Genomic DNA, 47,782 nt, shown 5'->3' with positions numbered 1-47,782 from the left:
GGTATGTTAGTGGTCTTAATCCTTGTTCTAATGGATAATCAAAATACTACGATGTGGATGACAGAATTACAGCAACATTCGTCTTAATCCTTGTTCTAATGGATAATCAAAATACGTAGAAGTACACGACACCATATGGTATCCTGTACGTCTTAATCCTTGTTCTAATGGATAATCAAAATACTTCTGGGATAAGGTGGAAACTAAAGCCCAAGACGTCTTAATCCTTGTTCTAATGGATAATCAAAATACTCAACCTTGGCACCAGCTTGGGAGCCGGATCTATGTCTTAATCCTTGTTCTAATGGATAATCAAAATACCGAAGTAGAGTTATATACCGCTTCTGATATACTGTCTTAATCCTTGTTCTAATGGATAATCAAAATACTCAGAACCCGTATGCAGTCACTCCTGTGTCTGGGTCTTAATCCTTGTTCTAATGGATAATCAAAATACATCACCGAAGCCTTTGGCCACGGCTTTTTGCGTTAGTCTTAATCCTTGTTCTAATGGATAATCAAAATACTACAGAAAGAAGCCCAAGGTAAAACTTTCTTATGTGTCTTAATCCTTGTTCTAATGGATAATCAAAATACAACCTAAGAATCAATAAGTTAAAGAACTCATGATTTCTTTTATTTGACAAATATAGTGAAATAAATCAATAAGTTAGCTATTTGAGGCAAAAATTTTCGCAAATCTACCTTTTTTAGAATGTCATTCTAAAGAAAATCAGCTGTCTGTTTTGCTTAATTCGTTGATATATAGCTGATTGATTCGAATAATATTTTCGCAAATGAAAAGGCTGTCTAAATAAGAATCTACATTTGCGAAAAAACGCTGTTTGAGGGATGTGTAACAAGCTGAAAGTCAATGCTCATTTTTTAAGACTAATTCCATTTTTTCGCAAATGATTTCCGGATTTCCTTGAAAAAGGAGATTTGCGAACTTTTTGAGAGAGACCCGGAATGAGGGTAAATGTCAAATACCTGTAAATGAGTAATTTGTGCAGTTTTGAATTTTCGCAAATAAAAATCTTTACAAATCGACAGGAAAAGATCGATGAAGGGGCAACCACCGGATTTGAAAGCGCTTGAATATGAAAAATCAAATGAAAGAGAAAATAAAGATTTGTTTTTATTTTGTATTCTTTTTAATGGATTTTCTGACACGCGCTTTCTTTTTTCGGGGTCATCCAGCCGGCGATAATGCATAAAAATAATATATTTATACAGAAAATAGTGGATATATGCACATTATATACATTTTCCGGCCTTACAAACATTAAAAGACATGCGCACAAAAAATTTTTCTGACTAGGGAAAAGCGGACAGACATACGCAAAGACAGAGAGAAACGCCTTGAAGTTTTTTAAACTACGGTAAATATCCTTTTAAAAACGCCTGAAACGAGCTGGAACAACAACCGGGAAAGCTAAACTTAAACTACCAAGAAGATATATTAAACCGAACTTCCGCTACACAAAAACAGAAAATATCCGCATACACAAACATAGAATACTTAAAAACACGATATATCCAGACATATCGGAAAATTGCCATTCATTTTCCTTTCGTTCTTTAGGCATCTGTTAAGGTTCATGTCCGAAACAGACGATTCTCAGTCCGCGTAAATAGCAGAATGACATTCTGTAAGCTTTCTGGGATTAGCTCCTGTGAGCCAAAGTAAGGATGCCGCAATTAATGCTGGCATTCTTCCCCAAACCGATGTACGGAGGCAGGGACAGGTTGGCTGTAAAGATGAGGTCAAAAGCCAGCAGGTTGACGCCTTTGTTCGGGATGGTATACATGCGGGTAATTTCTTGAATTCTACAGGTGATTTTCTCGTCCAAATAGATATTCACTCCTTTCAGGCAGGAAAGGATATTCCCTACCAGTATTTTCTGTAGGAAGTGCATCCGCTGGTCGTCCCTCTCGAGTGTCCGATAGGTTTGATAATTCTCACGGTTCAGCGGGATCCATCTCCGCAACCGGTAGCGGGTCAACCGCTCCGTGATTTCCAAAGAAAATACGGCAGGGCGCAGGTAATCTACTTCCAGACACAGTTCCTTCTCTCCGATCCGTATCCGGTCGGTATAATGCGAAAAGAAATGCCCGATGGCTTCTACTCCTTCTTCGATGCAGAGGATAGCAGCACATCGATGAATCAGTTTGTACTGTATCAGCGGATAAGCATATCGGTAGTTCTCCTCCGTATGGTTATGAAACAATACATTGCCTTTATCCGAGGCGTGAATAATGGCTCCACGGAACCATTTGATTTCATCCGGCTGTAACTGGTTGCGGAATTTCAAGGTAAGGATTCGGATATTCCCCATAATGCGGTGTGTTTAGATTAGATTTGATACAAATATAAATCAATATTCCTAAATAATAGATACAGGCATGGCAAAAGGTAAAAAAATCTCTATTTCTCCTTACATTTTCTTTAAGGGAATCATTCTTTTTACTATATTAGCCAAACTTAAATCTTAATAGCTATGAACACAGAAAACAAATCCATAGGCATTTTCATTGACGGGGGCTATTTCGCAAAAATCAATGAAGCGCTCGAAGACAATTTATCACTCAATATCCAGATGAAGCCGTTGTTCCAATTCATCCGTACGGAAATAGCCCGTAGGCATGAACTGGATTTGAACGACTGTTACATTACCGAAAGCCATTATTTCAGGGGAAGGTATCGGGTGAACGATGCGAACAGCAAACACCTGTTGTTCAAGGAACGTAAGTTTGAAGACACATTGATAGAAAACGATGTAATTTTCCATTACAAGCACCTGCGTGAAGTCCAGAAGGACGGCGATATCACCGTTATCGAGAAAGGAGTGGATGTCTGGTTCGCTCTGGAGGCCTACGAGCTTTCCCTGTTCCGTAACTTCGATTTCGTAGTGCTGATAACAGGCGACGCCGACCACGAAATGCTGGTAAAGAAACTGAAGTCGCTGAAAGTTCATGTCGTCCTGCTCACATGGAACGTGACCGAACAATCTGCTACTGCCAAACTGCTGCGTGAAGAGGCCTGTACGCATATCGAGATGAGCGATATGATAGCGGAAGATAAGGAATTATTAAACAAACTATGTCATAAAATCTAGCTTTATGGGAAAACGTTATTTATATGGGGCTGCTGTACAGGGTATCCAGAATTTTATTTTCCAGACCAATGAACTGAAAGATATTGTAGGAGCCAGTGAGTTGGTCGAAATGGTCTGCACATCAGCATTCGACGATTTTGGCAACGACCCTTTAAAATCCATTGTCCGGGCAGCCGGAAATATCAAATACGATTTTGATGATGAAGAACAATGTAAGAAAGCTGTGTTGGAATTTCCTAAAAAAGTTCAAGGCATGGCTCCGGGAATCACCATCAGCCAAGCTGTCGTGGAATATAATCCGGAAACAGATTTTGCGGATATAGTAAAACAGTTGGAATCCTTTTTACGGATACAGCGTAATTGCCCTGCCAGAAGTAATGTTCATGGCCTGATTGGAATTCGTCGTTCTCGAAAAACCGGATTACCGGCGATAGCGGTTCAATACAACGATTACTTGGATGAACCGACTTTCAAGAAAAAAGAAAGAGCGGAAAAAGCCACCTATAAGGTTTGTGAAAAAGCCTTCGGTGTCAATTTTGTCCAAAAGTACAAGGATAAAATACCTTTCAATATAGGAGAAATAACGAAAAGGAATAACTGGATAGCCATTGTTCATGCGGATGGTAATGGATTTGGAAAGATTTTTCAGAAAATCGGTAAAGACAAAAACAAATTGGCCTCCTTCAGCAGAAAAGTAAATGAATTGACACAAACAGCCGCCTATATGGCTTTTATGAATATAAAAAATGCAATCGAGGTAGAGCTGAACACATCCGGTTGTTTCATTCCTATACGTCCGATAATACTGAACGGCGACGACCTGACCATCATCATAAGAGGTGACCTGGCGATACAATATACAAACGAGTTCCTTCAGGAATTCGAAAAAATAACGGCCAAGGAACTACAATCCGAATTCGGAAGCGGACTTACGGCATGCGCAGGCATAGCTTTCATCAAGTCATCCTATCCGTTTTATTACGGCTATGCCTTGGCAGAAGATTTGTGTGCGAGAGCGAAAGCCAAAGCCAAGCAATTGAATGAAGATTTAGCTCCTTCATGCCTGATGTTTCATAAGGTACAGGATAGTTTTGTAGAGAACTACGAAGAAATTATAGAGCGTGAACTGACTCCATCTGTAGGGCTCTCTTTCGAATTCGGACCTTATTTCATCGATATCGACAAGCAAACCGGATATTGGACTATCAGGGATTTATTGGATTCCCAGAAAAAGTTGACAAGCGAAGAAGGGAATATTATCAAATCTCACTTGAGAAAATGGATTGAACTGTTGTATGTGCCGCAGGAAGATATAACTAATCGCAACAATGATGAAGTAGGAAATGGTCTTGCAGAACAGTATTTGAACCGATTCAAATCATTGTTGTCTGATAAGTCATTATCTTTCTCTAAAGAATTGACCACAGGAAGACATGATAGAAGGGTGAGGAATCATATAGAAAAAACGATTAAGACTTATCCAACGTATGATGTCTTGGCCCTTCATTCAATTTATGAAGTAGTAACGAAATAAATAGCGGAATATTATGGAAACAGATACATTAAATCCGTCAAAGGTATATACTGTTACCTATCGTTTGAAGTTCTATAGTGAATGGCATTGCGGGTCCGGATTGGGCGCAGGCGCAGATGTCGACGCACTGGTTGTAAAAGACAAGAACAAATTGCCCTATGTACCAGGAAAGACAATCAAAGGATTAATACGTGAAGCTGTTGAAAACATTTTAAGATTTGAGGGGTGGACAAAACGAAAGAAACAGGATTTTATTATTGTGTTCGGGAATTCGGCAGACAGAGATTGGAATATCTTGACGGGGCCAGATTCTAAAGGTATAAATCCCCAGATAAAAAGTCTGTCATTTTTTACGAATGTAGAATTAGAAGATTCTTTGAAGGAACTTATACTCTCAGATATTAATAATGTAGAAGAAGCCGAACGGTATTGGCACTTTTTATACAATTCGGTAGCTTCCATCTCAATCAATGAACAAGGAGTAGCCGAAAAACAACATTTAAGGAAACTTGAAACTGTAGTACCCTGCGAATTGGTAGGACAAATTCTAAATGTGCCGGGATCTTTTGTTCCAGTGTTGCAAAAAGGAATGCAGTTTGTCAAACGGCTTGGACAAAACAGGAACCGTGGATTGGGTAGGTGTGATATAATTTTTGAATCTTCAGAAGAACCGGTATTAGCTTTGCAGGAAGGAGGCGTAGTATGAAAAAGATTCAGTTCAAATGTACATTGCTGTCAGATGTGATTTTAAGTGTCAAGGCTGCTAGTGAAGGTAATCAAAGTACCTTGGACTTTATTCCCGGAAATAGTTTTCTAGGGATAGTAGCCAGTCAGTTGTACAAGAAAGAAACATATCGAGAGTCATTCGAAATTTTTCATTCCGGCAAAGTCAGGTTTGGGGATGCACATTGCGCTAAAAATGGCATAAGAAGTGTGAAGATACCATTGGTGTTTTATTATCCCAAATTAAAAAAAATGGAAGAAGAATGTTATGTTATCCATAAAGTAACAAATCTTTCTTCTGATGAAATGATTCACAAACAATTAAAGCAATGCCGTTCCGGTTTCTATTGCTTTAGCAATGAAAAGATACTGAAGACATTTTTACCGAAAACGTTTGCTATCAAGTCGGCATACGATAAGGATTATCGTCGCTCGTATGATGAAAAAATGTATGGCTATGAGTCGTTGAATCAAGGAGCTGAATTTTATTTCGACGTTACTTTCGATGATGCAATCACAGATATGGTTCAGTCAAATGTAAAAAAGGCATTAGAAGGAGTACATCGTATCGGACGCTCCAAAACAGCTCAATATGGCCTAGTCAAGATAGAGACATGCACTTTCGACAGTTATAATTCAAACTTACCTAAGTTCGTAAAAACAGGAGAACTTATAGAAGTGTATGCAGATGGACGATTGATTTTTATGGACCAATATGGTGTACCGACTTTCCAACCTTCAGCAGAAGATTTGGGTATACCTGAGGGTAAAATCCGTTGGGATCTGTCACAGGTACGAACATTCCAATATTCACCTTGGAATTTCAAAAGACAAGCCTATGATGCTGACCGTTGCGGCATCGAGAAAGGAAGTGTGTTCATTGTGGAAGTCCAGAAGGAAACTTCTTTGGAACATTCAGGTTTTGTCGGGTTTTATCAGAATGAAGGATTCGGGAAGGTCATATATAATCCGGATTTCTTGGGAGCTGATTCAAATGGGAGAATTTTATATCAGTTCTCTAAAGAAAAGGATACTGAGGCTATCTGTAAAAAAGAGAAGGCTTCAACTTTGCAAGAGAAATATATTCCTGCTGGAGATAGCTCTTTATTAGTATATCTGCGTAAACGTAAGGAACAGGAACAACAGAAATACAAAATATACAGGGCTATCAATCAGTTTGTCAATGGCAACAAAGACTACTTTAAAGGGACAACATTCGCTTCCCAATGGGGTGAAATCAGAAGTATCGCATTGAGGAGCATCAATGACAATGAAGTGATAGACAATATAAGGACATATATTGGCCATGGTATTAAGGAAAAGGATTGGAATGTCAAGAAACGCAAAGAACTGCTGCTTAAATTCTTGGAAACACATTTAGGAAATGGTATGAATATGAAGGAACTGGTTATTAATCTGGCTTCTGAAATGGCTAAAACATGCAAGTAATATGAATGAAATAAAATATAATTATCGTTATCTGGCACGATTCATTATCGAAGCAGTTACACCGTTAGCTGTCGGTTCGGGTGAAAAAGATATTGCATCCGATTCGTTAGTTATGCGTGATATCAATGGGTTACCTTATATACCGGGAACTGCCATTGCGGGAGTGTTAAGACATTGCATCGGAGAAGAAAAAGCAAAGGCCTATTTTGGCCGTCATGATTCAACTTCTCCCGAAGGTCGTCACGGTTCTGATTTGATTATCACTGAAGCACGGATGATAGGTAAAGACGGACAGGTTGTCGACGGGCTACAAAATATCAATTATTCCGATGAGTTTTATGCTCATTTTCTGGAACTACCTGTACGTCAGCATGTATGCATCAGTAACAAAGGAACAGCTGTTGCAGGAGGAAAATTTGACAATCAGGTAGTATTTAAAGGTACACGTTTCTGTTTTGAGATCGAGTTACTGTCTTCCAATGCAGACAGAAAAAATGATTTTGATGATATTATCAAAGCTTTGCATTCAGGATTCATTCGTTTAGGTGGAAATACTCGAAAAGGTTTCGGACAGATTGAAGTCCGTTCGTTAAGAACGGCTGTACTTGATTTGTGTAATCCTGATGAATTGGATTTATATTGTGAGAAAACATCTTCTTTAAATGATAAATACTGGAAGGCATGGCGTAAAGATTATCAAGTGGAAAAGACCTCTTCTGACAAATATGATAAATATGAACTCAAAATTAAGCCTGAAGATTTTTATTTGTTCGGATCGGGTATGGGAGATGAAGAGGCTGATATGACTCCTGTAAAATCAACTTATATTGAATGGAATGATGAGGGGAGACCTTATTTTTGTGAAACACCCTGCATATTGATTCCTGCCTCATCCGTCAAAGGGGCTATTGCTCATCGGGTTGCCTTTTATTATAATGCCAATACTTCCCATTGTGCGGATGACCAGATGACAATAGAAGAATTAAATGTCTTAAGCGGTAGTAACAATCTGGCTGTAAGGGAATTATTCGGATATATAGGCAAAACAGAAGAAGAACAGAAGCCCGGTAATGTCTTCATTTCAGATATCATTTCCTCTAATCCGGTAGATGACAAGATATTGAATCATGTTGCCATTGATTATTTCACAGGTGGAGCAATCGGTGGCGCATTATTTTCAGAAAAAGTATCATACGATACTCATACGTATACGTTGACTTTATTGCTTCAGAAAGCTGAATATTCAAAAGGTGTTATAGAAGCATTGGAAAGTGCTTTAATGGATATATGCCGTGGAATGTTGCCACTAGGTGGCGGAGTAAATCGAGGGCATGGCTACTTTAATGGTGAATTATTTAAAAACGGAGAGCTTTATGGAAGGAAATCAGAATAAAACAACAGATTGTTTTGTCGAGGACTTATCGCTTGTTATTCCTCAAGGGGAGTATACCGGGTATATTTGGATGAGTGATGAAACGACTTGTAAAGTCTTTAAAAATCAAAGTTTAGATAATGTACTCCCAAATAAAATCGATAATCCTTATATTGCGGAAGGCTTCTTGTGCAATGATAAATGGTCTTACAGCATTAAGTTTCTGAATGGGAAGTATCATTTCAGTAAATTTAATCTTGAAAAACTTAAAGGTGTAGAATATGAGTGTCATGAATATCTTCCCTCATTTAAGGATAAAGAGGTAAAGAAAATATGCTTTAATGAGTATTGGCGTCCTGAAAAGGATGAAAGATGTAATGGCTTTGAGACACTCAAACCGGCTGAATTCGTGTTTGTAGGATTTAAAATGAAAACTAAAGAATAACAGGAGGGTTTTATATGATACGTGCACCTTTTAACTTTATACGATTGTCTGATCAGGTTTTTTTCCCTGAATGGGCAGATAAGATATCACACGACGTTCCCTTTATCGATTGGTTCAGTGGAGTTATATCACTGGATATTACAGCTGTATCTCCTGTTTTTGTACGCAATGGACATACACAGGAAGATACAAATAATACGGGTAATGATCGATATAATTCATTTAGTCGGATAAATGAGAAATATTTCATTCCAGGTACTTCAATTAAAGGAGCGGTACGTAATGTTCTTAGCATTATTAGCAATGGGAAGATACGAGTAGATAAGAACCTGAAATTTGCTAAATATAAAAATACACCATTTGAGATTCTGCCTCTAAAACACCGATCATCTGAATTCGACTTAGCTGATTGTATATTTGGAGTGGTTGATGAAGATTCTTCATTAAAAGGAAGAGTTTCTTTTGGACATGCGTTTTGCACAAATGGACGTCCTCAAGTTAATTCTAAGGGGGTAAGATTAGTGCTAAGTTCACCGAAAGCTTCTTATTATCCAATTTATATAGAGCAAAACGGTAAGAATGGTAAAGTACGATATAAAACATACAATGACGATGACGGACAAATTGCAGGCTGGAAACGTTATCCTATACGTAATGAAGTTTGGGGAATAACCACTGGTAGCGATTTACTAGATACATTTTTGTATCCACTGGATACGAACTCCCATTTTACTTCTAAAGTGAGATTTTTTAATCTGAATACATTCGAACTAGGAGCATTACTGTCTGCTCTTACTTTTCATGATAATGAAAAAAACGCTTATTACCAACTGGGACAAGGTAAACCTTTTGGATATGGCAAAGTCAGAGTGAAGGTTCAGCTAAATTGTCTGGAAGGAAAATTTGTCAAATTATTAAAGGATGTTGATGCTTTAAAAGTGCTTATGGCATATTATGAAAGCCAAATGCAATTAAGAAAATTTCCATTGAAAGCAAGTTTATCGAAACTATTACCCATGGTTAGTAGTTCGGTTTCAGGGCATAATTTTGAATATATGACCATGTCTAATGTGAGGGCTAATAATGAGTTCTTACAAGAAGAGAAAAAAAAGAATTATTTACTACCTTTTACAGAACCATGTTCTGCAGCATTTCATTCTTTGTATAATCAATATGCACCAGTGGTTGATAATTTAAAAAATCAAATAGCTGATTTGTATAATAGCCAACAAAAAGATCGGGAAATTAGAATTGCAGAAGAAGAGCGAAGAAGACGAGAAGAAGAATTTAGGCGGTTAGAACAGGCTCGTATTGATGAAGAACAAAGGCAACAAAAAGTAGATTCATTAAAACAAGAAGGTTATGAATTAAAACAAAAACAAAATTATCAACAGGCTCTTACTTCTTTTGAAGAAGCATATTCCATTGAAGAAACATTAGAACTTAAACAACTGATTGATGAATGTAGGAGTAATTTGAATAAACAACAACGCCCTATTAATGAGTGTATCTTAAATAAAATAAGTTCTATTCCTGCTTATACAAACAATATAAGCAAATGGCTGAAGCTGAATAATCGAGATTTATCAGACGATGAAAAGCAGCAAATATTGGAACATGTTTTGGATGCTTATAATAAATTGAATAAAAGTAGCAAAAAGGACTGGAAGAAATCATTGAAAAAATTAAAAGAATTATTAGGTATGGATATTTCTGGCTTGTTTAAAGACTGAATTCTAAGGTCAGTAAAATGAATGAAGGAGCTAAAAGAAATTTGTTGTCGGGCCTCCTTAAATTATGCCTTTAAGGACAATAAGAATCTTTGAGCTCCTTCACAATTAAAATCACTTACACGGCAAAAATAAAAAGGCTGCATTCAATCGTCCGAACTACCACGGTTACACGTCAGAAGCTGATAATCCCTAAATTGTACAAATTTAAATACGGATCGTTTCTCATTACCAATCTGCTCACTGACGCGTTGGGTAGTAGATGCTACTACCTTATAACCTTTATTTACTAGAAGGGTAACCATCATGAAAGTAAAGACGGGTTCTCCAACCACATGTACAACTATTTTATTTGGGGGAGAAACACTAGAAAATTGTTCCACCTGGTTACAATACGACAGAGCAAGCCGATAGACCTGCTCTGTCGTATTATTGGGGTCTATTAGGGGGAATGGAATATCTACTATGTCTCCATAGTGACGAGCTGCTTTCAACTGATTTTCTTGCCAAGTCTCAGACGGGTGGTTTGATAGATTTATAAACATAACCGTAATTTATGCGTTTTCTACTTTTTCTGTAAACAGTTCATCGAATTGAATCATCATGACGTTTGGATTTGCTTTTGCCAAACCTTTAGCTCCCTGCCTAACATACACCATTTCTCTGCGACCTTTAATGGCATTTAAAGTCAAGGCACTAGTAACTACAGCAGTACCAGAAGTAATATTAACAATAATGTTTTCATCTGACAACCGATACTTCCTCATCATTATAACCAATTTATCATAACACTTTTCATTACAATCATCAAAATCATTGTAATCAGCGGGGTCTGTAAAATCAATCTCTAGATTGGGTAAATCAGCTATTCCTTTCTTCTTTAGAAAATATTTCACACTTTTATTTATTAAATCTGTATAAATTTCTTCTATTTCAGCAAGATATTTTTTTTTCCGTTCGTCTAATACAAACTCAAGCTTACCTTTACAACTATGAGATAAAAGAATTGCTTCGATTTTTGTATCATCAGCAGCATCTAAACAATCTGGAACAATTAAACCTTTTTCTAATAAAAGAGATTTTAAAGTTTTATCTTTATTCATTTTATTAATTGAAAAATCTTCATATTGTAAATAAACACGAAGCATCCGTGCTTTAAAAGACGCATATGCTTTGTCCAATGAATCTCCTGTAGCTTCTATTTTTAACAGACTCCACACTAATTCTATTTTATTAGGCATAAGTATTATCATTGTTTTTAGATTCTTATAATCTTCAAATGGATATGTCAGCGGCTCAATCGTATGATATGGCTTGTTTTTTATTAAAGATATACCAGAAATCAACAATGTTCTGCTGTCATTATTTATCTCTTTAGATTCTTTATAAATTGTAGGTTTGGTTAGAATAACAGTAATAAATCCTATAAAATACACGAGTATTCGATATAGGGAATAGTCTTCTTTTGCATAGTCCATACAAGCATCAGGAATCCAGGCAAAATAAAAAATGAATGACAGGACAAAAAGTATGTCTACCCAATTTCCTGAACAAGAGCTGGAAATCAATATCACAGCTTTTTCTTTAATTGTCGGATGCGGACGATTCACTCTCCTTTCTTTATTTCTTGTAACAAAATTTCTTATAAAGTAGAATAATAAAAAAAACACGACAATTAATAAAAACATAACTTTCATTAGAGTATTCCATTTATAAGGAAATGGTTCAAAAGGCAATTCTAATACTATCATTTTATCCCATAAAATGACGATAAAGAACAAGACAACAATTTGCAAACAACCCAAAAATTGGGCAAGACCATATTTAATTTTCATAAAAACAAGAATTTGATGGTTTTATTATCCCGAAAGGTAGAAAAAACTATCAATATAAACAATCTATATTCATACTTTTTGCTATTGAAGCACCTGATTTCTAGAATAGCCACCATTTTACCGCCATAAATAGATCCACAGAATAAATTTGGACAAAATTTATTTCATAAATCCATATTAATTTCGTAAATTGCTGAATTAAAGCTAATAAAGTAATCAATAGTTTTACACGTAAATAATTTATAAATTTTATTCCTATGTCATACTTCTCCTCCTATTTCACCAACTTGTCTGTTTCCAGCCTGTCACAGGTTTTGGAAAAATTATCCCGTACCTGTCTGTCTATTCCTGTTCCCCGTACCTCCCGATCAATGAAAGAGGAACTAGAATATACAGGCGATGTTACCGATTTGCTCTATGCGGTTTGTGTATTTCGCCGACACGTGCTACTGATAGGATTCGATGAGCTTCCGGCAAGTGAGCGTGGTACTTGGCTGGCCGATGAAGAAGGATATCAAAATGAGGCTCCACTGTATTTTTCGGAGAGTAGTCACCGTACTTCTCCGGTGTTTCTGATGAAGTTACTCCGTTCATCGCTTGCCACTTTATCGGAAGAGAAGTATGAAACATCCATCCTCTTAGTATGCAATTATCCGATTATCAACATAGAAGATATGCAGGAAGAATGGGAGGAAGAAGGTGTATGGGTCGCTCCGTCCTGTCCGTCCATCGAGGGCCTGAAGACTGGATTGATGGACCAGTTGAATGATGAAAAACTTCGGGGCGCTTTGTTGTCACTGTACGAACGAAGTATTCCAGACTTACTGAAATCTGTACAGCAAAAAAAGAAAAATGTGACAGAAGACATCATTTCAGAAACAGAGGATACAATGTGGAAAAACGATTCGGAAGAGGAGACAGATTTCGAAGATGAATTCGAGAAAGTGCTGAATGACTTCATTACCTGCGGACTGGAAGAAAATGATACGGAGAGTCCATTACTGGTGGAAGTAAAGGAAAAAGCGGATATCCCGATAAAGGGAACATGGAAGGAATTTCTGGATAAAGAGAGTACTCTGTACCAGTCTTTGGAAAAACTGGACTGGGAAGTCGCATACGGTACTCCAAAAACAGAACTGGACTGGCGGAAATCGGGAAAACTGGAATGGGTGGCATGGCCCGAAGCGAAACTATGGATACGTGTTACGACTGCCTTAGAAAGGGATGCAGTCTTTTTCGACTACCTGGAGGGAGCTGAGGTATATCTCGTAGACCATGAAAAGTATGTGGTGCGGGAGGAGAAAATACGACGTTGTGATATATGGAAGGATCAATGGGCAAAGATTTGTCTGGAAACTTTGCCGTTACAAAAGGGGGCTTCTTTGGGAGAATGGACGAATGGAGAAATTCTGATTGTGAAGGATGAAGTAGAGCTGGCTGTTCTGCCGTTGCGCTGGACGTACCTGCCGGCAATGCCCGATGTCCTTCGGTTCCGTGATGTCCGGTTGTACAGAAATGTTTCCTCGGTTCTGGAAACGTCAGACAGTACTACCGCATTGAGTTGTTTTGCCAGGAAAGGTTTACGTAATGTTTTGGCTGTCTATCGGGCGGAAAATGCTTGGGAAAAAGAATTTCCGGCGATGTTCCGTTGTCGTCTTTACGGAGATGTAGGTAATCTGCTGGCCGAAAAATATGTAACGGCATCTTTCCATGCCGACAGTAAGGAAGTGATAACACCGATACAATGGGGGAAAGCCGACGGCATTACATGGAAAAAAGCCCGTTACATGATTGAGGTGAGATTCAGGGAAGAAGTAGCCTTCTTTGCATTCTTTGAAGTAGGTAAAAATGACGTATCAGGTGTCTGTCGGAAAGATGAGACTACACCTACTGAAGGAGATGGCTCAGATTCAACTTCCGGTACAAAAACAGAAATGAGTTCTTGGGAAGAACTGCAGGAATTGCACGGAATGGATGAGTTCAGACAACGGATGGAAGAACTGGCTGCCTACAGACGATATATGGACCAACGGGGAAACATGGGATTTCAGACACCTTTGCCACCCTTACACATGGCTTTTATGGGAAACTCAACCACTAAAAAGCAGAAAGTGGCCAATTTATTGGGAAAACTGCTGTGCGACCTGAAATTTCTGAACAACGGAAAAGTCACCTATGTAGACTGGGAAGAATTTGTACAAAAAAACGCACGGAACAAATCCTTTACAAACGAAGAAGTATCGCTGGCAGACAATGTCCGTGCCGCTCAGGGGGGAATCCTGTTTCTTGACCGGGTATCTCCACCATCGGTCTGGGATGACAACAATGCACCACGTAATATAGAAAAAGAGGTATGGACAGACTTGGTGTCACGGCTGCAGAAAGACGATCAGAAGAACTGGGTCCTCGTACTATCGGGAAATGAGGCCATGATAGAGGAGACAATCAATCAATTCGACGAACTGTCCGAGAACATTCCCCCGCAAAACCGGTTCCACTTTGCAGACTATACACACGATGAGTTGATGGAAGTGGCATTTTCGTATTGCCGGCAGCATCATTACCGCCTCTCCGAGGATGCGGTAGATGCATTACGTAATAAAATCCAAGAAGAATTTATATGGACTGCCGGAACATGCAACAACTCGGAATTCATCGAGAACTTGTTTACAAACGAAATACTGGAGACTATGGCTCTCCGTGTCAGCAAACTGAAATTTCCTACTGCAACAGATTTAATGACCATCCGTAAAGAAGATATCCCGATGACTCCGAAAGAGAGCGGCAATGATATGCAGAAATTGAAAAAGATGGTAGGATTAGGCAGGCTGAAAGCCAACATCGAGAATCATCTGAATATGGTCCGGATGATGAAATGGCGCATGGATAAGGGGCTGGAAGCCTCCATGCCTCCTCTGCACATGATTTTTGTAGGAAACCCGGGTACCGGAAAGACAACAGTAGCTGACTTCATCGGAGAAATCTATGCCTCCATGGGACTGTTGTCGAAAGGAAAAGTCATTAAAGTTTCCCGTAACGATCTGGTAGGCCAATATCTTGGTCATACGGAAAAGAAGACTCAAGAATATTTGAAGCGAGCGGAAGGCAATGTGCTGTTCATCGATGAAGCATATTCCCTGTGTGCAGACGAAAACGGTAAGGACTTCGGACACCGGGTGATTGAAATCCTGTTGACTGTACTGGATAAGGACCAGGTGGATATGCTGGTGATTCTGGCTGGCTATCCGGAAGAAATGAAAAAAATGGTTGAAACTAATCCGGGCCTTCCTTCCCGTTTCCCATATACCTTCTATTTCAACGATTATTCGGTAGACGAACTGATGCAGATAGCCAGAAATTATGTAGAAAACAAGCATTATTTCTTTACACCCAAGGCATTTCAGACTCTACGAACGTTGGTGGAACGCCAATATGAGGACAAAGACCGTTACTGGGGAAATGCGCGTTTTATCGTACGGCTGATTTCTTCACAAATCCTTCCGGCCATGGGGAGCCGTTTAGCTGCTTTGCCTGCCGAAAAACGGGAAAACAAACGGACACTCCAGCAGATCTGTCTGGCTGATGTACAAGCATGCGATACTGTCAATCAGGTAGAACCGTTTGAGGAAGAAGAGATTGAGCAGGCACTCCGAAAACTGGATGCGATGGTAGGTCTGAACAGGGTAAAAGAATCGGTTCACAATTTTGTGACAGTTTCCCGTTATCTGCAGAAACGGGGACAGTCTTACTTCCGTGACGAACCACTGCGATGGAACTTTGTAGGAAACACAGGTACCGGCAAGAGTACGGTAGCCGGTATCCTGGCTGAAATCCTCCGAGCCATGCATGTACTGAATCGTGGAAATCTGGTAGAACTGAAAGCCGAAAACCTATACAATGTTCCGGATTATAAAGTGGACGAGCTTATCCGGAATGCCATGAAACAATCCGAACAGGGACTGCTGTTTGTAGACGGAGACGCTCCGATGTTCAAGAATCCGCAGACACGGTTCAACGGCCAGGAACTGCGTTTCAAGCTGAACTCCCTGATGATGGAGCTTCCGGGAAACTATGCGGTGGTGATAGCCGAACAGACTCCGTATGGCCGAGTATCAATGAACAACGAAGTTCCAACTGTTCTACCGGAAATGGACCATACCTTCTACTTCGAGGATTATTCCCCCGAAGAACTGATGGCCATTCTGTCAATGTGTCTGGAGAAACGGAATTTGTATCTGGAACCGAATGCTGTATCTCATATCAAAAAATATATTGGGGAACTGTGCGAGAATCGACCATTGGGTTATGCCAATGCCAGGACCATGAGTCTTCTGGCAAAAAACATCACTGATAACTATTTACTTCGTATCAGCATGACAAATAAAGTACATAACGGTCAAGTCATTCTGAAAGATGTGGAAAAATTCGTATGGAAAACTGTATTACAGCGGAAAAGAGTTGGATTTTAAAATACCGTCCCAAATAAAAAAGGCCACCCGTTTACGGGCAGCCTTGTTAGTTTGTCATACAGACGATTGTAAGATTATCCCAAGTGAATAGCTTCAGAAGGACAAACGTCAGCGCAAGTACCACATTCTGTGCAAGCGTCTGGGTTGATAGAATATTTGTCACCTTCTGAGATTGCTCCTACCGGACATTCATCGATACAAGTACCGCAAGCGATACAATCGTCACTAATTACGTAAGCCATTGTAGTAAAAAAGTTAAGTTATTATTAGTACTAATTGATGGTACAAAGGTAGCATTTTTAGCATAGATTGTAACATCAACATTACACTTTCTACCTAATTTGTATTTCGTCTAAATAGGCTCATTTCATCAGCGAATGATACATCACCTGCTGGATACGGGGACGGATGTTCAGCTGCATCAATGCCTTCCGGTCAAACGGATGCGGATAGATACGGTTACTCAGGAAGACAAAAATCAGTTCATTGTCCGGATCGACCCAAGCACAGGTACCGGTAAATCCGGTATGCCCAATGACCGAAGCCGGCGCCTCCTCGGCACAGGGATTGCTTGCCTCCCGTTCCATGTCCGGTTTATCGAACCCCAATCCACGACGACTGTTTTTAGCCTTAACGGTCAGGAAAAGCTCACAGGTAGCACGGGTCAGGTAACGGCGGTCGCCCAATACCCCTTTATCCAACAACATCTGATAGACTTGAGCCACATCGCGTGCCGCAGCAAACAGGCCGGCATTACCGGAAACCCCTCCCATGAAGGCAGCTGCCTCATCGTGGACATATCCCTGTAAAGGACCTTTCCGAAGGAAGTCTTCTTTCACGGTAGGCACAATCTGCGACTTTTCAAATTTACGGAGCGGATTATAGGTTATGTGCGTCAAGCCCATCGGCCGGTAAAAGACACTGTCCAGGTAAACATCCATCGAAGTTCCGGAAACAGCTTCCACCATCTCCTTCAGCAACATGAAATTCAAACAACTATAGCGGTAGGAATGTCCTTTCAACGGCGCCTTGACAATCTCGTCCAAAACTACCTTACGGAACTCCTTCTTCAGATAAATACCATCAGCCACCTGCAACGGATATTCGTCCGAATAGGTATCGGAAACATATTCCGGCTTATAAGCGAAAGAAGTACAGGCATACAGATTATCATCTACCTGCACCTGATGATTGGCATCGCGCTTCTTCCGGAACAGCCCTCCCTTGCAACTTTTCAGGTCGATGGCTTCCATGTAGAAAGGCAGATAAGCCGGCAGACCCGATTCGTGGAAAAGCAGTTCCTGTACGGTCAGATTTTCCTTGTTCGTCTTGCGGAGCTCCGGTATGAACTTAGACACCTTATCAGTCAGCCCGAATTTCCCTTCATCGTAGAGTTTCATGACTGCCAGTAAGGTACCTGTAGTCTTCGAGAGAGAAGCCAAATCATATAAATCATTTTCCCTGACCGGGGTTTCCTCTTCGTAGGTATGAGTTCCGAAACATTTGTTGTATACCGGATAACCTCCCTTCTGAATGAGGACGTGACATCCCGGATAAGCGCCGTTACGGATCCCTTCCCAAGCGATGGAATCTATCTGAGCCAATATGGATGCATCCATCCCGAAATCTTCCGGCTGGTACGAACGTGAAGCGTTCGGGTCGACAACGACACCGGCGCCTGCCAGTAAGGTTTCGCTAAGCGGAATGGACAGTTTTCCATTCACCAGTTCTTTTCCCAATAAAACACGTGCCACATATCGCTGGAGCTTATCGGTAGAATCGTGTGCCAGAATCACTGCCGAAGCCTTATTTACTGTCTGCGGAAGCTTCTCCAACACTTTCTGCGGTTCAAAACAGATAAGGACCAACGGCTTGTCGGCTGCCAGTTTCTGCAACCAGGCATCATAGGCATCGACATCCGAAGTATGAACTGCAACAATGACTCGTTGTGCCGGACGTAACCGTTCTTCAATCACTTTCAATGAATCCTGGCTGACACGCACCCAGGAAAGAGACATTTTTTCGCGCAAGTCCTTATAAAGAGGATAAGTCTCCGACAAGGTTTTCGATACACTGAGCAACACGTTGCCCGACAACGACAAATCCAAAGGCAACCACTCATTGTCATCCTTCGCTACAGTGACGGCAGCCTGTTGCAACTCCTCTATCAACCGGGTCGTTTCGGGAGTTGACAGGCGATTCTCTAATCCCTCGGAAACGATTTCCGGAGTCCGGTTCAAACCCAACGCATATTTATAGGTCAATACCTTCCGGCAGTGTTCCGTAATTTCTTCTTCCGTCAACTTTCCTTTCTTGACAGCTTCCAGAACGCCGGCCATCGACTTCTTCAGATTACGAGGTGCCAGCAGCAGATCATTGCCGGCTATCAACGCCTTGGCACAGACATCTTCATGTCCGGCTATACCTTTCATCTCCAAGGCATCGGTAAAGACAAGTCCCCGGAAGCCCAGTTCCCCTTTCAAAGTCTTTTTTACAATATCCGGCGAAACCGAAGCAGGCTCCACTCCCAGTTCAGGCACTTCCAGATGGCCGACCATCACCCCGTTGATTCCTGCATCTACGGCCTTACGGAACGGATAAAGTTCAACACTGTCCAAACGTTCCCGGGAAAAGCCCAAGTATGGCAGAAACTTGTGAGAATCCACATCGGTATCGCCATGTCCGGGAAAATGCTTACATACGGCTACGATACCACCGTCCTGCAGACCCTGCATATAAGCGATGACCTTTCGCGAAACATTCTCAGGATCACTGCCGAAGGAACGTACATTGATGACCGGATTATCTGGATTATTGTCCACATCGGCCACAGGTGCAAAATTCACATGTACCCCGATTTCATGCAACTGACGGGCCACTTCACGTCCATAAGTATAAAGTAACGAATCCTGTTCGATACATCCCAAGACCCGGTTTTTCGGAAACGAAGGAGTTCCTTTCAGCCGCATAGCCAGTCCCCACTCGCCGTCGAAAGTAATCAACAAGGGAATTTTCGACTGTCGCTGTGCCAGATTGGTAAGCTGTACCTGTTTCTGCACATCACCTCCCGAGAACAACAAGCCACCGATTCCATATTCCTTGATGGCCGTAGCTATATTCTCCTTGTTCTTCTGCGTAATAACCGGTGCTACTGTATGAATGAACAGTTGTCCGATTTTCTGTTTCAACGTCATCGATTGAAGCTGTTCGTCCACCCATTTGCGACAGGCCACCGTATCGGTTATCTGATTCAGTACACCGATTGGCTGGGCAGTCAACTGCCCCACCAGCAGCAATCCTATCAATATCCAACCTACTCTTCCCTTCTTCATACATCAATCCTTTTTCAGTTTGACTACCATTTTCCCGACAAAAACGGCACTTTTTCCCATCTGCTGAACCGGAATTTCTTTCCCATCCAGGTTCTGATAGTACTTAGGACCTTCAAAATAAGAGTGGGAATGTCCGCCCAAGACCACATCGATGTTCCGTGTATTCTCAATCAGCTCTACATCCGAATAAGGTTCGCCTTCCCATCCGAGATGAGACAGGCAGATAACCAGGTCACAGTTCTCCTGATTCTTCAGGATATCGGCCACACGCTGTCCTTCAGCTACCGGGTCCTTAAACTTGACATTTCCATAGTTTTCCTTTGCTACCAGTCCGTCCAATTGCGCTCCCAATCCGAAGACACCGATGCGGACACCGTCCCGTTCGATAACAACATACGGCTTTACCAGACCTTCCAAAACTGTACCCTGTACATCATAATTGGCACACACTATCGGATATTGAGCCAGTTTAAACAGACGGGCCATGTTATCCAACCCGAAATCGAATTCATGGTTGCCGATGGTTCCGGCGTCATATCCCATCTGATTCATCAGACGGACTTCCACTTCCCCCTTGAACAAATTATAATAAGGCGTACCTTGTGAGAAGTCTCCGCTATCGAACAGCAACAAGTCCTTATGTTCCTCCCGCTGCTGCTTGATGAAAGCGGCCCGACGCAACATACCTCCTTTACCGGCCAATAACGTATCGGCGTATTCCGTACTGAACGGCTCTACCCGACTATGCATATCGTTCGTATGAAATATGTAGATTTCCTTATCATGCTGAGCGGAAAGGATTCCGGTTGACAGACATATCCACAATAGGAACAAACTCATTTTTTTCATCTTCTATTCTCCTTTCTTTTCATTTGACAACAATACGGCCTTCTACCTTGGCCTGTACAAAAACTCCCTTTTGTTCGCATTCCTTGACATAATTCAACAATGCGTCCCGCAAAAGTCCGTCTGCCGGAAAAGTCTTCGACTTTGCATCGCGGAATGCCGTCATCTTATCGTTCCCTTCGGCCAGGTAATCAATGGTAGCTATCCGATAAACGGCCTGCGGATCTATGGCTTTCCCTGCGACAGTAGCCTCCAACAGTTTTCCGTCTTTCGAAATGACCAGACGGGCTCCACTCAATCCCTCACCATGCAGAGCGGCAATCTGTTCAAACAGCCTCAGCAAGGTAGCTCCATCCATCGTCAGCAGACACAGAGCATTTTCGAACGGAGTGATTTCGAACACATCCCCGTAAGTGATTTCTCCTTCAGAGAGCGCGCTGCGGATTCCTCCCATATTCATGACCGCTACATCCACTTTTTCGCCGGTCAACTTGGCTGTAGACTGCTTGATGACATCAGCCAACAGATTCGACAAGGGTGATTCCGGTCGATAAGAAACCAGATTAGCGGCCGAATGACCGATAACGGGAGACATGATGCTGTCTTTCCGTAACTGATAAGTCTTGAGCAAAGCTACCGCTCCCGCATCCGGATCTTTATCGTATACGGATGTCATGGCTACTCGCCCACCTTCTATTTCCGTCACTGTATAGCTGGAAGAACAGGCATACAACGATAACATTCCGGCCAACAGGCCTACCTTCATGTAATTCTTTATCATAAAAATTCTCCTTTATTTCATTTGAATGGTCAAATTTAGCCAAAAAAGAAAAGTCAACCAACATTCCACAAAAAATAAACAACCTTTATTTGGTCATTTGAAAGAAAATAGCTTACTTTGCACCGCTTTCGCGCAATCGCTGTCAAAGAAGAGTTACTTGATATGTTGCGTTGTAACGATCAAACAATTTAATTTAATAAGAACAATGGATTTAATTAAAATTGCAGAAGAAGCATTTGCTACTGGCAAACAGCATCCTTCATTCAAAGCTGGTGATACTATCACAGTAGCATACCGTATCGTTGAAGGTAACAAGGAACGTGTACAGATGTACCGTGGTGTTGTTATCAAAATTGCAGGTCATGGTGATAAGAAACGTTTCACTGTACGCAAAATGTCAGGAACTATCGGTGTAGAACGTATTTTCCCGCTGGAATCTCCGGCTATCGACAGCATCACTGTCAACAAAATCGGTAAAGTACGTCGCGCTAAATTGTATTACCTGCGTGCTCTTACTGGTAAGAAAGCTAGAATTCAGGAAAAACGCGCTAACAACGCATAAGCTGAAAACTATTATTCCTTACATAAAAAACCGGTCAGTTTCTCTGATCGGTTTTTTTATACCCGATTGTCTCGCTTTTTCCCAACAAAAAACATTTTATCTCCTTCCAAACTAAAAAAGGCTGTTTGGACTTTCTATATAAAACCCAAACAGCCTTCAAACTGTCTATCAGAAATCAGGGAACCGATTAGTTTTCTCTGACTTCCCAGCCCAATGCACTTGCGCCCAAAACAGCCGCATCAGCATCCTTCAACTGAGAAAGCAGCAACTTCGTCTTTCCTGCATAAATTTTCAATACGTTTTCATCCAATGCCTTCTGGATAGGCTTCATGATATAGTCACCCGATTTAGCCAAACCGCCGAACAGGATGATTGCTTCCGGACTAGAGAAAGCAATGAAATCTGCCAAAGCCTGTCCCAAGATAGTACCGGTAAATTCGAAGATATCCAATGCCAGCTTATCACCCTTCACAGCAGCATCGTATACATCCTTAGACTGGATTTCATCAGCCGGAATATCTCTCAACAAACTCGGTTCAGTACGCTGAATCAGGAATTCGCGAGCTGTACGTGTTACACCTGTAGCCGAGCAGTAAGTTTCCAAACAACCCTTACGGCCACAACCGCACTGACGACCGTTGCGATTGACTACCACGTGACCCAACTCACCGGCAAAGCCATCGTGTCCGTATACCAACTGACCGTTGATAACGATACCACTACCGACACCTGTACCCAAAGTAATCATGATGAAATCCTTCAAGCCACGAGCTGCGCCATAAGTCATTTCACCAATAGCCGCAGCATTCGCATCGTTTGTCAAGGCAGTAGGAATGCCCAACTGTTCTTCAAACATAGAAGCCAATGGAATCACACCTTTCCAAGGAAGATTTGGAGCAAACTCGATTGTACCGTTGTAATAGTTTCCGTTCGGAGCACCTACACCCATACCTTTAATCTTATCTGCACCGCCTACTTGCTGAATCAGTGGAACCAGTTTCTTACATACGGCATCCACATATTCTTCAATTTTATCATACTGCTGAGTCTTTACTGAATCAGTAGCCAATACATTACCACGTGAATCGACGACGCCAAACACCGTGTTTGTTCCGCCGATATCCATACCAACCACATATGGTTTCTCCATGTTGTTCATGTTCATGACATTAATTTTATTTAGGGTTAATTTTATGCACAAATGTAAAGAATACCCCAAAATAGAACAAATATTTTTCCCATTTTATTTACGAATTCCTGTAACTTTTTCTAATTTCGCAATGTTTTACTGACACAAACCTTAAAAAACATGATTCATTTAAAGGACATTCAAAAAACCTATCACGCCGGAGCTCCCCTTCATGTATTAAAAGGAATCAACCTGGACATCGAGAAAGGAGAATTCGTTTCCATCATGGGAGCCTCCGGATCAGGCAAGTCTACCCTACTTAACATTCTGGGTATTCTGGACAACTACGATTCAGGAGAATATTACCTGAATAACGTATTGATTCGCGACCTGAGCGAAACCCGTGCGGCCGAATACCGCAACCGTATGATTGGATTCATCTTCCAGTCCTTCAACCTTATTTCTTTCAAAAATGCCATGGAGAATGTGGCCCTTCCCTTGTTCTATCAGGGAGTAGGACGAAAAAGACGGAACGAACTGGCCATGGAATACCTGGAAAAACTGGGTCTGAAAGAATGGGCACACCACATGCCCAATGAATTGTCCGGCGGACAAAAACAGCGTGTGGCCATCGCCCGTGCACTGATTTCAAAACCTCAAATCATCCTGGCCGACGAACCGACAGGAGCATTGGACAGCAAAACTTCGATAGAAGTGATGAACATTCTGAAAGAGCTGCACCGGGATGAAGGACTCACCATCATCGTAGTGACCCACGAAAGCGGTGTGGCCAACCAGACCGACAAGATTATCCACATCAAAGACGGAATCATCGGAGAAATAGAAGAGAATCTGAACCACGACGCTTCTCCTTTCGGTGTCAACGGATACATGAAATAACACACCTCTCACCATGACAGATCTGATACAAGAAATCTACGGAACCATCATGCGCAACAAACTGCGCACCGCCCTCACAGGCTTTTCCGTAGCCTGGGGTATTTTCATGCTTATTGTTCTATTGGGCGCCGGAAACGGCCTCATCCATGCCTTCGAAGGACAGACGGCAGACATGAAGATGAACTCCATGAAAATATATCCGGGAAATACGAGCAAGCCCTATCACGGCTTGAAAGAAGGACGAAACATTACCTTGAACGAAGGAGACCGGAAACAGACGGCCCAAAGTTTCCCCGAACACATCATTACGACGGGAGCTACTGTCAGCCAAAGCAATGTTTATCTGAGCTATGAAAAAGAAGCCGTCAGCATCACGCTGGACGGAGTCTTCCCCAACTACACCGACCTGGAAGCTGCCAAACTGAAGAAAGGACGGTTCATCAACGACCGCGACATCCGTGAACGACGGAAAGTCATCGTGTTGCATGAAAAAACAGTAGAGCAACTGTTCCCGAAGACAGAAGCCATCGGAAAGTATATCCAGGCACAAGGAGTGGTTTATCTGGTTGTAGGCATCTACGCCGACCAGAACAGCTTTTCTCCCTCGGCCCTGGTACCTTTCAGTACCGTCCAGCTGGTCTATGGAAAAGGCGACAGCATTGACAACATCGCCTTCACGACCCGTGGTATTACCGATGAGGCAGCAAGCCAGCAGTTCACTCAGGACTACCGTGAAATGATGGGACAACGGAAACAGTTTGCCGCCGATGACGAAAGTGCCATCTGGATTTGGGACCGCTTCACACAGTATCTCCAGCAACAGGCAGGAAACGAGATTCTGCACATTGCCATTTGGGTAATCGGTATCTTCACCCTATTGAGCGGTATTGTAGGAGTCAGCAACATCATGCTGATTACCGTACGCGAACGTACCCACGAATTCGGAATCCGCAAAGCCCTGGGTGCCAAACCCAGCTCCATCCTGTGGCTGATTATTTCGGAAAGTGTGGTCATCACCACCTTCTTCGGCTATATCGGCATGGTAGCAGGCATTGCCGTGACAGAGTACATGAACATCGTAGCCGGCAAACAGACCATGGATATGGGAGTATTCTCGATGACTTTCTTCGAAAATCCGACCGTTGACCTGGGAATTGCCGTACAGGCTACCCTCACCTTAATCATAGCGGGAACACTGGCCGGACTCTTCCCAGCACGGAAAGCAGTCCAAATCCGTCCCATCGAAGCACTTAGAGCAGACTGATTATGAAAAAATTCGATTTAGATACATGGCAAGAAATACTTGTCACCATCACACGCAACAAGACACGAAGCTTACTGACAGCCTTCGGTATCTTCTGGGGCATCTTCATGCTGATTGCCCTGATGGGAGGAGCCAAAGGCATGCAGGACAAGCTGTCACAGCAATTCCAAGGTTTTGCCACCAATTCGGGTTTTTTGGGGACGAACCTGACCAGCAAGGCTTACAAAGGTTTCCAGCAAGGACGATACTGGGACCTGGAAAACAAAGATGTGGAACGCATCCGCCGCAACGTAGACGAAGTAGATATCGTCACCCCCAGTCTGGCCAAATGGGGCATCAATGCCGTTTACCAGGATAAGAAGATTTCCGGTACCTTGAAAGGACTGTATCCCGAATATGGACAGATAGAAGAACCGCAGATAACCATGGGACGCTACCTGAATGACATGGACATCCGTGACCAACGGAAGGTATGCGTCATCGGTAAACGTATTTACGAAACCCTTTTCCCGGGAGGAGAAGACCCCTGCGGAAACTACATTGAAGTAAACGGAATCTATTACCGGGTAATCGGCGTAAGCATGGCCAGCGGTAACATCTCCATTCAGGGAAGGTCCGAAACGTCCATTATCATTCCTTTCAGTACCATGCAGAACAACTACAACTTCGGACAGAAAATCCAGTTGCTGTGCTACACGGCACGACGGGGATATTCCATCAGCGAAGTTGAAAAGAAAGTAGCTCAGGTAGTGAAAAAAGCTCACCTCATCCATCCGGACGACAAGCAGGCACTCATCCAAGTAAATGCGGAAGCCATGTTCACCATGGTAGACAACCTGTTCTCGGGTATCCGTATTCTGGGGTGGATGGTCGGACTGGGTACCTTGCTGGCCGGTGCCATTGGAGTCAGTAACATCATGATGGTGACAGTCAAGGAACGTACTACCGAAATCGGTATACGCCGGGCCATTGGAGCCAAACCGAACGATATCCTACAACAGATACTGTCGGAGAGTATCGTACTTACCCTTGTTGCGGGCATGGCCGGCATTTCACTGGCCGTCTTTCTGCTGGATATCATGGAAAGCGTCACCTCTACCCCCACTGCACCCGTCGGTTTCCAGATAGGATTTGGCGAGGCCATAGGTGCCTACATCCTGCTGATTGTATTGGGACTGCTGGCCGGGCTCTTCCCGGCTTACCGGGCCATGGCCATCAAACCGATAGAAGCCATCCGTGATGAATAAGAAAAACATACACACCGAAATAAAACGATAACAAAGAACAAAAAAACATTTAGCCTTATGAAGAAATATGTAAAAGTAGCCGTGCTGATACTTATCGGCCTGATTTTCGTAGGAACCTTCGTATTCCTCTACCAGAAATCACAACCCAAAGAGACTGTCTACGAGGTATCGCCTGTAGGAACTGATACCCTGGTACAGACCACCGTAGCGACGGGAAAGATAGAACCACGCGATGAAGTACAAATCAAGCCACAGATTTCGGGTATCATAGCCGAAGTCTACAAGGAAGCCGGACAAACCGTGAAAGCAGGCGAAGTAATCGCTAAAGTCAAAGTGATTCCGGAACTGGGACAGCTCAACTCGGCCGAAAGCCGCGTGCGTCTGGCCACCATCAACGGCAAACAGGCAGAAACAGACCTGGAGCGCATGGAAGAACTCTACCAGTGCAAACTCGTAAGCAGCGAAGAATACGAAAAGACACTCCTGGCCGCCAAACAGGCACGCGAAGAGCTGCAGGCAGCCAAAGACAACCTGGAAATTGTGAAAGAAGGTATCACGAAAAACAGTGCCTCGTTCAGTAGTACCCTTATCCGCTCTACCATCGACGGACTGATTCTGGATGTCCCCATCAAGGTAGGTAACTCGGTCATCATGAGTAACACCTTCAACGATGGTACTACCATCGCTACCGTAGCCGACATGACTGACCTGATTTTCCGCGGTAACGTAGACGAAACCGAAGTGGGACGCATACACGAAGGCATCCCTGTCAAGATAACCTTGGGTGCCCTGCAGAACATGACTTTCGACGCGACCCTGGAATACATCTCGCCCAAGAGCGTAGAAAACAACGGAGCCAACCAGTTTGAAATCAAGGCAGCTATCGATGTTCCGTCCGACGTAACCATCCGTTCAGGCTACAGTGCCAATGCGGAAATGGAACTTCAACGGGCCGATAACGTACTGTGCGTTCCTGAAAGCGCATTGGAATTCCAAGGTGACTCTACCTTTGTCTATGTATTGACAGACAGCATACCGGTACAGAAATTTGTCCGCCGACAGGTCACTACAGGCATCAGCGACGGTATTAAAATTGAAATCAAAAAGGGTCTGAAGGCCAACGAACAGGTACGCGGACTGAAAAAGGAGGTATAAACTATGAAACTGAAACATATCCTGCTGGCAGCCGCCTGGACGGCCGTACTGCCCGTATCAGCCCAAGAAAGCTGGGACCTGGAGCGGTGTATCCGCTATGCCATCGACCACAACATTTCCATCAAGCAACAGGAAGCGACACAACAGCAGAACGAAATCGAAGTGAATACGGCCAAATGGAGCCGTCTGCCCAACCTGAACGGAAGCACATCCTATTCTTTCAACTTCGGACGAAGCCTACAGGCCGACAATACGTATCAGAGCATCAATACTCAGAATACCAGCTTCAGCCTGAGCACATCCATTCCGTTGTTTACAGGAATGCAGATTCCTAACAACATCGCTTTGGCCAAACTGAACCTGAAAGCTGCTATAGAGGACCTACAGAAAGCCAAAGAAGACATCAGTGTACAAGTCGCTTCGGCCTACCTGCAAGTGCTCTTCAACCAGGAACTGGCCAAGGTAGCGCACGAACAGGTACAATTGAGCGAAGAGATGCTGGCACAGAAACAGGCTTATTTCGACAATGGGAAAGCATCGGAGTCGGAACTTTATGAGGCCAAATCCCGTCTGGCACAAGACCAGCTTTCCGCCGTCCAGGCAGACAATAACTGCCAGTTGGCCCTGTTGGATCTGAGTCAGCTTCTGGAACTTCCTTCGCCGGAAGGCTTTCAGATTGTAACCCCGGATGTAGATTTCATCACCTTGCCCGGACAGCTTACTCCCCCATCGGAAATCTTCAGCACAGCCCTTCAGATAAAGCCTGCCATCCGTGCCGCACAATATCGGCTGGAAGGTGCCGCCAAGAACGTACGTATTGCGCAAAGCGCCTACTATCCGCAACTCAGCTTCGGAGGAGGTATCGGTACCAATTATTACAAGGTATCAGGAATGGGAAACAACAGCTTCGGGTCGCAGCTGAAAGACAACTTCAGCCAGTACATCGGACTGACGCTTAGCGTTCCTATCTTCAACCGCTTCAGCACCCGCAACCGGGTACGCAGCGCCCGTGTTCAGGAAATCCTGCAGAACTGGCAGTTGGAAGACAGCAAAAAGACACTGTACAAGGAAATCCAGCAGGCTTATTACAACGCCGTAAATGCCATTTCTAAATACGAAAGCAGCAAGACAGCAGACGAAGCCGCCAAAGCCTCGTTTACTCTTCTGAAAGAAAAGTATGCCCTTGGCAAAGCCAACGCTACGGAATACAACGAATCACGTACAGCCTGGATGAAAACGGTTTCGGACCGTATCCAAGCCAAATATGATTACATTTTCAGAGTAAAACTGCTTGATTTCTACCAAGGAAAGCCACTCACGTATTAATAAGGCATGAAAAAAAATGAAGCATGAAAAGAAAGCCGGAATATCGTAAAATCCAATAATATCCGGTATCTTCTCCATGCTTCATTTTCTGTTTCAATTACTCTTCATTCAACAAGTAGGCACGTGCAGGCCCTTTCACATCAATGACCGGAGCTACCGCCTCAGCCTGTTCGGCTGTAATGACTCCTTTTACGAGAAGACGCTTCGCCAGCAACTGGAAATAACCCGCCTGGTTCTCCTTCAACGTTGCATCCGGATTGAATACCGAGCGGAAATGCTTCGGCTTCGGAATGATGGAAGCCAGGAAAAACGCCTCATTCACCGTCAGGTCAGACGGTTCCTTATCGAAATAGAAACGGGAAGCTTCGCAGGCGCCGTAAACTAGCGGTCCCCACTCCACAATATTCAGATACACTTCATACATCCGCTCCTTCGAGGTTATCCGCTGGTTCTCGATGAGCCACACCAGCAACGCCTCTTCCAGTTTCCGGGCAATGTTCTTATGCCGGTTCAAGAAAATATTCTTCACCAACTGCATGGAAATGGTACTACCGCCACGGGCAAAACGTCCTACCTGCAGGTCATAGGCCAAAGCTTCCTGAATAGCCCCCGGCAGAAATCCCTGATGATAGAAAAAACCACCGTCCTCCGACTGTAATATGGCCATCTGCAACAAAGGGGAAATCCGCTCCAACGAACGGAAATTCGGATTGGAAGGTCCGATGGCAAAGGTACGGACAGGCATATCATGTTCATAGGCCGTATACTCGAACTCCTCATTCATACGGCCCAGTCCGGTATTTCCATAATCTGTGATACGGAATCCCTGCCCCACAAGGTCCGATGAAAACCGGAGGCTGTCCAGACAATTCCAGTCGATATCCACCCGCAAATCATACTTCAGATTCCCCGTAGTGCGTAATCCGTGTACGTGATGGAAGAGACCGGCCGGAAGAGAAGCGAACAGTTGTGAAGAAGGGAAAGGTTCCTTATGGACAGAGGCCGTCAGGTGCCAGCGTCCGTTCTTTTCCAACCGTACATACGGATGGAACTGAAGTTCGTTGACCGTCACTTCGGAAAGGCTGTCCAGCACAAAGGCCTGCTTCTCTACACACACCGTATAGTCCAATTGTCCCCGGTTCAACAAAATGGTATCAGGGGAAAGTGCCTGATGGAAAATCTCCAGTCCGGCTACCGAAGCGCTTCCCTCCAACATCCGTTGTCCTGACTGACCGGGATGTTCCTCCAATGAAAAAGCAATGGAATCAAAAGCCACCGTGGCCTGGTAATGCGGACCGATATACGGTAACAGCACCCGTCCCGAAGCCCCGCATCCGGAAAGTTTTCCTTTCATCAGGCGCTCCCGGTGAGCCAGAAAGCCCGAAACATTCCAACACCCTTTCTCATTGCCTTCCGTCACCCGGATATCTGCCTGGAAACGGTTGTCAACAATCTTCATCGAAGGTATGTCAAAAGAAGTAACCAGCGAATCCCGTTGTCCGATAATCCGGACGCGATTGAATCCGCCGTTTTCCGGAAGAAGACGGAACACGACATCCGCCAGCCGCTTTACCCGTGTAGCATAATCAGCCTGAACCTGTTTCCGGGCTTCATCCTCGACCGTCTTCTTCGGACTGCGGAAAAGACAGTCGTAATTCGACACTCCGTGCTTCTTCACGAAAGAAAGAGACAGCCCGTCGGCATCTATACTGCGCACAGACAGCTTCCGCTGAAGCAAAGGCAAGACATCCAACCGAAGCCGTAGATACTCCAACCGAAGCAATGTATCCCGCTGAGGAGGCACCACAGAAAGCCCCTTCAGCTCCACATCCGAAAATGAAGCGAACCGAAGCTCATCGTACGCTATCCGTAAATCCAGCCGCTGCTCCAGTTGCCCGATTTTCTGACCCGCTATCCGACGGAGCAAAGCACCCCGTCCGAAAAAAAGTCCCGCTACTGCCAGCAGCAATAGCGAGACCAATCCGATTGTAACTCGTTTTACCCACAATTTCATTTGTCTGAACAGATTGGTAACGGTTACAAAAATACAAGTAAACTACATTTCACGCAAGGAACGGCGGTCAGTTTGTTTCCGGTTTCCGTCATTATTTTTCCGATTTACCTGCCTCACATTTCCACGATTCTGCGAGCGTTGCGTACTCGACGGACGTTTCCCGATTTCTGGCTTTCTACCAGCTTCCGGACGGCTCCCAGCCTGCGGACGACTCCCAGCCTGCGGACGACTTCCGGCCTGCGGACGACTTCCGGCCTGCGGACGACTCCCAGCCTGCGGACGACTTCCGGCCTGCGGACGGTTAGCCGGTCTGTTCGGACGGACAGACGGAGCAGAATTTCCCGGATGGTTTGACGGACGGTTTGCCTCCGGCTTATGGGGGCGATTTCCCGGACGGTTCGCCTCCGGTCCACCCGGACGATTACCCGGTTTCGGACCCACCGGTGTAAAATGATACCCCGGTCCGCCCGGCTTCGGTGCCGGAACTCGACCCGGCCGTACTCCCGGACGAGCTCCCGGTCCGAAATCATGTTTCCTGAAATCCGGACGGGCACGGAAATATCCACCATATACGGCATGAGTGTAACGTCGGCCGAAGTGTTCCCGGTAATAGCTTCTTCCACCGCAATGGAACCGACTGTGTGCGCCCCGATATGTCAAGTAATGCCGGGGACGACCGAAATAAAAGAAAGTCCGGTTCGGATAAATCTGATATACACGCAGGTAACAACAATGGTTTACCGCATAAATCGGCCGGAAGAAATAATCCAAGGCCATGAAACGCAGGTATTCCGCACTCGACAGAATCCAGCGAAGGTCATCGTTCCGTTCATCCAGATAACGGTAATAAGCATCCATCGCCGCTGCCCGCGAATAAGCCAAGTCGTTGATATACGGGTCGATTCCACACAGGAAATCAAAATTCACTTCATACAGGTCATCGTACTGGTATTGGTTCAGATTCAGTTCGAAGGCCATTCGGTCGGTCAGGAAACGGGCATGTACCCGGATATCTCCCAAGCCGGAGGCCTTGGCCGGAAGTACCATCCAGCAAAGCCCCATCACCAGCCATACAATCAGATTTCTTTTACTCATATCTCTCGGTTTTAACAGATTAGGAAAGTGGAGTTTCCTCCTTTCACGATACAAAAATAGGAGGATAAAAATCCTCCTGCAACAGAAACCTCCCATCCTTCAGTAGGGACTTTCCTATTTCTGATAGGGAATCACGCCAGGCGGATTCCTTCGTCCTCCAGAACAACCAACCGTTTCTTATACAAGTCACCCACGGCTTTCTTGAATGTCTTCTTACTGACACCGAACGTATTATAAATGACCGTCGCATCCGTCTTGTCAGTCATCGGAATGTACCCTTGATTCTCGCGGATATAATCCAGCAGGATATCCACAAAGTCTTTCACTTTCTTCCGTCCGTCGGGCTGTAATTCCAGATCTATCTTTCCGTCCTCGCGTACTTGCTTGACATAGGCCTCCAGTTCCATACCCGGCTCCAACGTCTGGAAAATCTCGTTATGGTACAGCATACCGTAATACCGGTTCTCTACAATCACTTTAAATCCTAAGTCTGTACGTTGCCATACCAGTACCTTCACCTGCTCGCCTTTCCGGTAGTCGGCCCCTTCTTTCTCCAGGAAGTGTTCCACCTTGGCCGAAGCCATGATGCGGTAACTCTCTTCGTCCAGATGCACATATACCAGGTAACGGCGTCCCTTCTGCATCTTCATCTTTTGTTCGCGGAAAGGGACAAACAGGTCCTTCATCAGTCCCCAGTTCAGGAAAGCCCCGAACTCATTGACCCAGGCCACCTCCAGGTAAGCAAATTCACCCACCTGCGCATAGGGATGCAAGGTAGTCGCTACCAGACGTTCATCCATATCCAGATAGATAAACACGTTCAGCATATCGCCCGGCTTGCAGCCTTCCGGCACATAACGCTTCGGCAACAGAATCTCGCCGTCATCTCCTCCATCCAGGTACATGCCGAAATCGACTTCCTTTACAACTTCCAACTGATTGTACCGTCCTAATTGTATATGACTCATACTTTTTCTTTTTAATGATAATACGGCGTAAAGATACAAAATGACTCTCTTTTTTTTCCATAGTTGACCGAAAATCTCTACCTTTACCTTTAATTAGAATCAACGACTTAAAAACATCCATCTATGAAACACCTTAAGAACTGGATACTGGCTGCCCTGTTGGGAGTCAATATCGCCGGGAATGTCTCTGCACAGACCTCCCAACAGCCCATTACCGTAAACTGGGGAACCTTCAATATCCGTTATGACAATCCAGATGACCAGGAAAACAACTGGAAATTCCGGAAAGACCGGGTAGCAACCTTCATCCAACAGGAAAAACTGGACATCGTGGGAATGCAGGAAGTGCTGCATAACCAACTGGAAGACCTGAAAACACGGTTACCGGAATATGCCGAAGTAGGTATCGGTCGGGAAGACGGAAAACAACAGGGAGAATATGCACCTATCTTCTACCGCAAGGACCGTTTCAAACTATTGGACAGCAACACCTTCTGGTTGTCCCAATATCCGGACAGTGTAGGATTCATCGGTTGGGACGGTGCATGCACCCGTATCGCAACCTGGGCCAAACTGGAAGAAAAAAGTACCGGAAAGATTTTCCTGGCTGTGAATACCCACATGGACCATGTAGGCGTAGAAGCCCGTCGGAAAGGGGCCTTGCTGATTATTGAACGCATCCAGGAGATTGTAGGGAACCGCCCTGCCGTACTGACCGGCGATTTTAACGTAAACGATGCATCGGAAGCCTACCAGACACTGACCACCAACAAATTCGTCCTGAAAGATGCCTACAAGACAGCCGATGTGAAAGAAGGGGTTTCCTATACCTTCCACGATTTCGGAAAAATCCCGATGGACGAACGGGAAAAGATAGACTTCATCTTCGTCACTCCACAAATCAAGGTGAACCGTAGCTGGATTCCGAAAGAGAATGCCGACGGAAAAGGGTTGCTCTCCGACCACAACCCCCAACTGGCTACCTTACAGTTCTGACAATAACCACTCCTGGTTTCATACTCCGAAAAACAAACGGAGGTTTTATTTCCATTCACAAGCAGGCATCCGGCTGGCAGAAAATCCACCGGATGCCTGTTTCATTTTTACCAACCATCCGAAAAACAGTCATTTCCTCTACCTCCATCCGTTCTTTCTACAGAAAAGGAAAATATGAACATCCAAAGCGAAAATGCCGTAATATCCATCCGAAGCTAACAGCCTATCTTTGCATCAGATAAACGAAACAAAGATATGAAAAGACTATTACTCACATTTGCTGTAACCTGTTCACTTTTTCCGCTGAAGGCACAGGAGGTGCTTACACTGGAACAATGTCTGAAGATAGGCATAGAGAACAACCTGTCGCTGGAGGCCAGGCGCAACGACATCCGGAAAGGGAAGCATACGATTTCGGAAAACCGTGCCAAGCTGCTGCCTCAGATTACTGCGACCGCCTCATTCAACGACAACTTCAACCCTCCGGTTTCCGTAACCGACGGCTCTGCCTATGGGAACCCGTATAACGTGACCCACACCCTGCAATACAATGCTTCGGCAGGGCTCCAGCTACAGATGCCGCTGTACAACCAGACCATCTACACCGCACTCTCGATAGCCGAGACCATGGACAAAATCAACGGACTCTCCTACGAGAAAGCCCGCGAAGACCTGATGATGCAGATAGCCCAGATGTATTACCTGGGACAAAGCACATCGGAACAGCTTGCCATCGTCAAGGGAAATATCCGCCGGCTGGAAGAGTTGAAAGACATCACAACCGCTTTTTTCGACAACGGCATGGCCATGGAAGTCGATGTAAAGCGTGTCAATATCAACCTGGAGAACCTGCAGGTACAGTACGACAACGCGGTCTCAATGCTGACTCAGCAGCTCAACCTGCTGAAATATGTAATGGATTATCCGGCCGAAAAGGAAATCTCCCTTACGCCGGTAGTTACCGAACACATCACGCCGGTAGCCTTAAGCGGATTATCCGAAAACCTGTCTGAACTGCGGCTGCTCCGTCAACAGGGTACCTTAGCCGAACAGCAACAGAAGATGATTTCCCAAGGTTACCTGCCGTCGCTCAGCCTGACCGGAAACTTCATGTATTCAGCCTTTACAGACAAAGCGAAGAACTGGTTCCACTCCGGACCGTCAAACCACTGGTATAATTCTTCGGGCATCGGCCTGACACTACGTATCCCGATTTTCGACGGATTCGACAAACGCTCCAAACTGCGGAAAGCCCGGATAGATACCGAAAACGTAAAGCTTGCCTACGAGAATACCCGGAAAAACCTGCAGACCCAGTATCTGAACGCCACCAACGAGCTGATGAACAGCCAACGGAACTTCACGAAACAGAAGGACAATTACCTGTTGGCCGAAGATGTGTACGAAGTCACTTCCGACCGTTACCGTGAAGGCATCGCTTCGATGACGGAAGTCCTGCAGGACGAAATGCGGATGAGCGAAGCCCAGAACAATTACGTCAACGCGCACTACAACTACCGGATGACCAATCTTTCTCTGCTGAAACTGACCGGAAATCTGGAAACCCTACTGAAGTAGAACCACTTTAAACAACATTTTAAGGCTGTTTAGATACAGCCCCATCCACCTCTTAAAAAACGATAACATGGAAACGAAAGAACAGAACATACCGAACAATACCTTGGAACAACAAGCCAACCGACTCAAGAAACAACGCCGCCGCCAACGGGTAGCCAGTGCCTTCGGCATTCTTATCCTCCTGGTAGGACTGATACAGATTGTCCAACTTTTCACAGATTACCGGTTGAACGAAACCAGTAACGATGCCCAGGTAGAGCAATACATCTCCCCCGTCAACCTCCGCGCATCGGGCTATATCAAGAGAATCTGCTTCACGGAACATCAATCGGTGAAAAAGGGAGATACCCTGATGATACTCGACGACCGGGAATACAAGATACGGGTCATGGAAGCAGAAGCCGCCCTCAAGGATGCATTGGCCGGAGCTGCCGTCATCGGACAAAGCCTTCATACCACCCAGGCTTCGGCTTCGGTATTCGAAGCTTCCATCTCGGAAGTGGAAATCCGACTGGCCAAACTGGAGAAAGACCGCCAGCGCTATGAGAACTTGCTGCAACGGAATGCTGCCACACCTATCCAACTGGAACAGGTAACCACTGAATACGAGGCTACCCGCAAGAAACTGGAGGCCTTGAAACGCCAGCAGAAAGCTGCCCTTTCAGGAGTAAATGAAGTGTCTACCCGGCGTGAAAGTACCGAAGCCGCCATCCAACGGGCACGTGCCGCTCTCGAAATGGCCCGACTGAACCTTTCGTATACCGTAGTGACAGCCCCGTGTGACGGAAAACTCGGTCGCCGTTCCATCGAGGAAGGACAATACATCTCTGCCGGACAGACCATCACCTACATCCTGCCCGATACCCAGAAATGGGTGATAGCCAATTACAAGGAAACCCAGGTAGAGAACCTCTCCGTCGGTCAGGAAGTCCGTCTGACGGTAGACGCCATCAGCGGAAAGGAATTTACCGGGAAAATAACAGCCATTTCGGGTGCTACCGGTTCCAAGTATTCGCTGGTGCCCACCGACAACTCCGCCGGCAACTTCGTGAAAATACGCCAACGCATACCGGTACGCATCGATTTCGTGAATCTATCTCCGGAAGACAACGAGCGGTTGGCAGCCGGTATGATGGTCATTGTCAAAGCTAAAATCTAAGAAACACCATGGCTTGTCGTCCGAAAAACTATCCGTTCTATAATTGGGTACCCAAACCATTGGGTATCCTGATTCTGATACTGCTCTTCGTCCCCATCCTCACAGTAGGAGGGGTCTATACCGCCAATAGCGGTGAGATGACCAGCGGACTGGGCCTCCAGTCGGAACATATCCAGTTCGTCGGGTTCGTTACCTCTATCGGGATGGCCGCCTTCTCGCCCTTCTTCTACCAGTTGGTATGTATCCGTCGGGAAAAGATGATGTGTATTGCCGGTTTCTCCCTGCTGTATCTGCTGAGCTACGTCTGTGCGATAACCGACAGCATCTTCCTGCTGGGGTTATGCAGCCTCATCATGGGCTTCCTGCGCATGGTACTCATGATGGTCAACCTCTTCACCCTTATCCGGTACGCTTTCGGTATGGAAGCCACCCGCAACATCACTCCCGGCATGGAACCCGATACCGAAGAGGGTTGGGACAAGCTGGACAAGGAAAAAAGTCAGAGCATGCCTATCATCTACCTGTTCTTCATGATTCTGGGGCAGGTAGGCACTTCACTCACAGCCTGGCTGGCATACGCCTACCAATGGCAGGATGTGTACTACTACATGATGGGAATGACACTGGTTGCCATCCTGGTGGTTTTCCTGACCATGCCTTACCATCCTTATGCAGGCAGACGTTTTCCCATCAACTTCCGGAAATTCGGCAGCGTATCAGTATTCAGCGCCCTGATGACCTGTATCATTTACGTGTTGGTGTACGGAAAGACCCTCGACTGGTATGCAGATGCTACGATTGTACGTTCCACCGTACTGGCGATATTCTTCGCAGGAGTATTCCTTTACCTGGAATCTTCCGGTCGGTCGCCCTACTTCCTGCTGGACATCTTCCGCCTGCGTACCATCCGCATGGGAATTGTCCTGTTCCTTCTGCTGATGATTTTCAACACCAGCTCCCTGTTTGTAAACGTGTTCACCGGAGTAGGTATGCAGATAGACAACTGGCAGAATGCTGCTTTGGGCAACTGGAGTATCGCCGGTTACCTCATCGGAGCCATAATTGCCATTGTCCCCGGCTCACGAGGCGTGAAACTGAAATACCTTTTCGCCGCAGGCTTCCTGCTGATAGGTGCATCGGCCTTGTTCATGTACTTCGAGGTACAGAATGCCGGACTCTATGAACGCATGAAATACCCGGTCATCATCCGTGCTACCGGTATGATGCTCCTTTATTCGCTCACGGCCGTCCACGCCAACCAGCGTATGCCTTACCGCTACCTGTCTACCTGGATTTGCATCATGCTTACCGTGCGTATGGTTATCGGTCCGGGTATCGGTACCGCTCTTTACACCAATGTACTCCAAGAACGGCAACAACATTATATCACCCGTTTCGCCCAGGATACAGACCGTACCCATCTGCAGGCAGCCGCTTCGTACGACCAGACTGTAAACGGTATGCGTTATCAGGGGCGGAGCGAAACCGAAGCCGAAAACATGGCCGCCATTTCCACCAAAGGAAAGATACAGGTACAGGCCACCCTCTCGGCCGTCAAGGAAATGTCCGGATGGACCTTCTACGGCTGCATGGCATCCATGCTCTTTGTTCTCGTTTATCCCTATCGTAAGAGGAAATTATCGGCCTAGCGGGAAATATTCCCGCCGGGTACGGTAATTTTATTATCTTAGCGGAAAATTCAAGCGATATGGAAAACGCCGCCATAAGATTAGAAAAATTACAGAAAGCCCTGACCGGTCAGTCCGATGTATGTTCATCAGGCGGACCGGTTAGGGATTTTCCCGAAAGTTTCCGGAACGGTTTCCGGAATTTCGGAATCGGACTCATCGTATGCACACAAGGTGAGTTCAGGTTTTCCCTGGCTTCGGGAGCCTACACGGCTGCAGCAGGAGAAACGGTCTTTATCCCCGAAGATACCCCCTTCCGTATCACCGGCCAATCGGAAGATATGGAAGTCAGCATCCTCATCTACAAGGTTCAGCCCATCAAAGATATTCTGGGGAACCTGGTCTATTCCGTCCATCTCTACAGCCGTATGTCGCCCGACCTGCCGTGTGTCTGGAAGACCGGCGACGAAGAAGACATAATTACCTATATGACTCTGATAGGTACGGACACCCCTTCCGACGATAATCTCTTTGCGGTCTACGAGCGGAAACTCCTGCTTCTTTCGCTGACCTACCGTCTGTGTGCCATTTTCCAACGGAAATACCTTTCCGGACAGACAGCCAATGTCCGACAGACGGAAATCTTTCTCCGGCTCATCCAGTTCATCGACCGGTATTATACCTCCCAACGCGGTGTGGAATTCTATGCAGACAAACTGTGCCTGTCGCCCAAATACCTGTCCGGCGTTTCCAAGGCAGTGTGCGGTTACACCGTTCAGGAACTGGTATTCAAGGCCATCACCCGCCGCAGCATGTCGCTGCTGGACAGCACCAACAAGACAGTGCTGGAAATTTCCGAAGAGCTTAATTTTCCGAATCCTTCCAGTTTCGGAACCTTTTTCCGGAAACAGACAGGCCTCTCTCCACAAAAGTACCGTGAGCGGAAGAAATAAGTACTGCGAGCGGAAAGCCAGGAAGGTCGTCCTCAAAGGCGGCTTACTCAGCAGAGTCCAACGTAGGAGCCGAGGTAGCATCCTGAGTCGAATCCAAGGATGAATTCTGTGAAGAATCAGACAGGATTTTTCCGTCTACGATGTGGATTGTACGGTCCGTCTGCTGTGCCAGCCCTTCATCATGGGTCACAATGACGAACGTCTGTCCCAGGCGGTCGCGCAAGTCGAAGAACAAGCGGTGAAGCTCTTCCTTGTTACGGGTATCCAGACTCCCCGAAGGTTCATCTGCCAGCACCACTGCCGGCCGGTTGATAAGGGCACGTGCTACTGCCACCCGCTGCTTCTCTCCACCCGACAATTCTGCCGGCTTGTGGCCGGACCGCTCCTTCAGTCCCAGAAACTCCAGCATCTCCAATGCCTGTCTGCGTGCCTCGCCTGCGGATACTCCCTGAATCAGCGCCGGAATCATGACATTCTCTAAGGCTGTAAACTCCGGCAACAGCTGATGGAACTGAAATACGAAACCGATATGCTTATTACGGAAAGCCGACAGTTCTTTCTCCCGCAAACGGTTCACTTCCGTACCTTCTATCACAATCCGTCCGGCATCCGGCTTGTCCAGTGTACCCATAATCTGAAGCAAGGTAGTCTTTCCTGCCCCACTAGGCCCCACAATGCTCACCACTTCACCCTTTTCTATCATCAGGTCTATACCTTTCAAGACCTGTAGCGAACCGAAACTTTTGGTAATACCTTCCAGTTGAATCATACTTTCTTACAATTTACGAATGACATACTCGGCCAGATAACAGCCGAACACGGCAGGCATGTAACTGACCGTTCCCGCCGTTGATTTCTTGTTCTGTTCATTATCGATGAGGATGACTGCCCGCTCGTCGGCCTGTTCTGTACTGAATACCACCGGCAACTTACGCTTCATGCCCATCTTCTGCAGACGTTTACGCACCGCCTTACTCAAACCGCAATGATAGGTTTCCCACAGGTCGGCAAAACGCACCTGCGTGATGTCCCGCTTTGCTCCTGCCCCCATACTGCTGATGATTTTCAGGCCCCGCTGCAAGGCATGGTAAATCAGATAACATTTCGGAGCAACCGTATCAATAGCATCCACGATGAAATCATAATGAGCGGAATCCAACAGCTCGGGGATGGCCTCATCCTTCAGATAGACGGGAAGTACAGTCAATTCCACTTCGGGATTGATGTCGCGGAAACGTTCTGCCAGCACTTCAGCCTTCGGCCGTCCGATTGTGGCATGTGTAGCCGGAAGCTGGCGGTTGATGTTACTCGGCTGTACCGTATCGGCATCTACAATTGTCATCCGGCCTACACCGGCCCGACAAATCATCTCCGCCGCATAAGCGCCTACACCGCCCAAGCCTACCACCAGCACATGTGCCTGGCGCAGACGCATCATTTTTTCTTCGCCCAGCAGCAAGGCGGTACGCTGCTGCCAGGCCGGATTCATTTCACTCATCTGATTTGTATGTAAAAGTAGTCTTTCTTATGAACCTTTGGACCGGACGGACCTAGGCCTCCTTCTTGAACCATTTATAAAGGCGGTTACGCACTTTGTCATACAGCTGACTCTCCGCATATCCGTGCGGATCGGAAAAAGTCAGTTGTTCATTCGGGTCACCCATCTGGTCCGGATAAAGCACCATGATGCTGCAAGTATTGAAATATTTGGAAATCTGTCCCGGCAGACGTTCAAAGGCAGAATCATACGAGATTGACCCCCGACGTGAACTGACAATCACCAGCAGGTGATCGAAATTTACCTGTCCCGTAATAATCAGCAAGTCTTCCCAATTCTCCAGTTCCTGGTATTCGGCCAATACTTCCTTATGCAGTTTACGGATACATCCTTTCAGGTACCCCAATGTCTGCGGGTGTGCAAAGAAATGCAGACGACATCCCAGCTCACCGCTCATACGGCACAGATGCGAAACCCATTTCACGAAACCATGCTCGTATTCCGCCTTGGGAGGTACTGCCACCAGAATACGCCGCAAGGTATTTACCGGCATCTGGAAACGTGCAATCATCACCTGCTGATAATATTTCTTCAACAGATTTTCCGCCAGAGTTCCGAAAAACGAATCGACAATATTCGTCTTGCGATGCAGACCGATGATGATGCTTGTCACATCATACTCTTTGGCTGCATGAAGAATTCCCGTGGCGATATTCAAGTCAAAACGGCTCACCGTACGCATGGATACATTCGCCGATGCCGCTATCTGTGCGGCCCGTTCCAGGTTCCGGCGTCCCCGCATCTCCAGACGCACCGAGTCGTTGCTGTCGTTTATCACATTCAGTGCTACCAGGTTGTCCAACTGTTTCGGGTTACGTACCACCAGTCCCAACGAAATCAGGTCTTCCAAAGTATCCGGATTGGAAAGCGGAATCAGGAAACGTTCCTTCTCGTTCGCCTTTCCTTCATCCAGTTCCGCCTCGTCAGTCACAATCTGCTTGGCCGCGTGCTCTGTGATAAATGAGCTGACTACACAAGTCACCAAAATGAGTAGAATGGTACCGTTCAGCACATCTTCATTCAGCAACCGTTGGCCGTCGGGCAGGATAATGTTATACCCCACCAAAACCGCCGCCAATGTAGCTGCCGCCTGGGCGTTGCTCAGACCGAACATCAGCTCTCTTTCCACGGCCTTCATGCGGTATATCTTCTGTGTCAGCCACGAGGCAATCCATTTGCCCACCAGCGCTACAACAATCATGACTCCGGCCACTTTCAACGAATCGATGTGCCCGAAAAGTACATTCACATTGATAAGCATTCCTACTCCGATAAGGAAATAAGGAATAAACAGCGCGTTACCGACAAATTCCAGGTGACTCATCAGCGGAGAGACATGAGGGATAAGCCGGTTCAACACCAATCCGGCAAGGAAAGCGCCCAGAATCCCTTCCATGCCCACCACTTCCATCAGTCCCGCTCCGAGAAAGACCATCGCCATGACAAAAATGTACTGCACAACATTATCACTGTAGCGACGGAAAAACCAGCGTCCGATACGCGGGAACGTATACATGATGACCATACTCAGCACAATGACCTTCAACACCAGCCACACCCAGAACATGCCCGAGGTATCTCCCTTGAACATACCTCCTACCACGGCCAGAACCAACAGGGTCAGGGTATCCGTCACCGCCGTACCTCCCACAGCGATGCCTACAGCACGCTGCCGGTTGATGCCGTAACGGATGACAATGGGATAAGCGATCAGGGTATGCGAGGCATACATACTGGCCAGCAATACCGAAGTAATGAGACCGTAGCCCAGAATATGCAGATTGGTCCAGATACCTATGCCCAACGGGAAGATAAAAGCCAGTAATCCCAATACGGTAGCCTTTACCCGGATACTCTTGAAATCTTCCATGTTCATTTCCAGACCGGCCAGAAACATGATATAATACAATCCTACTTTCCCGAAAAGTTCGAAACTGCTGTCACGTGCCAGGATGTTCAGTCCATGCTCACCAATCACCACACCGGCCAGAATCATGCCGATGATATGCGGTATGCGCAGACGTTCCAACACAATGGGTGCGAACAGGATGATAACCAGTACCAGAAAAAAAATCCACGTAGGATCCGTAATGGGAAAATGGATATTCACGTCTATCCAGTCAAGCATTTCTTTCATAAAGGGCAGTCTCTATTCGTTTCTAAGACAAAATTATGAAAAATCTTTCAGTTTTACTGATTATTATCCAAGAATGTTTTATTTTTGCAGCCAATTGAAAAGACGGACAAAAGGAATGAAACGCGATCTGATCAATCATTAATAACACGTATAAAAGTAAGAAGAAAATGAAAGTAGCAATTGTTGGTGCGAGCGGAGCAGTAGGACAAGAGTTCTTACGTGTGCTCGACGAAAGAAATTTCCCGATTGACGAACTGGTGTTGTTTGGCTCTTCACGCAGTGCAGGCCGAAAGTACACTTTCCGTGGTAAGGAAATTGAAGTCAAACTTCTGCAGCACAATGATGACTTTAAAGGTGTAGATATCGCCTTTACTTCAGCGGGTGCAGGCACTTCCAAGGAATTTGCTGAAACCATCACGAAGTATGGAGCCGTGATGATTGACAACTCCAGTGCATTCCGTATGGACGCAGATATTCCTCTGGTAGTTCCAGAAGTGAATCCGGACGACGCCTTGAACCGTCCACGCAGTATCATCGCCAATCCGAACTGTACAACCATCCAGATGGTAGTAGCTTTGAAAGCAATCGAGAACCTGACTCATATCAAACGTGTACATGTATCTACTTACCAGGCAGCCAGCGGCGCCGGTGCAGCAGCCATGGACGAACTGTACGAACAGTACCGTCAGGTATTGGCCGGTGAACCTGTAACCGTTGAAAAATTCGCTTATCAGTTGGCCTTCAACCTGATTCCACAGATTGATGTATTTACTGACAACGGTTATACCAAGGAAGAGATGAAGATGTACAACGAAACACGCAAAATCATGCACTCTGATGTAAAGGTAAGTGCTACCTGCGTACGTGTTCCGGCTCTCCGTTCTCACTCTGAAAGTATCTGGATTGAGACCGAACGTCCGGTATCAGTAGAGGAAGCCCGCGAAGCATTCGCTCACGGTGAAGGTCTGGTACTGATGGACAACCCGGAAAAGAAAGAATATCCGATGCCGTTGTTCCTGGCCGGCAAAGACCCGGTATACGTAGGACGTATCCGCAAAGACTTGGCTAATGAAAACGGACTGACATTCTGGATTGTAGGCGACCAGATCAAGAAGGGTGCCGCACTGAATGCCGTTCAGATTGCTGAATACCTGATTAAAGTGAAGAATATCGGATAAAGGTATTACACACATACATAGAGAAAAAGGTGGTTGTTTCCGGAACGGGACAATCACCTTTTTTTGTTTTTGGATGGTCTTTTACTTTTTCTTTTGGGCGGCCAAAAGAAAAAGATAACAAAAAGAAAAACCGCCGGCTTCCGTTTTGAGGCGGCTGCGAAACGTATCCCGACGGAAACGCAGGAACTCGCTTCGCTCAGACAGCCTGCGTTTCTGTTCGTCGGAATCCGCTTCTCCGCTTTTTCGCCTCAAAACTAAGGCCGGAATCTTTATATATCCTATCGAGATGTAATGATTCTGATACAATCCTCATAGCTAAAAGAGCCGGAATCTTTATATATCCTATCGAGATGTAATGATTCTGATGCAATCCCCATAGCTAAAAGAGCCGGAATCTTTATATATCCTATCGGAGATGTCTTTCTATTAATGATCAATATGTCAATGCTTCTTTGTGATAGGTGTCGAAGCATGGATAATGTGCCAACGGACGCGGCTGACAGAAATCCACACCATCGAATACCGGATTCATTGCTACCGGTCTCTCCGGCAGAATCAGGTTGATTTCCGCCTCATCGCCTACCAGCTTCACATCGAACTTACCGTCCTTGTACGTATAATAGAGGGTACCTTTTCCGATTTTGACCGAAGTTTCCAGTTCCGTAATTTCAGCCGGCAGTTTCGGTTCTACGGTAATGACCCGCTTCATCATGTCCGGACGGATGCCCAGAAAATACTGGTACCACACACGGAGTTGTTCTGAGTTGCTCCATGCCTGCAGGAACGTACCCGAACGTCCTGCCCATTTGGCTCCTTCACGCGGATGAGCATCGGCATTCTCGCTCAAGCTACCTACAGCCCCTTCATGCAAAGCCTGTCGGTTCATGTTACAGAAAAGTTTCCAGGCCGTTTCCTGCTGTCCGTATTCGATCATGCGCTGCATAGCGATACCATTGTTCCACAACCATACCGTTCCGTTGTGATAGGCATCATCCTTATGGTAATAATGCCAGTTCTCGTGTTGCGGATGGAATTGCAGGTCCCACTGGGCCAATGAAGAGACTCCCCATGGATAAACCAGTTCTTCCCATACCCGACGAGTCACCTTTTGTTTAAAAGCATCATCCTTTATCAGTTCAAAACAATAAAGCTGATTGGGCCTATATTGCCAATCAGGAGTGCCATCGGAATTCAAATGGTCATATATCAGAATACTATCTTTGTTACAATAATCCTGTTCAAAATTCTGGGCCAATTTATCTGCTACTGCCTGCCAGGCTTCCGCATGTACCTTGTCGCCCATCAGTTCAGCCAGATGTACACCTGATACCAGCTGACTATACCACAGAAACTGAATATCATTTGCCCGATTGCCACGTGGAGACCCCGGTATACCGTTCCGTTTCACATCCATCCAGGTATCTGCATCTTCGTGCAACAGATACCCTTTATCATCAATGTGGTGACGGATACTTTGGTCAATACTGAGTACCACAGAAGGATAAATATCTTTCAAAAAACTCTGGTCACCGGAATATTTCAACAACTCTTCAGCTTCCATTACATAACGCGGAGTACCATCGGTTGTGTTATACAGAATCCCTTCCAAATTAGCCCGATTCGGTACACGCCCACATGTAACCGATGTAGTATCCGTATCCTGCAGTTTGGCAAAATCCTTCAATATCTCTTTAGTATAATCAAACTGTCCTGTCACCAACGTAGCTCCCGGCATGGCGATAAACATATCCCGTCCCCAATATTCGTTGAACCAAGGCAAACCAGCATAAATACCTTTTCCCTGCTGTTCCGTTATCAGTTCATCCATTGTCAAAGTAATCCAAGCCAATGCCTTGTCCAGTTCAGGCAGATTAGTATGTAGCGGATTGTTCACCTGAATCAAACTGTTCATCCGCGCTTTACGTGCCGCCAGTAATTCATTTCCCTGATTCCGGAAAAGAGTGACCAACGAATCACAATGAGCTTCCGTACCACAAGTAACCAGGAAACCTTCCGCCGATTTAGGAACTTTCATTGTATTCCCATCAAATGTCACCCTCTGAGCTACCAGAGGAACTATCTTCAATACCCTTTCTTCCGCTTCTATCGGAGTATAACAAAGTGCTTCAATTTGTTTGGTGGGATTCTTCAACAAGGTTTCATTCAATGCAAAAGAGATACTGTCACCTTGTATATCGGACAGACGGATACACAACAATTCGTAATTATCTACCAGTTGCAGCTGTTCCTTGGCATTTTTCCAACAACGGGTCAGACAATCAGGTAACACCGTAACCTCAGCTTCCTGACGTACCAGACGCTTCCCATCAACTGATAAGATATAATCCGAAAAAATACGTTTCTTGGCCAGGTTCCATCCGGCATACCAGTCTGTCGGTTCATCCTGATGCGTCCGTCCGTACCAGAAGCCTGCCTTTTTATCCGTATACGAATATTCCCGATTTTCTTGCGGAGTGACCGCTACTGCCAGCTCGTCTACTGACAAGGAACGGATTTCCGGCTGTTTCTCCGTAGGGGTGCAAGCGGCCAAAAAGGACAACGCCCCCAATGACAAAACTAATTTTTTCATAGCAATTTTAAAGTATGTATTTGATTTTGATAAAGTATAGGTATACGCCTATGTTTTTGCGAAGATAGGAAAAAGAATGGAATATCCGTCAAAAAAAACGAAGTTTGACGGAAGCTAACAAAGGGCACGCCCTGAACAAATTCTTTGGGTAAAATGGAGAAAAGCTACTTTTTCCGGATTGCAGGTTTCAGCCCCAGCTTCGCCGCCAGTTCCGGTTCATGCTTGCGTAAATAACTCCGGAACACCTCCGGATGATGACCGAATTCTCTAGCCACATACGAAACCGGACGCGGGTGCTGCCGCAGACTCTCGATAGCCTCAGCATATTTGGCCGCCACTGTCTTCATACGCTGACGCGAACGGGCAATGTTCAGTTCCGCATCCTCGGCTGCAACGATACCCGAACGCTCCAGGACCAGCGCACGGTGCCATTTGTGCAAATAGAACCGGAATCCTTCTGCCGGTACCCCCGTCCGCCGTACGATTTCCTTCATCGTAAGAGCTGTATCACGGAACATGGCCAACGCTTCAGCATATTTCTGTACTGTAGCAGGTAAAGGTTCATACTTCCGGCCATTTCCCAACAACGCTCCCCGCTTCTTCTTGCCGGCCAGCTTGGCCTGCCGGCGGGTTTCCTTCTTCTCCTTCAGCAAAGGCTGATGGTAGAACCGCAAGTGTTGCAAAAAACCGCCTTCTGATACCTTGCATTG

General features: G+C 45.3%; 34 protein-coding genes, 1 pseudogene and 1 CRISPR repeat array. Of the genes and pseudogenes, 20 read left to right on the top strand and 15 right to left on the bottom strand.

Annotated elements, in window-relative coordinates:
* Nucleotides 1–12: 12 nt before the first annotated feature.
* A CRISPR array of direct repeats spans nt 13–597; the repeat unit is 35 nt; unit sequence GTCTTAATCCTTGTTCTAATGGATAATCAAAATAC.
* Nucleotides 598–1,667: 1,070 nt separating this feature from the next.
* Nucleotides 1,668–2,339: a CRISPR-associated endonuclease Cas6 gene (locus C510_RS0114825; RefSeq protein WP_018712058.1), complete on the bottom strand. Its 672-nt coding sequence runs from the start codon at nt 2,337–2,339 to the stop codon at nt 1,668–1,670.
* A gap of 162 nt (nt 2,340–2,501) precedes the next feature.
* On the opposite strand from C510_RS0114825, the gene C510_RS0114820 reads away from it, so the two are divergent.
* Genes C510_RS0114820 through C510_RS0114790 form a run of 7 tightly spaced genes read left to right on the top strand, consistent with a single transcriptional unit; the run spans nt 2,502 to nt 10,375 of the window.
* On the top strand, nt 2,502–3,119 hold the full coding sequence (locus C510_RS0114820; protein WP_018712057.1) for an NYN domain-containing protein: 618 nt from the start codon (nt 2,502–2,504) through the stop codon (nt 3,117–3,119).
* Between the two features lie 4 nt (nt 3,120–3,123).
* A complete protein-coding gene (locus tag C510_RS0114815; protein WP_018712056.1) occupies nt 3,124–4,653 on the top strand; it encodes a Cas10/Cmr2 second palm domain-containing protein in 1,530 nt (509 codons plus the stop codon).
* 13 nt (nt 4,654–4,666) lie between these two features.
* Nucleotides 4,667–5,359 carry an RAMP superfamily CRISPR-associated protein gene (locus C510_RS16695; protein ID WP_018712055.1) on the top strand — a complete coding sequence of 231 codons (693 nt, stop codon included), beginning with the start codon at nt 4,667–4,669 and terminating at the stop codon, nt 5,357–5,359.
* On the top strand, nt 5,356–6,825 hold the full coding sequence (locus C510_RS0114805) for a hypothetical protein (RefSeq protein ID WP_018712054.1): 1,470 nt from the start codon (nt 5,356–5,358) through the stop codon (nt 6,823–6,825). Before C510_RS16695 ends, C510_RS0114805 begins: the two co-directional genes overlap by 4 nt.
* A 1-nt stretch (nt 6,826) precedes the next feature.
* On the top strand, nt 6,827–8,218 hold the full coding sequence (locus C510_RS0114800; protein WP_018712053.1) for an RAMP superfamily CRISPR-associated protein: 1,392 nt from the start codon (nt 6,827–6,829) through the stop codon (nt 8,216–8,218).
* Complete coding sequence (locus C510_RS0114795; protein ID WP_018712052.1) at nt 8,199–8,642, top strand: TIGR04423 family type III CRISPR-associated protein; 444 nt, start codon at nt 8,199–8,201, stop codon at nt 8,640–8,642. Before C510_RS0114800 ends, C510_RS0114795 begins: the two co-directional genes overlap by 20 nt.
* A gap of 14 nt (nt 8,643–8,656) precedes the next feature.
* Nucleotides 8,657–10,375, top strand: a complete 1,719-nt coding sequence (locus C510_RS0114790) for an RAMP superfamily CRISPR-associated protein (protein ID WP_018712051.1) — start codon at nt 8,657–8,659, stop codon at nt 10,373–10,375.
* Between the two features lie 551 nt (nt 10,376–10,926).
* Here C510_RS0114790 and C510_RS0114780 read toward each other — a convergent pair.
* Nucleotides 10,927–12,207: a hypothetical protein gene (locus C510_RS0114780; protein WP_018712049.1), complete on the bottom strand. Its 1,281-nt coding sequence runs from the start codon at nt 12,205–12,207 to the stop codon at nt 10,927–10,929.
* A 371-nt stretch (nt 12,208–12,578) separates the two neighbouring features.
* Here C510_RS0114780 and C510_RS0114775 point away from each other — a divergent pair, with 371 nt between their 5' ends.
* A complete protein-coding gene (locus C510_RS0114775) occupies nt 12,579–16,676 on the top strand; it encodes an AAA family ATPase (RefSeq protein WP_169336147.1) in 4,098 nt (1,365 codons plus the stop codon).
* Between the two features lie 74 nt (nt 16,677–16,750).
* Here C510_RS0114775 and C510_RS17250 read toward each other — a convergent pair whose 3' ends face one another.
* From C510_RS17250 to C510_RS0114760, 4 genes are all read right to left on the bottom strand, one after another.
* On the bottom strand, nt 16,751–16,918 hold the full coding sequence (locus C510_RS17250; protein WP_007557742.1) for a DUF362 domain-containing protein: 168 nt from the start codon (nt 16,916–16,918) through the stop codon (nt 16,751–16,753).
* Between the two features lie 120 nt (nt 16,919–17,038).
* Nucleotides 17,039–20,008, bottom strand: coding sequence for a serine hydrolase domain-containing protein (locus tag C510_RS0114770; RefSeq protein WP_018712047.1), 2,970 nt, complete (start codon nt 20,006–20,008; stop codon nt 17,039–17,041).
* Between the two features lie 3 nt (nt 20,009–20,011).
* On the bottom strand, nt 20,012–20,857 hold the full coding sequence (locus C510_RS0114765) for a bifunctional metallophosphatase/5'-nucleotidase (RefSeq protein ID WP_025892891.1): 846 nt from the start codon (nt 20,855–20,857) through the stop codon (nt 20,012–20,014).
* A gap of 19 nt (nt 20,858–20,876) precedes the next feature.
* The gene (locus tag C510_RS0114760) at nt 20,877–21,635 is read right to left on the bottom strand and encodes a 5'-nucleotidase C-terminal domain-containing protein (protein WP_018712045.1); all 759 of its coding nucleotides are present in this window, start codon (nt 21,633–21,635) and stop codon (nt 20,877–20,879) included.
* 205 nt (nt 21,636–21,840) lie between these two features.
* On the opposite strand from C510_RS0114760, the gene rplS reads away from it, so the two are divergent.
* Nucleotides 21,841–22,197 carry a 50S ribosomal protein L19 gene (gene rplS, locus C510_RS0114755; protein WP_018712044.1) on the top strand — a complete coding sequence of 119 codons (357 nt, stop codon included), beginning with the start codon at nt 21,841–21,843 and terminating at the stop codon, nt 22,195–22,197.
* 187 nt (nt 22,198–22,384) lie between these two features.
* On the opposite strand, the gene C510_RS0114750 is transcribed toward rplS, so the two are convergent.
* Complete coding sequence (locus C510_RS0114750) at nt 22,385–23,362, bottom strand: ROK family protein (RefSeq protein WP_018712043.1); 978 nt, start codon at nt 23,360–23,362, stop codon at nt 22,385–22,387.
* 144 nt (nt 23,363–23,506) lie between these two features.
* Between C510_RS0114750 and C510_RS0114745 the strand changes: the two genes are divergently transcribed.
* From C510_RS0114745 to C510_RS0114725, 5 genes are read left to right on the top strand one after another with little or no spacing between them, the layout of a single operon-like run.
* Entirely contained in the window at nt 23,507–24,226 is a 720-nt protein-coding gene (locus tag C510_RS0114745) for an ABC transporter ATP-binding protein (protein WP_018712042.1), read from the top strand.
* A gap of 13 nt (nt 24,227–24,239) precedes the next feature.
* Nucleotides 24,240–25,490, top strand: coding sequence for an ABC transporter permease (locus C510_RS0114740; protein WP_018712041.1), 1,251 nt, complete (start codon nt 24,240–24,242; stop codon nt 25,488–25,490).
* Nucleotides 25,491–25,492: 2 nt separating this feature from the next.
* Nucleotides 25,493–26,737, top strand: coding sequence for an ABC transporter permease (locus C510_RS0114735; protein WP_018712040.1), 1,245 nt, complete (start codon nt 25,493–25,495; stop codon nt 26,735–26,737).
* Between the two features lie 57 nt (nt 26,738–26,794).
* Nucleotides 26,795–27,892 (top strand): efflux RND transporter periplasmic adaptor subunit, encoded by a 1,098-nt coding sequence (locus C510_RS0114730; protein WP_018712039.1) that lies wholly within the window; start codon nt 26,795–26,797, stop codon nt 27,890–27,892.
* Between the two features lie 3 nt (nt 27,893–27,895).
* Nucleotides 27,896–29,218, top strand: coding sequence for a TolC family protein (locus C510_RS0114725; RefSeq protein ID WP_018712038.1), 1,323 nt, complete (start codon nt 27,896–27,898; stop codon nt 29,216–29,218).
* Between the two features lie 97 nt (nt 29,219–29,315).
* On the opposite strand, the gene C510_RS0114720 is transcribed toward C510_RS0114725, so the two are convergent.
* The 3 genes from C510_RS0114720 to C510_RS0114710 all read right to left on the bottom strand — a co-directional run bounded on the left by C510_RS0114720 (nt 29,316) and on the right by C510_RS0114710 (nt 33,295).
* Nucleotides 29,316–31,232, bottom strand: a complete 1,917-nt coding sequence (locus tag C510_RS0114720) for a biosynthetic peptidoglycan transglycosylase (RefSeq protein ID WP_025892886.1) — start codon at nt 31,230–31,232, stop codon at nt 29,316–29,318.
* A gap of 42 nt (nt 31,233–31,274) precedes the next feature.
* Entirely contained in the window at nt 31,275–32,327 is a 1,053-nt protein-coding gene (locus tag C510_RS0114715; RefSeq protein ID WP_018712036.1) for a hypothetical protein, read from the bottom strand.
* A gap of 131 nt (nt 32,328–32,458) precedes the next feature.
* The gene (locus C510_RS0114710; RefSeq protein ID WP_018712035.1) at nt 32,459–33,295 is read right to left on the bottom strand and encodes a CvfB family protein; all 837 of its coding nucleotides are present in this window, start codon (nt 33,293–33,295) and stop codon (nt 32,459–32,461) included.
* Nucleotides 33,296–33,418: 123 nt separating this feature from the next.
* Between C510_RS0114710 and C510_RS0114705 the strand changes: the two genes are divergently transcribed.
* The 5 genes from C510_RS0114705 to C510_RS0114680 all read left to right on the top strand — a co-directional run bounded on the left by C510_RS0114705 (nt 33,419) and on the right by C510_RS0114680 (nt 39,609).
* Nucleotides 33,419–34,291 carry an endonuclease/exonuclease/phosphatase family protein gene (locus tag C510_RS0114705; RefSeq protein WP_018712034.1) on the top strand — a complete coding sequence of 291 codons (873 nt, stop codon included), beginning with the start codon at nt 33,419–33,421 and terminating at the stop codon, nt 34,289–34,291.
* A gap of 255 nt (nt 34,292–34,546) precedes the next feature.
* Complete coding sequence (locus C510_RS0114695; RefSeq protein WP_018712032.1) at nt 34,547–35,869, top strand: TolC family protein; 1,323 nt, start codon at nt 34,547–34,549, stop codon at nt 35,867–35,869.
* A gap of 67 nt (nt 35,870–35,936) precedes the next feature.
* Nucleotides 35,937–37,028 (top strand): HlyD family secretion protein, encoded by a 1,092-nt coding sequence (locus tag C510_RS0114690; protein WP_018712031.1) that lies wholly within the window; start codon nt 35,937–35,939, stop codon nt 37,026–37,028.
* An 8-nt stretch (nt 37,029–37,036) separates the two neighbouring features.
* Nucleotides 37,037–38,677 carry an MFS transporter gene (locus tag C510_RS0114685; RefSeq protein WP_018712030.1) on the top strand — a complete coding sequence of 547 codons (1,641 nt, stop codon included), beginning with the start codon at nt 37,037–37,039 and terminating at the stop codon, nt 38,675–38,677.
* Nucleotides 38,678–38,736: 59 nt separating this feature from the next.
* The gene (locus C510_RS0114680) at nt 38,737–39,609 is read left to right on the top strand and encodes a helix-turn-helix domain-containing protein (protein ID WP_018712029.1); all 873 of its coding nucleotides are present in this window, start codon (nt 38,737–38,739) and stop codon (nt 39,607–39,609) included.
* 43 nt (nt 39,610–39,652) lie between these two features.
* Here the strand turns inward: C510_RS0114680 and C510_RS0114675 are convergent, their stop codons facing one another.
* Genes C510_RS0114675 through C510_RS0114665 form a run of 3 tightly spaced genes read right to left on the bottom strand, consistent with a single transcriptional unit; the run spans nt 39,653 to nt 43,304 of the window.
* Nucleotides 39,653–40,378 (bottom strand): ABC transporter ATP-binding protein, encoded by a 726-nt coding sequence (locus tag C510_RS0114675; protein ID WP_018712028.1) that lies wholly within the window; start codon nt 40,376–40,378, stop codon nt 39,653–39,655.
* A gap of 6 nt (nt 40,379–40,384) precedes the next feature.
* Nucleotides 40,385–41,107, bottom strand: a complete 723-nt coding sequence (locus C510_RS0114670) for a tRNA threonylcarbamoyladenosine dehydratase (protein ID WP_018712027.1) — start codon at nt 41,105–41,107, stop codon at nt 40,385–40,387.
* 52 nt (nt 41,108–41,159) lie between these two features.
* On the bottom strand, nt 41,160–43,304 hold the full coding sequence (locus C510_RS0114665) for a cation:proton antiporter (RefSeq protein WP_018712026.1): 2,145 nt from the start codon (nt 43,302–43,304) through the stop codon (nt 41,160–41,162).
* A 167-nt stretch (nt 43,305–43,471) separates the two neighbouring features.
* Between C510_RS0114665 and C510_RS0114660 the strand changes: the two genes are divergently transcribed.
* Nucleotides 43,472–44,482 (top strand): aspartate-semialdehyde dehydrogenase, encoded by a 1,011-nt coding sequence (locus C510_RS0114660; RefSeq protein WP_018712025.1) that lies wholly within the window; start codon nt 43,472–43,474, stop codon nt 44,480–44,482.
* 433 nt (nt 44,483–44,915) lie between these two features.
* Here the strand turns inward: C510_RS0114660 and C510_RS16690 are convergent, their stop codons facing one another.
* Nucleotides 44,916–47,072 carry an amylo-alpha-1,6-glucosidase gene (locus C510_RS16690; protein WP_154651995.1) on the bottom strand — a complete coding sequence of 719 codons (2,157 nt, stop codon included), beginning with the start codon at nt 47,070–47,072 and terminating at the stop codon, nt 44,916–44,918.
* Nucleotides 47,073–47,236: 164 nt separating this feature from the next.
* Nucleotides 47,237–47,782: pseudogene (locus C510_RS17540) on the bottom strand (hypothetical protein); the annotation flags it as partial.

It is taken from the genome of Phocaeicola barnesiae DSM 18169 = JCM 13652, from assembly GCF_000374585.1.
GTDB classification, from domain to species: domain Bacteria; phylum Bacteroidota; class Bacteroidia; order Bacteroidales; family Bacteroidaceae; genus Phocaeicola; species Phocaeicola barnesiae.
Note: the sequence above shows the minus strand (reverse complement) of the source record. Positions and strands in the feature narration are given on the sequence as shown.

Coding starts and splice junctions, on each gene's coding strand:
- C510_RS0114825 (WP_018712058.1), bottom strand. CDS start 2,339: ATGGGGAATATCCGAATCCTTACCTTGAAATTCCGCAACCAGTTACAG.
- C510_RS0114820 (WP_018712057.1), top strand. CDS start 2,502: ATGAACACAGAAAACAAATCCATAGGCATTTTCATTGACGGGGGCTAT.
- C510_RS0114815 (WP_018712056.1), top strand. CDS start 3,124: ATGGGAAAACGTTATTTATATGGGGCTGCTGTACAGGGTATCCAGAAT.
- C510_RS16695 (WP_018712055.1), top strand. CDS start 4,667: ATGGAAACAGATACATTAAATCCGTCAAAGGTATATACTGTTACCTAT.
- C510_RS0114805 (WP_018712054.1), top strand. CDS start 5,356: ATGAAAAAGATTCAGTTCAAATGTACATTGCTGTCAGATGTGATTTTA.
- C510_RS0114800 (WP_018712053.1), top strand. CDS start 6,827: ATGAATGAAATAAAATATAATTATCGTTATCTGGCACGATTCATTATC.
- C510_RS0114795 (WP_018712052.1), top strand. CDS start 8,199: ATGGAAGGAAATCAGAATAAAACAACAGATTGTTTTGTCGAGGACTTA.
- C510_RS0114790 (WP_018712051.1), top strand. CDS start 8,657: ATGATACGTGCACCTTTTAACTTTATACGATTGTCTGATCAGGTTTTT.
- C510_RS0114780 (WP_018712049.1), bottom strand. CDS start 12,207: ATGAAAATTAAATATGGTCTTGCCCAATTTTTGGGTTGTTTGCAAATT.
- C510_RS0114775 (WP_169336147.1), top strand. CDS start 12,579: ATGAAAGAGGAACTAGAATATACAGGCGATGTTACCGATTTGCTCTAT.
- C510_RS17250 (WP_007557742.1), bottom strand. CDS start 16,918: ATGGCTTACGTAATTAGTGACGATTGTATCGCTTGCGGTACTTGTATC.
- C510_RS0114770 (WP_018712047.1), bottom strand. CDS start 20,008: ATGAAGAAGGGAAGAGTAGGTTGGATATTGATAGGATTGCTGCTGGTG.
- C510_RS0114765 (WP_025892891.1), bottom strand. CDS start 20,857: ATGAAAAAAATGAGTTTGTTCCTATTGTGGATATGTCTGTCAACCGGA.
- C510_RS0114760 (WP_018712045.1), bottom strand. CDS start 21,635: ATGATAAAGAATTACATGAAGGTAGGCCTGTTGGCCGGAATGTTATCG.
- rplS (WP_018712044.1), top strand. CDS start 21,841: ATGGATTTAATTAAAATTGCAGAAGAAGCATTTGCTACTGGCAAACAG.
- C510_RS0114750 (WP_018712043.1), bottom strand. CDS start 23,362: ATGAACATGAACAACATGGAGAAACCATATGTGGTTGGTATGGATATC.
- C510_RS0114745 (WP_018712042.1), top strand. CDS start 23,507: ATGATTCATTTAAAGGACATTCAAAAAACCTATCACGCCGGAGCTCCC.
- C510_RS0114740 (WP_018712041.1), top strand. CDS start 24,240: ATGACAGATCTGATACAAGAAATCTACGGAACCATCATGCGCAACAAA.
- C510_RS0114735 (WP_018712040.1), top strand. CDS start 25,493: ATGAAAAAATTCGATTTAGATACATGGCAAGAAATACTTGTCACCATC.
- C510_RS0114730 (WP_018712039.1), top strand. CDS start 26,795: ATGAAGAAATATGTAAAAGTAGCCGTGCTGATACTTATCGGCCTGATT.
- C510_RS0114725 (WP_018712038.1), top strand. CDS start 27,896: ATGAAACTGAAACATATCCTGCTGGCAGCCGCCTGGACGGCCGTACTG.
- C510_RS0114720 (WP_025892886.1), bottom strand. CDS start 31,232: ATGAAATTGTGGGTAAAACGAGTTACAATCGGATTGGTCTCGCTATTG.
- C510_RS0114715 (WP_018712036.1), bottom strand. CDS start 32,327: ATGAGTAAAAGAAATCTGATTGTATGGCTGGTGATGGGGCTTTGCTGG.
- C510_RS0114710 (WP_018712035.1), bottom strand. CDS start 33,295: ATGAGTCATATACAATTAGGACGGTACAATCAGTTGGAAGTTGTAAAG.
- C510_RS0114705 (WP_018712034.1), top strand. CDS start 33,419: ATGAAACACCTTAAGAACTGGATACTGGCTGCCCTGTTGGGAGTCAAT.
- C510_RS0114695 (WP_018712032.1), top strand. CDS start 34,547: ATGAAAAGACTATTACTCACATTTGCTGTAACCTGTTCACTTTTTCCG.
- C510_RS0114690 (WP_018712031.1), top strand. CDS start 35,937: ATGGAAACGAAAGAACAGAACATACCGAACAATACCTTGGAACAACAA.
- C510_RS0114685 (WP_018712030.1), top strand. CDS start 37,037: ATGGCTTGTCGTCCGAAAAACTATCCGTTCTATAATTGGGTACCCAAA.
- C510_RS0114680 (WP_018712029.1), top strand. CDS start 38,737: ATGGAAAACGCCGCCATAAGATTAGAAAAATTACAGAAAGCCCTGACC.
- C510_RS0114675 (WP_018712028.1), bottom strand. CDS start 40,378: ATGATTCAACTGGAAGGTATTACCAAAAGTTTCGGTTCGCTACAGGTC.
- C510_RS0114670 (WP_018712027.1), bottom strand. CDS start 41,107: ATGAGTGAAATGAATCCGGCCTGGCAGCAGCGTACCGCCTTGCTGCTG.
- C510_RS0114665 (WP_018712026.1), bottom strand. CDS start 43,304: ATGAAAGAAATGCTTGACTGGATAGACGTGAATATCCATTTTCCCATT.
- C510_RS0114660 (WP_018712025.1), top strand. CDS start 43,472: ATGAAAGTAGCAATTGTTGGTGCGAGCGGAGCAGTAGGACAAGAGTTC.
- C510_RS16690 (WP_154651995.1), bottom strand. CDS start 47,072: ATGAAAAAATTAGTTTTGTCATTGGGGGCGTTGTCCTTTTTGGCCGCT.